This window comes from Armatimonadota bacterium (assembly GCA_028871815.1).
GTDB lineage: Bacteria > Armatimonadota > Chthonomonadetes > Chthonomonadales > Chthonomonadaceae > REEB205.
The window spans coordinates 114,281-171,951 of record JAGWMJ010000008.1; the positions used below are offsets into that span (position 1 = coordinate 114,281).

Below are 57,671 nucleotides of genomic sequence, written 5' to 3' on the forward strand. Positions count from 1 at the left end.
TCGGGTGCCCGTACCTGGCGCGCAGAGCGCCAAACTTTGTTGTAACCGCGCCGTTGGCAAACTCGATGGCATCGAGGGCGCTCTGTATCCATGGCTGCAGTTGATCCAGGGGCACATTGGCCGTATGCGACATCCCGCAGTTGAAGCCGAACAGCGGCTGTGCGTGCAAATCCTCGCACATCTGCAGGTACTCAAAGAAGCCAAGTCCATCGGTGGAATGGTAACCCCAGAGGTCCCAGTGACCGGGGCGGAGCGCCGGATTGCCCAGGCTCTTCTTCCACTGAAACGCATCCTGCAGCTTGTCGCCCTCCACGTAGCAGCCGCCGGGAAACCGGATGAATGCCGGATGGACGGAGGCGAGTTTCGCCGCCAGGTCGGCGCGCAGGCCGTTCGGCCTGCGGTGGAAGGTATCGGTTGGAAAGAGCGAAGCAAACGCCACTTCGGCCCCGCTTCCGGGCGGCACAGCCAGCAGCAGGCTGGCATGTGCGTCCGAGACTTTCGGGATCATCCGGACGGTGATCCGTCGCCATTCCCGGCCCAGCGCGACGCGATATGGAGGGCTGCCCGGATGCAGGCCCGCGGTGAGAATCTGCGCCTCAATGGCGCCGTTGACCGCAGCGGTCGACCGGGCGTAGAGCGTAAGCGTGCAGCCAGTGCCGGCCTGAACGCTTATGCCCCAATATCCCACGTTGCGCGCGCCGCACCAGGCGGCGGCGCGCGGCGGGGCAGCGAGCTTCAGGTAGTTGGGGTGTGCCGTGGAGAGCGGTCGGGCATGACCAACCTGCAGCGGCGGCTCCGCCGATGGGAACGGCAGCCACGCGGTCAGTGGGTTACGGGCATCAAACTCGCGGTTGCGCAGCATCTCGGCATACAAGCCGCCATCGCCCGCATGGTTTATCTCTTCAAAAAAGATGCCGAATAGGCGCGGACTGACGGCAACCCCGCGGTGGGCGAGATCGATGCGGATAGCTGCCGGCGGCGCCGCGGCAGCGATAAACGGCGCGAGCACGCAGACGGCAGCGAAAAGCGGATTCAGTGTTGGTTTCATGCAGCGGGCCCATACGAAATATCCGGCATATTCGTGGCGCCGGCGGGTTATTCCTCGTGAGGCGCCGGGACCCGGTACACTGGAGGAGATGACCGCGGAACGACGTTCCGCAACGGCAAGGGAGCTCGCAGATTTTGAAAAGCTTCGTTGGGCTCACGGTGACCTGGTTGGCGTTGGCCACTACCCTAGTCGGCCATGCCGGAGGAGGTTCCACGTTGATGAAACGCGACCCGAATGCAATGACCGACCGTATGCGCCCACAGTACCACTTTCTGCCGGCGTCCAATTGGATGAACGACCCCAATGGGCTGATCCAGTTCAACGGTGTGTACCACATCTTCTACCAGCGCAATCCATTTGCCGCCACCTGGGGGCCCATGTACTGGGGCCACGCCGAAAGCCATGACCTGGTCCACTGGCGGTTGATGCCGGATGCACTCAAGCCCGACTCACCGGCCGATAAGGGTGGTGTGTGGACCGGCTGCATGGTGGATGACAAGGGCGCTCCTACGGCGATATACACCGGCGTCGAACCGCAGTGCGTATGCATCGCCACCGGCAATCGCGATCTGTCGCGATTCACCAAGTACGTTGGCAATCCGGTCGTCCCGGCCCAACAGCAAGCCATGGGGCTCACCGGGTTTCGCGACCCCTATGTCTGGAAGCAGGGCAGCTGGTGGATGATGGTGGTCGGCGCCGGCATCCCGGGCAAGGGCGGCGAGCTGCTGCTATACCGCTCACGTGATCTGAGGCAGTGGGAGTCGCGCGGAACGGCATTTGTGGGCGATCGCGATCAGCATCCCGACATGTGGGAGTGTCCAAACCTGTTCCGCCTTGGCACAAAGTGGGTGCTAATCATCTCGAACGGGCAGACCTGGTGGTATACCGGCACGTTCCGCAACGGCCGCTTTTCACCGGAGAAGACCGGCCTTCTCGACGCGGGCAATTCCCTGTATGCACCACAGACTTTCAAGGATGCTCGCGGCCGACGCATCCTGTTCGGATGGCTTCGCGAAAACCGCAGCGACGCGGAAGCACATGGATGGCAGGGCGTGATGTCGCTGCCACGCATCCTGAAGGTGGATGCGAATGGTGATCTTACACAGGCGCCCGCGCCTGAATTGCAGCGCCTCCGTGCCAGGTCTACGCACGCAACCGCGATCAAACTGACGCAGCGCGAAGGCTTTTTGCCACTCAAAGACTTTGAGAAGCTGGGCGATGAGTGCGAACTGCAGGCTGTTCTAAAGCCGGGCCAGGCAGGCCGCGTGGGATTGGTGGTTGCCGCTACGCCGGACGGTGTGGAGCAGACGCGGATTGAGTACAACGTGCGGCGTGGCGGCATCGATGTGGACCGCTCTCGCTCCAGCCTGTCAAAGTCGGCCGATGCCGGTACGGTATTCTTACCGGCGGAGTTGGATTCAGCGGGTGAAATACGGCTCCGCATATTCGTCGACCGATCGGTAATTGAGATATACACTGCCGACGGGCAGTGCATGGCTGTGCGGATCTACCCCACGCGGCCCGACGCAATGGCGATGGGTGTTACAGGGGATCCGGGCGGCGCCATCGAGGCGCTTCGTGTGAACCGTATGCGGTCCGCGATCCCGAGCGTAGGCGCCGCCGAAATCGAACCAACGCAAGAGTAGAGGAGGCAATAATGGAAAAGAGGATTCTGGGCGGTACCGGCATGCCTGTCACGGTTTTGGGATTCGGCGGCGCTGAGATTGGGTATGGAAGCGCAGCGCAGGATGCCGTCGATCGGCTGCTGGGAAGCGCTCTGGATGCCGGATTGAACACCATCGATACGGCCGAATGCTACGCCGCCAGCGAGGAGTTGATCGGCAACGCAGTGGCCCACCGGCGCAACTCGTTCTTCCTTTTCACCAAATGCGGTCACGCATCCGGATTCCCGCAGCCGGACTGGGACCTCGATATGCTTGCGTTCAGCATCGATCGCAGCCTCGAGCGGCTAAAGACCGATTGCGTGGACCTGCTTCAGCTCCATACCTGCTCGGAGGAGATGCTTCGGCAGGGCGACGTGATTGCCGTGGTTCAGAAGGCGCGCGATGCCGGCAAGACGCGGTTTATCGGCTACAGCGGCGACGGAGCCGCGGCGCGGTATGCCATTGAATGTGGGGCATTCGATACCTTGCAGACCTCGATCAGCATCTGCGATCAGGAGTGCCTGGACGTCAACATCCCACTTGCCCTGGAGCGCAATGTGGGGGTAATCGCAAAGCGTCCGATTGCGAATGCGGTATTCAAGTACGCCGACAAGCCCGACAACGGCTACATCGTGGACTACTGGCGACGCCTGCAGTCGCTGGATTATCCATTTGCAAACCGCGCAGACGCCGCTTCCACGGCACTGCGATTCACCCTCTCAACGCCTGGGGTCCACACGGCGATTGTTGGAACCATGAATCCGGACCGTTGGCCGGCTAATGCAGCGATGCTAGAAGCCGGCGCACTTGCGCCCGCCGAGTACCGGGCGATTCGCGACCGCTGGCAAGAGGTACGGGCGGCAGACTGGACGGGGCGCGGCTGACCTGGCGTCCGCGTGTCAGGTTTGGTCCAGCGCCCGAACAGCCGCTGGAATTCGCGCTGCGACGCGCACGACGAGGTCCGACGTTTCCGCTTCGGTGCGCGGATCGTACAGCGAGTAGAGGGTTCCGCGCCGAAACCGGATTGTCTTCATACCCAGCGATTTTGCGGGCTTTACGTCGTTTTCGGGGCGGTCGCCAATCATGATCGCATCTCGCGGAGCACACTGCGCCTGATCGAGCGCCCAGACGAACAGCGCGGGATCGGGCTTGGAGACCCCAACTACCGAGTCGATCGCGGTGACGCGAAAGGCATCGGCGATGCCGTAATCGTGCAGCGCGTCGACGATCGGCGGGTGTTGATTCGCGATGATGCCCAATGAATAGCTTGCCTGCAGCTCCCGTACTACGGCTGTGATGTTGTCGAGCAGCATGCCGTACGGGCGCGGAGCACGCATCTGTTCATACTCCGCGCGGCCTTCGCGATAGATCGCCGCCCACAGTGCGTCGTCCGGCACCCACCGGCGACAGGCCTGTACAATCGCCGTGCCGGGCTCGATGCGAACCAGCGCCTCGAGCTCGGTGTGGTAGGCATCCCAGGTGACAGGAACGCCGTTACGGCGCATCGAAAGCAGCAGCGAGTGCAGCCAGTATTGGTGCTGCGCATCCTCATCAAAGAGCACATCGCCAATATCGAAAAAGACCCATTTTACCGACACGGAAGACTCCCGGCGCGCGCGGCGTTAGAGCTGGCTGGCCACAGTTGGTGGTACAAAGAAGTGGCCGCTGATGCGACTATGGTAGCACGCATCGCTGCCGGCGCGCCGGCAGCAGATTGCCGGGCGCCGTCACAGGAGGTGAGGATGCCCGGCGCACCGGAGCTCAACCTTAGAATAGTACTGGCCGAACCGCCGGAAGGTGTGCGCTACTGCCTGCAGCGCCGGAGTCGCGCCGATTGCGTTGACCATGCCACCTCTTCGGGCGGCGATATGGTGTTCCATGTACCGGTTCGCGTGAAACCGGGAGGCGAGGCGCCCGACTTCCTGGGCCCAATGGTTCGCGGCAGGCCCGGTGACCGTCACATAGCAATTCTCATCGGCACACTGGCGGGAGACGAGGGTTCCTGCTGGACGCGCGGACTGAAGATCCGCTTGCTGCGTATCAGTTGGGCACAGGTTGAGGCAGCTCAAGCGACCCCCGGTGGCGCGTTACAGGGCCGGTTTATTGCCCGGGCTCGCGACGGAAGCCCCGCGTGCGCTACGGCGAAAGTTGCCGAGGATGGAGCGTGGCGAACTGTTCCGTCGCGCTAAGGCAACGGATCGACACATACGCCTTGAATCAACGATGGGGCCATCGTGAGCGAACTCACCCGAATCACGATTTTGCCGGTAAAACGCCAGGTAAGCCACACGCCATCGCCATAATTCGCAACGAGCCGGCTGTCCAGCAGGTCGCCCTGGGTATCGAATACCGAGACGTCGGATTCGTAGCCGGCACGATTGAAATCGAGTAGATAGATCGCGGCCCGGTGCGCTTTACCGTCACTGGTATCCATTCGCACCGCCATCGGAATTGGACCGCCGGAAAACGCCGCCGGCGCTCGCGCGGGCAGCCCCGGGCCGGAGTTTGGCAGCCTCGTATCGGTGCTGTTGCGCTGGTGCAGGAAGGCAAATATGCTGCCCTCCATGATTTCGTTGGAGCCGGTGGTGATCTCCGGCCGGACAGGAAGAATGATGCCCAAACCCCGGTACAGGATCAGCTCGGGCTTCTGCATCTCGGAGAGGCCGTCAAAAAGCGGGATGAGGAATCCTTCGCTTCCGTATACGCCGCTCCATGCACCTTGCGTCTTGCTGTCGAGCGCCATGAACTGAACCGTAGCTCCGGTGCTGCCCGGTGGGACCAGCACAAACTGCTCGCCGGCCCGGTAACGCAATTTACTGCCCTGCTCCAGGCTCATCCACAGGTTGAGCCGCGTATTCTGAGCTACCTGCGGAACCGGCACTGCAACGGGCACGGAAACCTGCGCCCCCGCTGGTACCGACACCGTTTGAACCACCGCGGGCAGCATAATGCCACCGGCTCTGGCACGAGGCTTGCGCGTTACACCGATTTGAGCGCCATTTCCGCCGATCGCCACCTGGCCCGTACCACGCTGCAGCGGCAGAACCGAGGCGAGGCCCGGGGAATGCATCAACTCGGGCCGCAGAACCAGGCGGTAGGTTTGTGGTGCAAATGTATCGTTAAAGACGGTGAGTGTGCGGAGGAGAGGATGTCCGGCCGGTATCTGAAGCGGGCTTGCCGGAAACCGGCCAACTCCGTTCGAGCGCTCGTTGGCTGCGTCATACGCGGAGTCGTACACAGCCGATGGCGCCCACGTTGAGGTTAGAAGAGCCAGCGATGCGAGCATGCCGGAACGCTGCGTATCCAGCTGACCGGGTACGGGCGCCGGCGGCACCTCCAGCGGGTACGCGGCAACAGCGGCGGGCAGCCACACCGTTGGTGATCGGTACCGATCCCTGCGCGCATCCAGCGCCAGGCGTACAGAATTGCCCGAAAGCGTGAAACCGTCAGGAGGTCTCGTATAGCCGTTGCGCGACACTTGACGACCGAGCTCGGCCGATAGCAGTGGCCGTCGCAAATCCATCCCCGGAGGCGCTAGTGCTGCCCGGCCCGGCAAGCGCCACGCGAAGAGTGAAGGGTGCAGGCACGCGTCGGCAGTCAGGGCGCCGGCCGCGGAACCCTCCGGCAGGGTGGCGACAACCATGATGCCCAACGAGTCGCAGATGCGCAGAACATAGTGCGGCAGTGGGCCGGTAACCAACACCGCGTTTCCACAAAGTCCCTGAAGCCAAACGATAGCACGCCTGAATGCAGCCGGTGTCGTCGTCGGACCTGCGCGCAACGAGACGCCGCGGAGACGTACCGGAACACCATTCAGGGATAGCCCTGAGGATGCGGTGCGCGGTGTACAGAAGCCGAACACCAATCCGGCCGAGGCAGATGGACCGGCAGCGGCAGCGCGGACCACCAGCCGGTGCAGCACGGGCGGCGGCATTCCACGCAGTTTGGGCCACCACCAGGAGGCGCGGCCGGGCGTCCAACGGATTGGACCAAATCTGCGCGTCACGCGGGAAGACGCCGGTACGTTGATGGAGGCTGACGGAAGGATCGGATACCGGAAGCGGCTTCCTGCCGCGGCTGCGCTAACGGACGCCGTGACGCGCAATCTCAAGGCTCGAGGCGTGTTGTTGATGAAGGTTGCTTGCCAGCTGAAAAGATTCTGTGGCGCCAACGGCAGCGCCGCCAGGCCGGAAATCGAGATGGGAGCCTGCGCACGCAGCGGCGCCACCGATCCGAACATGAGCAGCGAGAAAGCAAAGACGATGCGGGTATTAATCATAACGCGAAAGCCAAACATCGACCCGTTCGACGCCCGAGAGCAAGTTACCTGCTTGCGGCCGGCGCGAGAGGCGGCACGAGTGCGGAGGGTTTATGGAGCGGGATGATCGGGTGCGAATGAGCTTCTGCGCGGTACGCGCCATGCCGGCGGCGTTTGCCTTACTGGCGCTGGCGGGCTGCACGCGACCCATCAACCGGGCAGCCGAGCGGCGCATCCGGGATCTGCTCCCACAAGCGCTTGGTCCCGCTAACTCGTATCAGGTACACGTCTCCGGCTCTCCATTTCGCACCGCTTCGGGCAGGCTGCACGACGTGACGATTGACGGACAGGACGTGCAGCTTGGCCATGGCATGCTGCTGGATGAGTTGGACCTCCATCTGCAGGGTGTTGATGTGGATACCCTCCACAAGCGCCTTAAAGGCATCCGTTCGGCGTCGTTTGCCGCTACGGTTGGCGCCACTACGCTCGACGAATACTTTGCCGGCGAGAACCCGCAGGGCGCCGACCTGCGGAACGTGGCAGTACACTTTGCGCCGGGCAACCACGTGGTGATATCGGGTGACCGGATGGTGCTGGGCGTGGGCGTGCCGTTTACGGTTAGCGGACCGGTGCGTCCCGAGGGCGGCAGGCGGCTTGAGCTGGATGCGACCGCGCTGCGCGTGGCCGGCATCCCGCTGGGCGGCGTCGTTCTGGGATTTGTAAAGGATCACTTCGACAGCGCCGTGGATCTCTCGCAGCTGCCATTTGGCGTAAGGATCACCGGTGTGGCCACGTCGGCAGGCAAGCTCACGCTCAGCGGCGCAGCCAGTACGGCCGCGATTCTGGCGGCGGCGCACTAGCCGGGTTCGCAGCCGGCTGCCGGTGGCGCCGCGTCAGGCGCAAACCGGATCGAGGCGCCCATCACCGATTCAAATGCCGCCACCACCGGCTGCACCAACTCCGGCACGGTGACCTGCCTCCTCAGTTCATTGGCGACCGATGTTACGCCATAGCCGCTGATACCACACGGCACTATGGCTCCAAACGCCGTCAGACTGGTGTTTACATTGAGTGCGAAGCCATGCGTCGTGACCCAGCGTGATGCCTTGATGCCGATTGCGGCGATCTTTGCGGGCGCCGGCGTGTTGAGACCGACCCATACGCCGGTGAACCCGGGAAACCGGCCGGCGGCAATCCCAACCGAGCCCAGTGCGGCGATCAGAACGGCTTCCAGACCTCGCAGGTACCGGTGCAGATCGCGGCGCCATACGGGCCCACCGAGATGGAACACCGGATAGCCAACCAGCTGGCCCGGACCGTGGTATGTTACGTCGCCACCGCGGTCCGACTCAACCACATCGATACCCTGCATCTCAAGCTGCGCGTCGCTCAGCAGGATATGGCTCCGGTCGGCGCCGCGGCCCAGTGTGATCGTTGGCGGATGCTCCAGCAGGAGCAGCGTATCTCCACAGGCGCCATCGATACGGGCGGCGGCAAGCTGCTGCTGCATCCGCCACGCCAGCCGGTAATCGACGCGGCCAAGCCAGCGAGCCTCAACGATGGCGGCGCTAGCTGTTGGCGTCGAAGGTGAAGTCGCCGTCGTCATTGGCCGTGTTAGCCGCGCGCCACGCCTCGCAGAATGACCCCGCCATCTCCATGACCTGGTCATACAGCTCTTCTTCCGGCTGGTCGCCAAGTACAGCGATAACGCCGGTGCTCCAGGTATTGGCGTCGAGCAGCAGGATGCCGGTATCTCGCGGCAGGAAGCACGGCTGAAGCAGACTGAGATCCATGCTGACGAAGTGCTCATCCTCGTCGGAGAGTATATCGATCGACAGTTCGAGCTGAGGCGGCGGAACTTCGTCGTCGTCTTCGTCAGGCACGCTCAGCACGTTAATACCGGCATCTTTCAGCGCGCCGCGCAGCAGCGCCACCAAGCCATCTTCATTTACATTGAGCGCCGGGGAGAGTTCCTGCGGGAGTCCCACATTGATGACCACTCCGGGCAGGCCGCAGAGCGCGCGTCCCTCGCCGGTTGTGGTGATCTCGATGTCGCCGAGGTCCAACTCCTCATCCTCGGGCCCGCTGCCGTTATCACCCTGGCCGGAGCCGGAATGGCCGGCGCCCGCGCACAAGGAAGCCGAAATCGCGAGGGCCAGCAAACCGAGCGAGAACCACATGGCACACTCTCCTGGCGGGCATCACCGCAACGCGCGCTCATTCAAGGCAGATGGAAACATCATACCGCGCGGAGGTGGAATAGCGGGCCGTCTAACGGAAACGCCGGCCGTGGGGTACGATTCGCTGCAGATGCCGGAACCGAATCGGTTTGTGAACGCGTCAAGTGAGTTGTGGCAGCCTGCGCCTGCCGCGATGCCGGGAGATCTCGGCCATGAAGTGCCCAAACTGTAAAACCAATTTGCCCGCGGAAGCGGCCTTCTGCCTGAGGTGCGGCTCGTCGCTCTCGCCGATGCCCGGCGGTTCGGTGACGCCGAGTGGCGCCTTTCCTGCGCCTCCCTGGCCGCAAAAGCGCAGCAATCGGAAAGCCGGCGCCGTCGCCGCAGCGGTTGGCGCCATTGCCGTATTCGCGGTGGCCGCAGCCGCGTTGCACGCCGCCCGCGGAAGGGACTCGACGCGGCTTGCCGCGGCCGGCGGCGCTGCCGGCGGTGGCAATCTGGTGCAGGCGCCGGCGGTCAACTCGCCGGCGAACCTGGTTCAGGCTGCCGGCTCTTCACAGCCCGCGCCGCTCGCCTCCACCGCGCAGACCGGTCCTCCCGCGAATGTGGTGGACTACCTCAAGTTTCTCAAAGGCGTTGAACGGCGCAAGGAGGCATTGATCCGTAAGGAGACCGGCGATGCCTTGTTGATGCTGGATAACGTCAAGGCGCTTTCGGGCTCGATCGATGACAGCACATACAACAAAACCTTTCAGGGCGTATCCGGCAATACAACATCCATGGCGGATGATTGGAACTCGCTGACGCAGTACTTCAACAGCGTTCCCCCACCCGTTGCGTGTCAGCAGCTTCATGATAGGTACTATGACCACCTTGGCAAAATCCAGGGCATGATGGCGGAGGTACAGGACGCACTGGGCAAAGTGGGATCCAACGCACCCGACGCCATTCATGAGCTCTCCAACATGCAGGGCAAGGCCTCGGCGGATGCCGACACGGCCATCCAGAAGGCCGATGACGCGCTTGCCGCTGTCTGCAGCGAGTATCAGATCCCGAAGGATTTCTCGGTCCGCGGCGACGGCGGAGCGAGCAGTATTCTGCAGTAAACCCGCAGCGTTGAGGCTGTTTGGCGAGCTCCGCATGACGACGTAACGGCGCGCCCCGGGCAGGCGCCCACCAAATGGGACCAATGCGACATATAGGACATATAGGTTCGCGCACGCGTTGTCAGCAAGTGGAATGGTTCCGGCTTTGCCCCCGGGCTGTGCGCCAGGCGCAGATTCCGGCTACCGCATATGTCTCATATGTCCCATTGGTCGCATTTTCAGCAGGCGTTCCGCGGTGCCATCGCGTTTGGCTGGGGTACGCGCCCACCAGATGCGACATATAGGTTCCCGCACACGTGCCCGGCAAGCGGAGTAGCGGCGCCCGGGCTGTGCGCCAGGCTTCGGTTCCGGTGCCGCATATGTCTCATATGTCCCATTGGTCGCATTTTCAGCAGACGTTCCGCGGTGCCATCGCGATCGGCTGGGGTACGCGCCAACCACATGGGACCAATGCGACATATAGGAGGATGACCACCGGCGACACGGTGGATGGTGCGGCTGAGACGCCGGCAATAGCGATGCCGACCGGCCGAAGCCGCGGGCTTGAGCCTGCCCGGCTGCCCGTTCGGGTATAATCGCGCCATTCCCGGCGGTCGCTGCGGTTCGGCGAGAGCACCTCATGAGATATCCCATTGGCTTTACTCTAACTCAGGCGCGCCATCGCTCCAGGATGGAGCGCTCCGGCCAGCAGCGGTACCCTACCGTGCTGATGCTCGAGCCGCTGTACACCTGCAACCTGGCCTGCATCGGGTGCGCGGTGGAGCGCCATACCGGCAAGCTGAAGGACCGGATGACGCTGGAGCAGTGCTTCAAGGCTGTGGATGACTGCGGCGCTCCCATAATCAACCTGTGCGGAGGCGAGCCGACCCTCTACCCGGAGCTGCCGCAGTTGATCGAGGGGCTTATCCAGCGCGGCAAGTACATCATTCTTTGTACCAACGCCCTGAAACTGGATACCAAGGTTTTCGATGTCATTCCTCCAAGCTCGCATCTCTTCCTGATGATTCATCTGGACGGCATGAAGCAGACGCACGATTACGTATGCAACCGGGAGGGTGTGTTCGACACTGCCATCAAAATGATCAAGGGCGCCCGGAAGCGCGGTTATCTCACGTACATCAACACCACGGTCTTCAAGGAGACCCAGGTGGAGGAGGTAGAGGAGATGTGCAAACTGGTCGACAAGCTGCGCGCCAACGGAATCCTGATTTCGCCGGGTTACGAGTACGATAGCGTGGATGCCGATATCTTCCTTTCGCGCGAGCAAATCCACGAGAAGTTCCAGACCATCCGGCAGTTTTCCAGGCGGTATAAGGTCAACGCAACCCCCATGTTTTTGGAGTTTGCCGCCGGCATTCGAGAGCTGCCATGCGCGCCCTGGTCTACCGTGAACTACACGCCAAACGGCTGGAAGGCGCCGTGCTACCTCATCGGCGAGTCGCACATCGCCACGTGGCAGGAGTTCTGGGAAAAGACCGACTGGCAGTACTGGGAATCTCGCAAGGATGCGCGCTGCAGCAACTGCAAGATGCACAGCGGATTTGAACACAGCGCGGTCAGCGAGGCGATGAAGTCGGTGAAGGGCACGATACAGCTGACGGCATGGGCGCTCTCCAAGTAGCCCACGAAACGCCGTCGCGTTGAGTTCCGGCGAGGCCGATACCGCCCTGGTAACCGGGGTTACAGGCTTTCTCGGCTTCCATGTGGCGCAGCTTCTGCTGGAACGGCCCGGCGTGCAGGTGCGGGCATTGGCACGGGCTTCCAGCAACCGTGCCCATCTGGACCTGCTTGCCTGCGACCGCTTTCAACCGGTCATCGGCGACCTGAACGACCGCGACTCGCTGCGCAAAGCTCTGTCTGGATGCCGGCGTCTTTACCACGTCGCCGCCGACTACCGCCTCTGGTCGCGTGATCCACGCGAGCTTTACCGCTCCAATGTAGATGGCACGCGCAACGTGCTCCAGGCGGCCGCAGATTGTGGCGTGGAACGTGTGGTGTACACCAGCACGGTCGGCGCGCTGGGCCGCACCAAAAACGGATCGCCGGCGGATGAAGATACGCCGGTATCGCTTGAGGATATGACCGGCCACTACAAGCGCTCCAAATACCTCGCGGAGGAAGTGGCCCGCGAATACGCGGAACGCGGTTTGAACGTGGTGATCACCAACCCCAGCACGCCGGTGGGCGAGCACGATATCAAACCCACGCCGACCGGCCGCATCATACTCGACCTGCTGAACGGTGGTATGCCCGCATTCGTGGACACGTGGTTGAACCTGATTGACGTGCGTGATGCGGCTCGGGGCACACTTCTCGCCGGCGATAGAGGTGCGGCGGGCCGGCGTTACATTCTCGGGGCTGAGAACGTATCACTGGCAGAGATGCTGCGTATGGTTGCCGTGGCGGCCGGTCGCAAGCCGCCGAGGATCCGGCTGCCGTGGCGCGTGGCGTGGGCTGCGGTGGGCGCCGAAAACCTGCTGGTTGCCGGATTGCTGCGGCGCGAGCCCAGGCACCCGTTGGAAGGCGTGCAGATGGCGCGCAAACCGATGGTGTTTGATAACACCCGGGCGGTGCGTGAACTGGGACTGGAGTGCGCGCCCGTGAGCTCAGCAATGGCGCGTGCGGTATCATGGTTTCGCGAGAACGGCATGGCGCGAGGGTAACCCGCATTATCCGGTTTGGAGAGTTGAATGACGCCAGAAAGCAAGAACGGCGCTGTCGACGCACGGCGCACGGTTGAGATGGCCGACGAAGTGGGATTCTGCTTCGGCGTGAAGCGCGCCATCAACCTCACTCGGGATGCACTTGATGAACGCAAGGAGGTGTTCATCCTCGGTGACCTTGTGCATAACAAGGCCGTTACCGACGAGCTGCAGGCCAAAGGGCTGCAGCGGCTGGATGAGTACGATGATCAGCACCGTGGCACGATGGTTATCCGTGCCCACGGGTTGCCGCAAGAGAAGATTGAAGAAGCGCAGAAGCGTGGAATCGAGGTTGTAAACGCTACCTGTCCGATCGTGCTGCGGGCGCAGGAAGCAGCACAGGAGCTTGAGAGGCTCGGCAGGCAGGTGGTGATTATCGGCGACAAGAACCACGCCGAGATCAAGGGCATCCTCGGAGCTCTTCAGAAGCCCGCGCTCGTCATCGACAGCGTGGAGGAGCTTTACTCCTACAAGGAGACCTACCTGCTGCGCCGCAAGGTTGGCGTGATCTTTCAGACGACACACGCATTGGAGTTGTGCCGCGCCATCCTGAACGAACTGGTGTTCATGTGTAAGGATATTCAGATTATCAACACGATCTGCCGGCCGGTACGGAATCGCCAGGATGATGCCGTTGAACTGGCCAGTCGAGTGGAGCTGATGATCGTGGTCGGTTCGCGCACCAGCGCAAACACCACCGAGCTCGCCGCGCTGTGCAAACACCACAATCCCAACACGGTCCAGGTGCAAGGCGCCGCAGAGTTGACCGATGAAATGATGGGCGACTGGCGCCATGTAGGCATCGCCTCCGGACTTTCCACACCGGAGGACCTGGTGGAGGAGGTGCGCCTGAAGGTGCTGCGCAGTGCGCCCGTCGGGCCGGATGGCGTCCGGGCGTAGCGGGCCGGAAGCGAGCCAATTCGCCTCCATCGTTCTCTTTGCACTGCCTCGTGAGGCCGTTCCACTACGAAAGACGATCGAGGCGGGCAGGCACGGCTCTGGCGTCAGCATCGCGGTATCGGGTATAGGAGCTGCAAACAGCCGCCTGGCGGCGGAACGGTTACTGCGCGGGGCCGGCACGCAGCCCGTGCAGCTTGTGATCGCCGGCTTTGCCGGCGCGCTCACGCCGGCCATTGCCCCGGGTGACGTGATGGTAGCGACGCGTGTCATGTGCGTGACGGGTGGACCCGAGTTGCTGCCCGATAACAGGCTGATGGAGGCGGCGAGCTGGGCGCCGACGCAGCAAGCCGCCCATCGCGGCGCGCTGATCAGTGCGCCCGTTGTGCTGACCAGCAAAGACGAGAAGCAGCGGCTGCACGCCTCTTCGGACGCAGATGCCGTCGATATGGAGTCGTATGCCGCAGCCTGCGCGGCCGTTGATGGGGGTGTTCCGTGGCTCTGTGTCCGGGCGATCACGGATCGGTGTGATGAGAACCTTCCAATCGATTTCAACCGACTTGGCCCGGCAGCCTCGTCGCCATCGGCCGTCGGCCGGTTTGCCGCCGTTCGTCCGCGGTCGTGGCCCGGACTCGTGCTGCTTGGCCGGAACTCAAGCCGGGCCGCGCGGAGCCTTGCTGTTGCCATTCACGCCCTGCTCATTCACCTGCAGGCCGCTGAGTAGCGGGCCGGAATGAACGCGTCACATGCGCCCGGACGCTTGGGACGGTGGTTATGGATGCTCGTGCTCGCCTGCGCCGTGAGCGCTCATGCGACGCAGCAGCCGACGCCCGGCGCAATGAAGATATCCGACCTCGTCACCGAAGCTCTCGCTCAAGCGCCCGAGCCGCGGGAATATCGCTATGCTTTTCTGGCGGGAGTCACGCGGCTCGAACCGGAGCGCCCCACGGCCTCTCCCAGCCTGCGGGCCGACCTGCGCGGCGGTATCCAAACGCCTTCACTCCACTTTCCGCGTCCGGACGAGGCGCCGGCCACGGTTCTCTCCTCCGACGCCAGCAGCTTCAGTCTCACCTACCGGCAGCCGGTCTATCGCGCTGGACTGCGCCCGGCCGCGGCACGGTACCGAGCTGATGAAATGGTGCTGCAGCTGGAGTACCGTCAGGCCTTGCTGGATTTTGCCTGGAGCGTGAGATCCGCATGCATCGGCCGCCTGGAGGCGGACGACGCGCTGGCGGTTGCTGAAGACTCTTTGGAGGGCGCTAAACGGTACGAGAAGCTGGTGCACGGACAGATTGCGGCCGGAGCCGCCCGGCCGATTGACGCTCAAACGGCGGCGGCTCAAACTGCCGAGGCCCGTTCGGCTCTGGAGAGCGCCAGATCGGCTGCGCTGCTGGCACGCCTGAATCTGAACCGGCTTCTTGGCCGGCCAATCTCCAGCGCGAGCCGTATACTGCCACCGCAGCCGGTTGGCGCCCCGCCTTCCGAACCCGACGACGCCATAAAGATGGGTGAAAGCAGCAGCACCGAACTGGCCATTCTGAACTGCGAAATCACCGCTGCGCGCGCCGGGGAGAGCCTTGCACATCTCCAGGCGGCGCCGGCGCTGGATTTTGAGGCCCGGGTTGTGGAGCAGGCGCCAACCGCGTTGGCGCCTGAGAACTACGCCGCCGCTTTCCTGGAGCTATCGGCGCCGCTGCTTGGCGGCAGCGCCGCGCGAAGCGATGCAAAGGCGGCACGGGAGGAAGCCGGCCGCCTGGCTGCAGCCCGGGACGCTGCGTTGGCCGGAGTGGCCGTTGACATAACCTCGGCGTGGCGCCGCTATGTGGAAGCATGGGCGCAGCAGGACCTGGCTAAACGCAGGCAGTCGGCGGCCGACGCGGAACTGAAGCTGGATGAAGCTGCTTACGCCATCGGGCGCTCCTCGGCTGTAGATGTTGAATCGGCGCGGCGCGAGGCGCGCAGGGCGGCTATGCAGACGGTGCAGGCTCGATGGCAGGTTGTGCGCGCAAACTGGGATTTGGCGTACCACGAGGGCGCCGCGAGCGCCGCGATCGACCGATTGGCGCCGGCTGACGCCCCAGGCCGATGAAACGCTCCTCCACTGTCGCCCTGATCAGCGCCCTTGCGGTGGCGCTCTCCGGCGCAGCCTGTCAGCGGCGAGATGCTGCCACGCAACCTCCCGCTTCGCCCGCTTCGTCACACCCGCTCCGGCTGCAGGAAAGCCCCACCCTGCCAACGCAGCCAATGCCGTCATTGGAGGCCGGCGCGGTGACGCTGGTCGGCATCGTTCAGCCGCAGCGTCAGGCCCAGATCAGTCTGCCGGCGCCGGCACGGGTTGTGCAGGTGCTGGTGTCGGCCGGAGATAGCGTGCGGCAGGGATCCCTGCTGGCGCAAATCGACTCTTCCGCTGCGCTCGCGCAGCTCAACTCAGCCCGAGCCGCCGCCGACTCCGCCCGTGCGGCGTGGCGGAAAGCCGCGGCCGGGGCGGCGGCCGAGAACAACCGGGCCGTACGAGCGGTGCAGCAGGCAAACGACGCCGCTGCCGAGGCCGCACTCGGCCAGCGCAAGGCGGCGCTCGCCGCCAACGCAGCGCTGCTCGATCAGCAGCAGGAGACTGCGGCCGCACGGGAAGGTTTGGCTAAAGCGAACGTCGCCGTGACTGCGGCGCACCACGAAGTCAATCAACTGCAACAATTGGCCGGCCTGGGCGGCGTTTCCCGCAACGATCTTGAAGCAGCTCAGGCAAAGCTGCAGGCCGCACTGGCCAATCGCGCGGCGGCGCGAATCGCCGTTGCACGCGCCATGGCGGGCGCCCCACGCGTACCCGGCGGCTATCCCGCCGCCATCGCACAAACCGCTTTGGCGCTCGCCCGTAGGCAGACCGCTACCGCGCGGCAGGCTGTTCAACAGGCCGAGGCGCAGCGGGCATCGGCATCTGAGACCGGCGCGGCCGACGTCAGCGCCGCTGCAGCGCAGATGCGCCAGGCCGATGCCGGAGTTCAGGCTGCAGAGGCGCAGCTGAACCAGACCGACCTTCGATCGCCGATCGCAGGCGTGGTAACGGTAGTGGCCGTGCATGCCGGCGAGACGCCGCAACCCGGTACGCCGATTATCAGCGTGGAGTCGCCGAGCGGCGCAGACCTGCTCGCGCTTGTGCCGGCCCGGCAGATGTCCCTGCTCCATACCGGCATGTCGGCCGTGGTTCAGGTGGAAACGGAACCCGGACGGCGGTACGCCGCGCGCATCACGCAGATATCGGGCGTAGCCCAACCGGACGGGCGCACGTTTCGAGTGCAGCTGCACCTGATCCACGGCGCGCTGCGACCGGCGCAGACAGCGCACATTCGCATCCCCGTGCGAACCGCGAGCGCGGGCGGCTAGCCGCTTATGTGGTTTACCCGGCTGGCGATCAACCGGCCCATCCTCATCTGGATGGCGGTTGCAGCGATAATGGTACTCGGTATCGAAGCCCGGCTACGGCTGCCGGTTGAGTTGAACCCACGCGTCGATATACCGACCATCACCGTTACAACGGCCTATCCCGGCGCGGGGCCGCCAGAAATCGACAGTCAGGTCAGCAAGCCGATACAGGATGCCGTCTCCACGGTTGCCGGCGTGAAGGACGTGACGACGCGCTCTGAAGCAAACGTCTCGGTGATCAGCATCGACTTTCACCTGGGAACCGATCTGGACTCGGCGCTGGCCAATGTAAGAGCGCGCCTGGATGCAGTGCGAGCCCAGCTTCCGGCCGAGTGTCGCGCGCCGGTAGTGGCCAAGCTGGATATCAACGCTCTGCCGGTTCTGTATCTGGGCTTTACCAGCCGCACGCTCTCACTGCGCCAGTTGTGGAACGCGGCCGATAACGTGGTAAAGCCGAGGCTGGAACGCATTGACGGCGTAGCGGACGTTCAGGTGATGGGCGGCGATCAACAGGAGATTCGCGTCTCGGTTGACCCGGCCCGGTTGGCACAATTTGGATTGACCATAGAGGATGTGGTCAACGCGCTCAAGGCGGCCGGCCACGATATCTCCGGAGGCGGAATCACCTATGGCAGCCGCGAGACAGACGTGCGACTCGCAGGCGCATTCTCGTCGCTGGATGCCATACGCAGCACGCAGATACCCGGTTCGTTTCCACAGTCGGCGGCTGCGGGCGTTCCCGAAGAGGGCATGCCGCCAACGCCGCCGGTTACCGTTGCCGATGTGGCTACCGTAACCGATACGGTTGCGCCACGCACCGAGATCAGCCGTATCAACGGACTGCCGGGCGTAAGCGTGGCGATCTCCAAGTCCCCCGGTTCCAACGCCGTGCAGGTGGTCCACAACGTGGAAGCGGCGCTGAAGGACGCCGGGCCGGCGATGGCCGGCGTGGATCAGGTGGTGCTGCGCGACGACTCGCAGACCGTGCGCGACGCCTTGACGGACGTGAACACCAGCCTCATCCTGGGCGCCGTGCTGGCCATGTTGGTCGTGCTGCTCTTTTTGCACAGCCTGCGCGGAACCGTGATCGTATCCCTGGCGATACCGCTGTGCATTGTGGCCACCTTCCTGGTTATGTGGGCGGTGAGCTTCACGCTGAACCAGATGACGCTGCTGGCGCTGTCGCTCTCTGTAGGAATTCTGCTGGACGACTCGATCGTCATCCTGGAGAGCATCACCCGGCACCTGCGAAATGGCGAAACGCCCCGCGAGGCTGCGTTCAACGGCAGGACGGAGATCGGCTTTGCCGACATCACGACCACATTGGTGGATGTTGTAGTATTTGTGCCCATAGCATTTATGGGTGGCATTGTGGGCGGATTCTTTCGCGAGTTTGGCCTTACGGTGGCGGCCGCCACGCTTTTCTCACTGGCCGTGAGCTTCTCCCTGACGCCAATGCTTGCGTCGCGGTGGTACCGTCAGGGCGAGAAGCTGGAGGCCCGCGCGGGCATCTTTGCGCCGTTGGAGCATCTGTACCAACGGCTGGAGGCCGGCTACCGCAGCGTGATCGTGCTCGCGCTGAGGCGGCGACCGATCGTGATTCTCACCTGTGGCGGCGCCATCGTTCTGGTATTCGCGCTGGCGTACGGGCGCCTGGATACCGAGTTGATCCCCGGCACCGATCAGGGCCAGATTGCGGTCAACATTCAGATGCCGCCCGGCGCCAGTTTGGCGGCTACCGATCAGTGTGCCCGTGCCGTCGAGAATCAACTGTCAAGGATGCCGGAGGTCGCGGCGACGGTCACAAACGTTGGAAGGATTCTCGGCGGCTTCGGGTCGCTGCCGCAGGATGGAGCCGAGTATGCACAGATTGGGCTGCGCCTGCGCCCACGTTTGGGCATCTGGCAGCGGCTGGTGTATCTTGGAAGGCAAACGGGCGCTCGCCTGCGAAGCGATATCGAAGTGGCCAGGAGGGCTCGCATCATAGCGGCCCCGATTGCTACAGCATTTGGAGCGAATATTACCACAGTGCCCATCCGCTCGGAGGAGGGTGCAATCGCGCCGGTAGAGATTCAGATTCGCGGCTCCAGCGTGGCGCAAATCACCGATTTTGCGGCTGCAATTCGCCAAAAGCTGGCGGCGATGCCGGGCGTCCTGGATCCGGCCGTATCGGTGCGCAGCGGGCGGCCCGAAGTGGTAGCGCTCATCGACCGTGAACGCGCGGCGGCGCTGGGTGTAGCTCCCGCGGTCGCCGGCGCCAACCTGCACGACTCGGTGGCCGGAAACACCGACTCCATCTACCGCCAGAACGGCGTTGATGTGCCGATTCGCGTTCAGGTGCACGGCATGCAGGTCAACAACCCGAGAGTGGTGGGCAACGTGAATGTCGGCGTAGACTCGTCAGGCGCACCGATCGCGCTGGCCGATATCGCAACGCTTGAGCTCCGCAGCGCGCCAACCCGGATCGACAGCCTCAACGGACTCCGGCAGGTTACCGTTACGGCCAACCTTGCGGCAACAGCGCATATCGGCGCCATCGAGACACAGGTCAACCGCGCGCTCGCCGGGATGCCCCACGCGGGCATCGACGTCACGTGGGGAGGGGACGCGGAGACGATCAACGAAAACATCGTTCCGTTCATCAGCGCAATCCTGTTGGCCATTGCACTGGTCTATATGGTGATGGCGGCGCTGTTCAACTCACTGGGCACGCCATTTGTGATCATGCTGACGCTGCCGATGGCGCTGGTTGGGGCGGTCGGCGCGTTGGTTCTCACGGGACAGACGCTTTCGCTGGTGGCCGGCATCGGCATCATCATGCTGATTGGCCTTATGGGGCGCAACGCCATATTATTGCTGGATTACACCAACACGCTTCGGGCGCGCGGGATGGCGCGAAACGATGCGATAGTGGCGGCTGGCGCCACCCGCCTGCGACCCATATTGATGACGACCACGGCCACGATAGCGGGCATGCTTCCTGTGGCGCTGCGGATCGGACGAGCATCGGAGGTACGAGCGCCTATGGCCATTGTTGTTATTGGTGGCCTGTTGGTGTCAACACTGCTCACTCTGGTGGTGATACCGGTGCTGTACAGCGTGCTGGAGGATTACCTGCCGCGTTCACGGCGTGATTTGGTGCGCCGGAAGCCTACAGAATAGGCGCTAATCCTGCTGCGGCAAGAAGCGGTCGTACAGCAAGCCCCACCGCAGACCGCGGTCACTCACCTGCAGCGAGTCGCACCCTAGCCAGTTCATTGCCTCGCGCACCATTATCGCGCCGCCGACGATGATGCCGGCCCGCGCCGGGTCCAAACCCTTCAAGGCGCGGCGCTCTTCCAGACGCATGCTGCTGAGCCGCGCGATGGTGGTATCCAGCGCCTCTACGGTGATACGGTGCCCGTGGATCTTGCGCGCCCCACGACTGGCCGGACCATCTATGGCCGCGAGGCTTGTAAGCGTTCCGCCAACGCCAATGAGCGGCACGGGTTCGGAAAGTACAGCGGGCAGTGAGGCCTGCTCCATCGCCTGCGCCGCCGCGGCCGATGCTATCTGAAGCTCCGCCGGCGCCGGGGGGTCGGTTCTGAGGTAGTTGTCCGTGAGCTTGATCGCGCCCATTGGGATGCTGGCGCGCGAGATCGGCTCCTGGCCCCTTCCGCCAGCAACAACCTCGGTGCTTCCGCCGCCAACGTCAATCATTCTAAGGCCGTTGAGTGCTGCCCATGCCGGATCGCGCCGAACGGCGAGAAACGACAGGCGCGCCTCTTCCACTCCCGGAATTGCCGTTACGGTTACACCACATTCCGCGCTCACGGCGGCCAGAAAGCTGCGGCCGTTATGCGCCTCTCGCGCGGCGGCCGTGGCCACGGCGGCAACCTCTTCAACGCCGGCCTGGTCGCATGCCATCCGAAACTGGCAGATGGCTGCCATTGTACGCTCCATGGCTGCCGCATCCAGAACGCCGGTAGCGCCCATTCCGGCGCCTAGACGCGTTACCATTACGCGCTGCTCCAATGGCTCCAGAGCGGTAGGAGTGATGCGGGCGATGAGGAGTTTTACACTGTTGGTGCCAACGTCAAGCGCGGCTACGGTGCGATTCGCCATCAATCAGCTGCCGCTCCGCACCGTTTCTGCGAAGAGGTCACGCAGTTCATGTTCCAGCTCGGCATTTACCAGGGCAATAACGCTGTCGCCGGCGCGCACAACGGTCTCGGGCGACGGAAGTACCGCACGCGTATCGCGAATAACGCACACGATGAGCGCGTCCTTGGGCAGTGCGAGGTCGGCGACCGGGCGATCGGCGACGGGCGACCGGTTGCTGATCTCAATCTCAACGATCTCGATATTACCGCCTTGCAGCGCCGCGAGGGGTATCACCTCTCCGCCACCCACTTCCTGTTCGATCAGGTTGTAGATGATTTTGGTGGAGCTGACGGTGGCGTCGATACCCAGCTCCTTGAAGAGCACTTCATTCCGTGGATCGTTCACGCGTGAGATGGTGCGCGGTACGCGATGCTCCATTTTCGCCATCTGGCAAACGACCAGGTTATCGTCGTCGCTGCCCGTGACGGCTACTACCACATCGGCGCGGGCGAAGCCGGCATCCTGCTGCTGTGCCACTTCACAACCATCACCCTGCATCACGATCTCACCCAACTCTTCCGAGACGGTGCGGTACCGTGGGCGATCCTTTTCCAGCAGCAGCACTTCGTGGTGCGCTGCGGCCAGAGTTTTGGCCAGATAGTAACCGACATTGCCGGCTCCGACAATAATCACATACATGGTCTATTGGGCGTGCGAGGTGTAGTTCTTGACGTAATCGGCGGAGAAATCGCTGGTGAGGCCCCAGTCATCGGTTTCGACGAACTGCTTCAGAAGGCCGCTTGCGATTGTGGTGCTGCAAAGCGTAATGATACCCATCTGGCGGTACCGATCGGCACGGATCGGGTCGTAGATTCGCGCGATCACCTTTCCGATTTTGAACCGGTAGCGGGCGATCTGCGCCGCCATGATGTTGCGGTTATCGCCCTGCGTGACCGCAATAAACACGTCGGCCGCGGGCACGCCGGCCGCGCGCATCACATCTTCATCAATGCCGTTGCCGATAACGCGGCGGCCCTTGTAGCGCGCGCCTAAACGGCGGAATGCATCGCTCTGCTGATCGATGACGGTAACCTCGTGGCCGTCATCAAACAGCATCCGTGCAAGCGTGGATCCCACGCGGCCGCACCCGAGTATCACAACGTTCACGCTACCGGTACCTCCTCAGCCGCCCGCAGCCGCCACTGTTGGGCAGTGTGCTTGAGTGTACTATAACGCCGCGCCTGCGCGCTCAACCCCTGCCAAAACGGCGGTGATTACCGTATCCTTAGTCCGGATGTTCTTCGCAAGCGGCATGCATTCAGGAGGTTGTCATGACGGAACCTGTTCGGGCAAAGGGACTGCTGGGCGCTGCCGGCACGGTGCTGGTTGTTGTGGATATGCAGGCGCCTTTTCTGGCGCCGATCTTCGAGCGGGAGCGTGTGGAGGCCAACGTACAACTGCTGTTGCAGTCGCTGCCGCTGTTTGGCGTGCCGGTCATGGCCACCACTCAGTATCAGGCACGCATGGGCGATACCATTCCGGCGCTGAAGGAACTGCTGCCGCCGGAAACGCCGGTGTTGGACAAACTTGCATTCAGCTGCGCCGGCAATCCGCAGTTTACTGCAACTCTGGCGGCGATGTCTCGGCGCCAGATACTGCTTTGCGGAATCGAAACGCACATCTGCGTCAGCCAGACCGCGCATGACCTGCTGGCCCTCGGCTACGAGGTTCACGTTGCCGGGGACGCCGTCTCCTCACGCGCAAAGCTGAACTGGCGGCTGGGTCTGCAGAAAATGGCGGCATCGGGGGCGGTCATCACTTCGGCAGAAGCGGCCGTATACGAGGTGATGGAACGCGCCGGCACGCCGGAGTTCAAGCGCGTCATACCCTTTGTGAAATAGGTATGGAGGATCACGCCATGCGCCGTGGCGACGCGGGCGACGTGGATGGTGAGCCGGCGCTTTTCGTTGAGGAGCCGGAATCCGACTTCGATGCGAGTGCCTCTGCCGGCGCGCCGCTGGCTGCGCGCATGCGGCCACGCACGCTGGACGAACTGGTCGGCCAGGAGTCGATTGCGGGAGCCGGCAGCCAGTTGCGCCGCGCCATCGAACAGGATCGCGTCTCATCGATCATCCTTTGGGGACCTCCAGGAAGCGGCAAGTCGACCCTGGCCCGGATCGTTGCTCGCCACACGCGAGCCTGGTTTCAGGAGTACAGCGCCGTTACCACCGGCGTGGCCGATGTCCGTCGCGTTATAGCGGCTGCGGCCGAGCGGCGTCGTAAACTGGACCGGCGCACCATCCTCTTCATCGACGAGATCCATCGCTGGAACAAGGCCCAGCAAGATGCGCTGCTGCCGCATGTGGAGAGCGGCGCGATCTCGCTGATCGGCGCCACAACCGAAAATCCCTACTTCGAGATCAACGGCCCGCTTCTTTCACGGGTCCGTCTGTTCCGGCTCCAGCCGCTCACCGAACCCGATCTGCTGGCGCTGCTGAAACGGGCGATGGCCGACAAGGATCGCGGACTCGGCGCGCTTTCGCTCACTGCCAACGAGGATGCGCTCGAACACCTGGCGCGGATCGCCGGCGGCGACGCGCGTCGCGCTTTGACGGCCCTTGAAGCGGCATCGGCCGCTTGCATGACCTTGCCGGAAGCGGAAGGCCGGCTCACGCTGAAACTGGTGGAAGAGGCGGCGCAGCAGCGAGCGGCGCGATACGACCGCACCGGCGATGAGCACTACGACACGATCTCGGCATTTATCAAGAGCATCCGCGGATCGGACCCGGACGCGGCGATCTACTGGCTGGCAAAGATGCTGGATGCCGGCGAGGATATCCGGTTTATTGCGCGCCGGCTGGTGATTTTGGCGTCGGAAGACGTGGGTAATGCCGCTCCATCCGCGCTTACCCTGGCGAATAGCGCCGCGCAGGCCGTGATGTTCGTCGGCTTGCCGGAGGCACAGTTGATTCTCGCTCACGCGACGATCTATCTGGCATGCGCGCCAAAAAGCAATCGTTGCACGCTGGCGCTAAGCGCTGCCCGGGCGGAGATCGAGTCGAACGGCGCCGGTCCGGTACCAACGGCGCTCCGCTCGTCGGGCTCCGACGGGTTGTACCTCTACCCACATGACTTCCCCGGCGCCTGGGTGGCGCAGGAGTACCTGCCGGCTATTGCCGTCGGAAAGCGTTTTTACCATCCGGGATCTGAGGGCGCGGAACTGGAGATTGGGCGAAGGCTGGAACAGCGACGAGGTAAGGCGCATAACCCGGAGAGCTAGGTGGCAGGCGCTAACAGGAGCTCGGATACCATCATATTAGTTCGCTGCCTGGTGGCGCCCGCTTCACCTGCGTTCCGGTATAATCGCTGATTGTTATGCGTTCCAACCGTGGCGCCAGGCCGCGCCCCTCATTGCGTTTTCGCGGTCGGATACCCCTGTGGTACGTCGCTTTGGCGGGGCAATTCGCCAGCGGCATGCCAGTTGCGGCGCTAGCGCGCCCGACCCAGCCGCCGGCGCCGGGCTGGCACATACAGATCCTCTATTTTGGATGCCCTGCCGCAGTCGGTCGGCCAGGTAAGCCCGTATCGATGCTTTGCGTCCTGCAAAACACCGGCTCTGCCAGCCTGCCCGCGGGGAGTCTCAGGGTGCAGTGCTCACCGGCGTTTGGTATGGATTACACCAGCGGAAACACCCGGCCGATGCTCCCCGCTTTACCCGCCGGGCAGGCAGTGGCCTTTCGCTGGACGTTCGACGCCAACACGGACGGCGCTCCCATGGCGGCGTCTGCGATCCTGAAGCCGGCGGCTCTGCCTGACCCGACAGCGATCAACCTGAACGCAGCAGAGGCGCTCAGCACACGCGCGGTGCCGCCGGCGATTGCCGATCCGCCGGTGCTGCCCGCTACCATTGGCCTTGCTGAAGTGCCGATGCTGGCTGCGCAAGGGGCCGGTGAGACGCTCAACGGCCCGGTGACGGGCATACCCTGGGCGCGAACCGCCGGCGGCATCGGCGCCATTGGCAACGGCCTGCTCCGTGTACGGGTATCTGCCTGTCGAAACGGCGCGGCACTGCTCTCTCTGGACTCCGGCTCCGGAGCAGCCTGGAACGCAGCGGCATACGCCTGTGGCGTGATCCGGGTGTGTACCGCCAGCCCGGGTCAGAGCGCGTGGTGGCGGAGGTTCACGGTTGCGACGCTGGCGGCATCCGAAACCCCCGATTCAGCGGTGCTCACGCTCCACGGAAAAGTGGGTAGAGGCTGGAACGCCATAATCACGCTGACCGTCACCCGCGATACCGGGGTAATCCAGGGGCAGGTACAGTTGACGGCCGTAAGGAACATGGAGCTTGCCACGCTCCAACTCCCGATGCTCTATCCGGCAAACGCAGACTCGCTGCTGAACGCGCCAGTTGGCGTGCCGCAGCCGGTACCGATCCCGGCGGAAGAGCCAATCGGCGCACGACTGGCGATGGTGAAGGATGGCAGCGCGACGGCGCTTTCATGGAGCGCCACTCCGCCGCTGCCGGGTTGGACCGCGCAGCCGGTTGAGCCGGCTACCTCGTCCATACCCGCGCCCTCGGGCGTGGAGTGGTCGGCCGGCGTCACGCCGGTAGGTGTAAACCCGGGAACCTCCATCACGATCCCATTCCGATTGCTGGTGCTGCCCGGCGCTAATGCCGCCGCGGAAGCGCCACGGCTTGTGCAGCCGTGACGAACGCCGTAACGCTTCAGTGCCCTGCCAAGGTGAACTTTACGCTCGACGTCCTCAGCCGGCGCCAGGATGGATACCACGGAGTTGAGACGCTCCTGCAGTCGATATCGCTCGCCGACAGGCTGACCATCGAGCCGGCCGCAGCTGGAATACGAATGGAGTGCTCCGGCCCCGCAAGCGCGGGCGTGCCGGTCGATGGCCGCAACCTGGCATGGAAGGCGGTGCTGGGCGCGTGGCGCGCGGCGCGAGGCGACTCGGCGATGCCCGGCCTGATGCTGCGTCTGGAGAAACACGTGCCGCCGGAAGCTGGGCTTGGCGGTGGCAGCAGCGATGCCGCCGGCGCCCTGACCGCAGCCAACCACCTGATGCGCCTGGAGCTGGACAACAGAACACTGACCGGGCTGGCGGCGGAGCTTGGATCGGACGTACCGTTTTTTCTCCACGGCGGCTTTGCAGCTGCTTCGGGACGTGGAGAGCGCATTCAGGAGCTGCCCGATCTGCCGACCTTGTGGCTGGTCGTTGTAAAACCGCCCGTCCACAGCAGCACGGCCACGGCCTACCGGGCGCTGGATGCTGTGCCGCAGCGCAAGAGCCATCGTGCAACACAGGTTATGCAGGCGGCGGCGGCAAACAAGGACTGGAATCGGTTGATATCGGGAATGTGCAACGACTTTGAACCTGCCGTCTTCAACGACCTGCCCGCGGCGGCGGCAGCACGCGACGACCTCGTGATGGCCGGTGCGATCACCGCTCACCTCTGCGGCAGCGGCTCGGCCGTATACGGCGTTGCCGCGTCGGAAGCCGACGCTGCGGCAATATCCGCAAGCGTGCGCCGTAGGTATTCGCTGGTCTACACCGCACGAACTCTCTCGCGCAGCGAAGCGAGCTTTCACCCTGGTGAGGAGAGTGGATGGGTGAGCTGAAGGCAAGCAGCGAAGGAATCCCGGTTGTGGTGCTCGCGGGCGGCAAGTCCAGGCCGGAACTGGCTGCCGCTACCGGCGCGGAGTCGCGGGCAAATGTGAAGCTGGGCGGCATCGCCCTGCTGGACCGCGTTCTTGCGGCGCTGAGCGCGGCGCGCTCCGGCGGCGCTCCGCTTGGCGCCGTCATTGTGGTCACGAGCGCGGCAAATCCTCCGGACTGCACTCTGGTTGCCGACGCCGGTGGCTTCGTGGAGAATCTGTTTGCCGGCCTATCGGCCGCCGGAGCCGCGGAGAGCTGTCTGATCTCCACATGCGATATACCGTTCGTCACCGCCGGCGCTATCACCCACCTGACGGAAAACGCAGGGCGGCTGCTGATAGAGGGCGAGGCAGACCTGGTCTGGCCGATCGTACCGGTAGCGACCTGTTACGAGAAGTACCCGGGCGTAAAGCGCACTGCCATCAAGGTACGCGAAGGGCAGTTTACCGGCGGCAACATGATGTTGGCCCGTCCCGCAGCATTGCTGGCCAAGCGCAGCCGGATTGCCCAGGTTTACGGTGCACGCAAGAGCCCGCTTCGCCTTGCCATGATGCTGGGTCCCTCGGCGGTGGCTCGGCTTGCGGTTTCGCAGACGGCGGCGCCCGGCGCGCTCCCACTGGCATGGCTGGAGCGCCGCGCATCTGCGATCATCGGAGCGCGAGCTCGAGCCCTGATTTCGCCGTACGCGGAGTTGGCCACCGACCTGGACCGTGCAAGTGATTTTGAGGCGGCTGAGGCGTTTATACGGCGAGACTCCGGAGAGGCGGGAGCTGAATGATGACCGACGGCCGTGATGACGCCTGGTTGGATGCCGCGATTGAGCGCGAGGAAGCGCGCTGCGGTGGCGAGATATCGCTGGAGGCGCGCAGCCTGACCGGCACGTTCGCCGCAAGCCGCCATGCAGCCCGTCAAGTGACTTCTGCAAGCGTGGTGAAGTTGCCAATCCTTCTGGCGGCGGCGCTGCTGGTGGAGCGAGGCTCGGTTGGCTGGACCGACCAACTGGAGCTCCGCGATGATGGCAAGGTGCCCGGCTCCGGTGTGCTGACACAACTCACACCCGGCTTGACGCTCTCGTTGAGAGATGCCTGCTGCCTGATGACCACCGTTTCGGACAACACAGCCACCAATCTGGTGATCGATCACGTTGGTCTAGATCGAATCAACCAGGAGATCGAACGGTTTGGCCTTGCTGGGACCCGGGTCTTTCGAAAGGTGTTCCACGATGACGACCCTGCGAAGCCCAATCCGTTCGGTTTCGGCGTGGTTACCGCGCGCGACATGGCGCTTCTACTTTCGCAGCTTCATACCGGCCAGGGAATGTCGCCCGGGTCGCGCACCGAAATGTTGAAGATGCTTGAGCAGCAGTACTACCGTGACGGCATTCCACGGCTGCTTCCGGATGGCTGGAGTTACGCCGGCAAGACCGGCGCCGTGGACGACGTTCGAAACGATGTGGGCCTGGTGACTTCGCCAGCCGGCGGCTGCATGGCGCTTGCCATATTCGTGCAGAAGCTGCCAAAAGTGCTCTGGACTGCCGACAACCCCGGCCTGCTTGCAATTGCCAACCTCGCCCGCGAGATATGTGGTCGCTGCTCCGAGGCGGGCGCCGATGGCTGAAGCGCAGAGACAGATCGACGGATGGACGCGATCCGTTGAGTGAATTGCAGCCGTGCCCGAATCCGGAGATGCTCGTCGCCATTGGTGATATCCACGGCATGGGAATGATGCTGCGCGACCTGATTCGCCGCATCGAAGCGCTAGGGCTTCCGCCCGAGACGCCCTGGGTGTTTTTGGGAGATTACGTAGACCGCGGCGAGGATTCGGCGGGCGTGTTGAACACCCTGCTTGAGTTGCAGACGCAGCGGCCGGACACGATCTTCCTGCGCGGCAACCACGAACAGCTGATGCTCGACGCCGGCGATGCGTCACGAAGGCTGGTGCATACCGACCCCGGCATGCTGGTTTCGGCCTCCGACGCCATGCAACACTGGCTGCAGAACGGTGGCAGCGAAACCCTGCTCTCCTACCAGCGCCGATGGACGGACGAAGCGTTGGAGCACTGGTGGGATCAGATACCCGAAGAGCACTGGGAGTTCCTGCGCGCAACGCGGCTGGAGTACATCACGGAGCGTTACCACTTCGTCCACGCCGGTGTGCTGCCACCCGGCGCGAACTGGAACGCCGATGACTTTGGCCTGGACTACCGCCTCTGGATCCGAGAGCCGTTTCTCTCGAGCAAGGCCGATTTTGATGGCCGGGTGGTGGTGTTCGGGCACTCTCCGCAGCGCAATCACCGCCCAATGGTCCGAACCAACAAGATCGGGCTGGATACCGGCGCCGTGTTTCACGGAAAGCTGACGGCTGCCGTGCTCCGTCCCGGACCACAGCGACGACGCCTGCCGGCGCCGCGCATCGTTCAGGCGCCATGGCAGGAAACGCCCGTACCGGAACTGCCTTTTGATGACGAGTAGTGGAGCGAGGTGCGGCAGTATTGGCAGGGGTATACTCAGGGCATCGAAGGTATGAGGTTTTGCGGATGACGCGCGCCCGATTCGCCAGGTTTGCCTGGGCGGTGCTTGCCTACAACCTGGCCGTGATTATGTGGGGCGTGCTCGTCCGCGCAACCGATTCCGGCGCCGGCTGCGGCGACCACTGGCCGCTGTGCGACGGCGCTGCCGCCGCGTCGCCATCGTTTGCCCACATCGTTGAGCTGACGCATCGCATCTCCGTCGGCATCGGCATTGCACTGGTCTCGCTGCTGGTATTGGGCGCCTTCCGGATCTTCCCACGCAAGCATCGGGTGCGGCTCGCTGCCGTGATCGCCTTCTCCTTCACCATGTCGGAGGCCGTTATCGGAGCGGCTCTGGTGCTGTACAAACTGGTGCAGCACAACCCATCTATCTATCGTGCCGTCGCGCTGTCGGGGCACCTCAGCAACACCTTTATCCTGCTGGCCGGGCTGACGCTAACCGCCTGGTGGGCATCCGGCGCTCCTGCGATCCGATTGCGTCAGCAGGGCGATATGACGTGGGCGCTGCTCATCGCCCTTGCCGGCGCCATGCTGTTGGGCATCAGCGGTACCGTGGCTGCGCTGGGCGATACGCTCTATCCCGCACACAGCCTCGCGCAGGCGCTTCAGCAGGACCTCTCTCCCACGGCCACGGTTCTCATCCGCCTGCGCCTGCTGCACCCGCTCATCGCGCTGTCTGTTGGCCTCTACCTGCTGCTCACGGCGGGGTTGGTCAGCCATTTGCGCCCCTCAGAGGCCACGCAGAAGTACAGCGGTGGTATCGTTGTCATCTTTTTAATCCAGATGTGCCTGGGCATCACGAACGTGCTGCTGCAGGCCCCGATATGGATGCAGCTGGCCCACCTGCTGGTTGCCGACCTGCTGTGGATCGACCTTGTGCTGCTGTCGGCGGCTGCCCTCGCGGAGGGCGTTCCGCACCGGGAAACCTCGAGGCGCGCAGCGGACCCGGCGGGCCATCACCCCGCCGGCTGGCGCGATTATGTAGCGCTTACAAAGCCGCGGGTCATCAGCCTGCTGCTGCTGACCACGCTGGCGGCGATGTATATGGCAGGACGGCCTTCGCTGTGCCTGGTCCTTGCCGTGGCAGGCGGCGGCTATCTTGCTGCCGGCGCTGCAAACACGTTCAATATGGTGATTGACCGCGACATCGATGGCGTGATGGTGCGTACACAGCAGCGGCCTGTAGTTACCGATACCATTACATCCCTGCAAGCGCTCCGCTTCGCCTTTATGCTGGAAGTGGTCTCGTTTACGCTGCTGTGGGCCGCCGCCAACCTGTTGACCGCCGTGTTGGCTCTGGCCGGCCTGGCGGTTTACGTACTTGTCTACACGCTGGGCCTGAAGCGGCGTACATGGCACAATATCGTGATCGGCGGTGCCGCCGGCGCTTTTCCCCCACTGGTTGGGTGGGCGGCGGTAGCGGGTCATCTCGACCTGATGGCATGGTGCCTGTTTGCTATAATCTTTGTATGGACGCCGGTCCACTTCTGGGCTCTGGCGCTGCTGATCAAAGACGACTATGCATCGGTTGGCGTGCCGATGCTGCCGGTAGTGCGCGGCGACCGTGTCACCGTGGTGCAGATTCTGGGTTATGCCGTGTTGACATGCGTGGTCTCCATGGCGGGTGTGGTGGTGCTGATCCATACCGCGGCGGCCGGCGGTGGCTGGCTGCCGGCGTCTATTGGCGGGCTGGTATCAACAGCGGCCGGTAAGATGGATATCGGACTGCTGGCCTGCGCCGCCGTTCTGAACGTGCTGCTTCTTGCTCGAAGTTACCAACTTTGCCGCACGCCGGATCGGCCTCGCGCCTCCTCGCTGTTCCACTACTCCATGGCCTACCTCGCGCTGCTGTTTGTTCTGATGGCAATCGGGCATGCCGCTCATCTTTAGGGCGGCTGGGTAGAAGACGGTTGGCCGCGGTGGATCTTCCAGCTTGCCCTATAGTTGCCAGGCGATCGCGAACCGCCGGCTCGGTCGGATCGGAGGAGTCAAGGGCAACGGCCGAATGCACTCGTGCATACGCAGCTAATGGCCAATGCGTCCGGTGGCCGATTTGCAGCGCCTCGCTCCGTCATAGATGCCTTCCCGCTATCACCCTGAACGCGATGCGCTGCGCCCAGGCAGCGTAAAGGCACCTCAGTGGGCTTGTGCGGGTTCAACAGGCATGAGGACCTGATGTTACAGATGCTTCCGATTGGCTCTGGCAGCAAAAACAGTTACACTGTTTCGACCGGGTTGCACGCACTTTATATGCTATAGTGAATACATCATGCTGGTGAGTGCCCATTCGGCGCTGGGTATTCACCTTCGCTGCCGCTCCACCGGCAGCAGAGTGACCGCGTTCCAGTTCCAACCGTAGTGCGTTCGGTGGCAGGGGGAGTTCTGTTGCCGAACTTCGTGAAATAAAGTACAAATAGCGGCGCCCCTACCAGCGCGCCGACTGCGGTAGGTATAATCCACCCGCCGCAGCCAAATGTTTGGCCGTTTGCCGGCAATCCCCCGGAAGGACGCACGGCCCCGGTACGGCATGTGGCGCCCAGATGAATCGGACAAGGGCTTTTCTATGGCACAGGTATTTCCGCCCGCTGCAAATGTGCTAGCTCGCCTGAGCATTGGTGGCGGCGTGGCACTGGTCGCGGCAACCTTTGTACTCGGCAGCGGAATCACCCGAACCTCGTACAACACCAAGGTCAACGTGCCACTGAATCAGCCGATTCCGTTCAGCCACGAGCACCATGCCACGGAACTTGGCATCGACTGCCGCTACTGCCATACCACGGTGGAGACCTCCGCAACGGCAGGCGTGCCTCCAACACAGACCTGCATGAGCTGCCACTCGCAGATATGGACGAACAGCCCGCTGCTGGAGCCGATCCGCGAGAGCTACCGGACCGGCAAACCCATAGAGTGGAACAAGGTGAACGCCGTACCGGACTTCGTCTACTTCAACCACAGCGTCCACGTCAATGCCGGCCTTAACTGCAATTTATGTCACGGCCCGGTTCAGACCATGCAGCTGACCTACAAGGCGAAGACATTCTTTATGACCTGGTGTCTCGCCTGCCATCGTGATCCGGCGCAGCATGTTGGCGCCCGCTCCAAAGTGTTCAGCGTCTACCAGGACTACCAGCGCGGGATGGTGGATTCCCACGGAAATCCTGTGCCGGACGAGGAAAAATCGCTGCTGCTGGGCGATGGCTATACCCGCGGACCAAACGCTCTGGCAACGGCCAACCACTGGATGGCGGTTTACCACATCGACACCACGCAAAAGCAGCTTACGGACTGCTGGACCTGCCACCGGTAACACTTATGGAGAAGCCATTGCAGCCACGTTTGGATATTACGGGCATCCGTGAGAAGCTTGCCGGACGCACCGGGCGCGATTACTGGCGCTGTTTCGAGGAGATTGCTGAAACTCCGGAGTTTGTTGCGTTTCTTGAAGATGAGTTTCCGCAGCAGGCGCGCCCGCTGAGCCAGCCCGTAGACCGGCGGCAGTTCCTGAAGCTCTCGGGAGCCGGCCTCGCTCTGGCCGGACTCGCCGGCTGCCGGTACCTCCCTCAGCGCAAGATCGTTCCTTACGTGCAGCCACCGGAAGAAGTGGCCGTGGGCAAGCCGTCGTTTTACGCGACCGCCATTTGCGAAGACGGTTTTGCCGTCGGCGCCATCGCCACCAGTCGCGAGGGGCGACCCATCAAGGTGGATGGCAATCCGGCCCACCCCTTCAGCCTGGGCTCTACGGACGCGCTGACGCAGGCTTCGCTGCTGAACCTGTACGACCCCGGCCGCGCGCAGAGTGTGAGCAATGCCGGGCTGATAGCCACATGGGAAGAGTTCACCGCCGCGGCCCGGAACGTGGTTGCCACCGAGAAGGCGGGTAAGGGCGCCGGCATACGGATCCTGACGGAGACGGTGACCTCGCCGACGCTGGCGGCCCAGCTGACGCACATTCTGAACATGTTTCCGGCTGCCCGGTGGCATCAGTACGAGCCGGTGAACCGTGATAACGTTCGAGCCGGCGCCATCGGTGCGTTCGGGCGACCTGTCAACACGATCTACCGCTTCGACAAAGCGAACTGCATCCTGACGCTGGATGGCGACTTTCTGCTGACGATGCCCGGGCACGTACGCTATGCCGGCGATTTCGCAAGTCGGCGGCGCGTTCACGCGGGCGCCACCACCATGAGCCGGCTGTATGCCGTGGAGAGCTGCCCCACCGTCACCGGTTCGATGGCCGATCACCGGCTCCGCTCAACCCAGGCGGGAATTGAGCAGGCGGCCAGGATGATCGCGGCAGCGATGGGCGTGCCCGGTGTACCTGCCCCGGATCCAAACGGCCCGACCTTCGATCAGGGCTGGATAGCAGCGGTGGCGAAGGATTTGCTGGCCAACAAGGGCGCCGCCGTGGTGGTGCCTGGTGACTTTCAGCCGGCGCCGGTTCACGCACTGGCGCACGCGATGAACAGCCTGCTTGGCGCCTTCGGCCAAACGGTGGAACTCACCGATCCGCCACAGGCGAACTGGGTCGACGAACAGGCTTCTCTGAAGCAGTTGGTTGCCGACCTGAACCTCAACCAGGTACGCCTTCTGTTGATTCTGGGCGGCAATCCGGTAATGACCGCACCGGCAGACCTCGAATTTGCGAGCGCGCTGACACGGGCGCCGCTGCGCGCGCACCTGAGCCTGCAGGATGATGAGACCTCTGGCCTGTGCCAGTGGGGGCTGCCGGCTTCTCACTACCTGGAAGCCTGGAGCGATGCGCGCGCGCTGGACGGCACCGTCTCCATTGTTCAGCCGCTGGTCGAGCCGCTGTTTGACACACGCTCGCCCCATGAAGTGCTCTCCTCGATTTTCGATGAGCCGGCAACGGGGTTGGCCACGGTGCGCTCCTATTGGGAACGCACGCGTCCCTCCGCCGAATTTGACGCTTGGTGGGAGAAGACACTTCGAGACGGAATCGTCGACAAGAGCGCACTCGAGCCGCTCTCAGTTAGCCTGGCGGCGAATTGGGCCGCGGACCGGCCATCGATGGCACTGAATACTCCGGGCGGATTGGAGTTGATTTTCCGGCCCGATCCCAATATCTGGGACGGTCGAAACGCCAACAATCCGTGGCTGCAGGAGCTGCCGAAGCCGGTTACGCACCTGGTGTGGGATAACGCGGTGTTTGTCAGCCCCAAAACGGCCGAACGAATGCACCTGGCCACAGGCGACGTAGTGACGCTGGAGTACCGCGGGCATTCGGTGAAGGGACCCATTTCGGTACTGCCCGGTCATGCCGACGGATGCGCTACGGTTCATTTCGGCTACGGGCGCGAGCGTGGCGGCATGGTGGGGCTCAACATTGGATTCAACGCGTTTCAGCTGCTTACTTCCGACGCGCCATTTGGAGGCGCCGGCGCCCAGATAACGCCCACCGGCGACACCTACAGCCTGGTCTCAACACACTCGCGCGACGTGATCAAGTTTGAGCGCGATCCGCTGCAGACGATTACATTTGCCGACTTTTTGCAGAACCCAACCATGGGCCGCAATGAAGAAGCCACGGTGCCGCCCCCCGACGACCAGTCGCTCTATTCCGATGCGCAGCGCACCGACCACGCGTACAGTGGTTTCGGCGACTACCAGTGGGGCATGTCGATTGACAACAACCTGTGCATCGGCTGCAACGCATGCGCGCAGGCCTGCCAGGCAGAGAACAACATTCCAGTCGTCGGCAAAGATCAGGTGCGCCGCGCGAGAGAGATGAACTGGATTCGCATCGACCGGTACTACAAGGGCTCACTGGATGACCCCACCACCTTCTTCACACCGGTACCCTGCATGCAGTGCGAGTTGGCGCCATGCGAGCCCGTCTGCCCGGTCGGCGCCACGGTTCACAGCCATGAAGGGCTGAACATGATGGTCTACAACCGTTGTGTCGGCACCCGATATTGTTCCAACAACTGCCCCTACAAGGTACGGCGCTTTAACTTCTACAAGTACACCGCCGGCCAGCCCGACCATGCTCCCGGCAACTACGATATTCCCATTCTCCGTCTCTCGGCCAATCCCGAGGTTACCATTCGCGGGCGCGGCGTTATGGAGAAGTGCACCTACTGCGTGCAGCGCATCGATAACGCGCGCATTCAGGCGAAGAACGAACTGCGCCAAATCCGGGACGGCGAGATACTTACGGCATGCCAGCAAGCATGCCCCACCAACGCAATCGTGTTCGGCAACATCGCCGATCCGGCCAGCAAAGTATCACAACTGAAGAGTCAGCCGCACAACTACACGCTTCTGGCCGACCTGAATACGCGTCCACGTACCACGTACCTGAGCAAGGTAACCAATCCGAATCCGGAGATAGCAAATGCCTAGGACGCTCTGCCAACAGCGCTCCTCAATCGCAATCGGGGGAGCCGCCTGATGCAGCCGGATCTAACTGCCACGGGTAGCGCGCCCGCGCACGAACAGGGCTGCGACGAGATGATTCTGGGCAGCCACTCCCTGAGGTCGATCGACGAGAAGATCGGCGACATCGTCTTCAACCAGGGCAAGCATCCCGCCGAATGGTTTGTGGTGTTTGGCTTCGCCTTCATTCTCGTCAACGTGATGCTGGTGGCATTCAGCTACCTTATCTTCAAAGGCGTTGGCATCTGGGGCATCAACATCCCGGTGGGATGGGGATTTGCCATCATCAATTTCGTCTGGTGGATCGGAATCGGACACGCCGGCACGCTCATCTCGGCGATTCTGCTCCTGCTCCGCCAACAGTGGCGCAACTCCATCAACCGATTTGCGGAGGCTATGACCATTTTCGCGGTCATGTGCGCCGGCCTGTTCCCGCTATTTCATACGGGCCGTCCGTGGGTGGCCTACTGGCTGTTCCCCTATCCGAGCATACTCGGCGTCTGGCCGCAGTTCCGCAGCCCGCTGGTGTGGGACGTTTTCGCAGTTTCCACGTACATGACGGTCTCGATCCTCTTCTGGTATGTAGGGTTGATACCAGACCTTGGCGGGATGCGTGACCGCGCGCGAAACCCGATCGCAAGGTTCATTTTCGGCGTTCTGGCCGTCGGTTGGCGCAATTCTGCCAAGCACTGGTTCCGGTACGAAACGGCGTACCTTATTCTGGCCGGCCTCTCCACGCCGCTGGTGCTCTCGGTGCACTCCATCGTAAGCCTTGACTTTGCCGTGGCGATCCTGCCGGGCTGGCATACCACCATCTTCCCGCCGTTCTTTGTGGCGGGCGCCGTTTACGCCGGTTTTGCGATGGTGCTTTTGCTGGCGATACCGATCCGGAAGTGGTACCACCTGGAAGAGTTCATCACCGACCTGCACCTGGATTGGTGCGCCAAGGTGATGCTGGCCACAGGCATGGTGGTGTTTTACGGCTATCTGACGGAGCAGTTCTACGCATGGTACGGTGGAGACGTGCACGAGATGGCCACCATGCACAACGTGACGTTTGGCGCATACGCGCCGATCTACATCACGCTGCTGATCTGCAACGGCGTCATTCCACAGTTGTTATGGCTGAAGAAGGTGCGGTACAACCCCATCGCGCTCTTCCTGATATCGCTGGTGGTGAGCTTCGGCATGTGGGTGGAGCGGTTCGTAATCGTTGTGGTTAGCCTGCAGCGCGACTTCTTGCCCGCCATGTTCAGCATGTACTACGGCACGAAGTGGGACTATATGACCTTCTTCGGCACGCTCGGTTTCTTTACGTTTATGATGTTCCTGTTCATCCGCTTCGTTCCGATGATCAACATGGCGGAGATGAAGGACCTGTGGCACCGGATGCATGGTCGCCGGGCGTATGTGGCGGCAGATTCCATGGAGTCGGAGGAGCAGCTCGCAGACTGACCGGTTTGAACCGGTTGGCGGAAACACCGCGATGGAAAACACAGCGACAGCACAACTCTACGGCTTGACTGCCGAGTTCCGTACCGTGGAAGACCTTGCGGCGGCGGCGCGCTCGGCCTACGCCGCCGGATTCCGCAAAATCGATGCCTACACGCCGATGCCCAATCACGAGGTTGTGGAGGCGCTCCATTTTGACGACGCCAGGGTTCCATGGGGAATCTTTATTGCGGGCATCATGGGTGGTTGTTTCGGTTTCGTGATGCAGTGGTGGGTGAACGTGGCCGGCGAGGCGTTCAAGAGCTGGGCCCGGGTGCCCGGGCCGGCCGGATATGTATTGCGGTTTCTGGTGTGGGATTGCAGCTTTCCGGAAAACGTGGGGGGCAGGCCCTACTTCAGTTGGGTAAGCTTCATCCCCATCACGTTTGAATGCACCATCCTGTTTGCCGCGCTATTCGCCGTGTTCGGCTGCGTCTTCGGCCTGAACGGCTTACCGCGACCGTACCACTCGATCTTCAATGCGCCCGGCTTCGACAGAGCGTCCTCCGATCGGTTCTTCCTCTGCATCGAGGCGAACGATCCGAACTTTGACCGGCGCGCCACCTGGGGCTTTCTTGAAACGCTGAACGCCGACGCCATCGCCGAGGTGCCGGCATGACGCTCACCTTGATGCGGCGGCGTGGAACCGGAGCACGCGCGGTGCTGTTGATGGCCACCGCGGCGTTTTCATTGGGCGTGGTCGGCTGTCACATCGATATGTGGGAGCAGGAGAAGGTGAAGGCGCAGGCGCCGAGCGACTTCTTTGCCAACGGTCAGGGAGATCGGCCGTTGCCCGCCGGCACCGTGGCTCGGGCTGAGCCCTACAACCAGCTCTGGGCAGTGAACCCCGTTGTGAACAACGATATTCGCGTGGGCAATCCGATGTATACCGGCGTGAACGCGGCCGGCAAGCCAATCGACTACATACCGGATGAAGCGCTGCACGCGTTTCCAAGTTTCAAGGCGTTTCTGCAGCGCGGGCAGAGCCGCTTCAATATATTCTGCACACCGTGCCACAGCAAGATCGGAGATGGCAAGGGCATGATTGCGCTCCGTGGCTTCGCCCTGAGCCGGCCGCCGGCCTCGTATCATACAGACCGCCTGCGGAAGACGGCCCTTGGACAGTTCTATCTGACGATGACAAATGGATACGGTGCCATGTTCAGTTATGCGGCACGCATAACCCCGGTTGATCGGTGGGCGATTGCGGCGTATATTCGTGTTCTGCAGCGCAGCGAGTACTCGCCGGTTTCACTGGTGCCACCAGATGCGCAGAGTCAGCTGGGCCAAACCTACAACGCGCCGGCCGCGGCCCCGGTGCAGGAGTAATGCCGGTGCCGAATTTGCCTACTGGTTTTCGCAAATTGGGCCAGGCAGCGCCGATTCTGGCGCTGGTAGGCGCAGCTATTTTTGCAGTCGGCTTCATGGCCGCCAGGACGGATACGCTGGACCAGTTTTGGCAGGCCTACTTTTACGGCTGGCTTTTCTGGACCACGATTTCGCTTGGCTGCATGCTGTGGATGCTGGTTTTGCACACGGTAAAGGCCAAATTCGCATTTCCCGTGATAAGGCCGTTTGAAGTCGGCGCAACGATGCTGCCGCTGATGTTTGTACTTCTGATACCGATATTGGCCTTTGGCCTACCCTATCTATACCCCTGGGTGAACCACGTCCAGGTAGCGGCAAGCGTGCCGATGGCGCACCGCGCCGGCTATATGAATCCGGCCTGGTTCGCCATCAGAAACATCTTTTACTTCGCCCTGTTCGGGGCGATTACGTGGCTGCTGCGCCAATCCTCGAAACGGCAGGATAGTTCCGGTGATTTTGCCGAGAGCTGGTTTCGTTCGAGCGTGGCCGCGGTAAGCGTCGTCCTTTTCGTGCTTACCGTGACTCTGGCGATCACCGACTGGGTGATGTCGCTGGACCCGCTCTGGTTCTCAACAATCTACGGCTTCTTGTGGTGCGACTATGCCGGCCTGGGAGCCATGGCGCTTATCTGCGCCATGGTTGGCCTTCAATCTCGCGGCGAGCCATACCGCAGCGCGATGGATTATGATGTGACGCGTGACCTGGGCAACCTGCTTTTCCTGTTCATCATGGTATGGGGTTACTTTTCATTCTCGCAGTGGATCATCGTCTGGAGCGGCAACCTGCCGCACGAGATTCACTACTTCCTGATCCGTAACCAGGGCCAGCTGCTTCCCCTGGGAGCATTCATCGTGGTGGGCGAGTTCTTCGTGCCCTTCATCGCGCTGCTCTCCAGCCGGCTGAAGCGGACACCCAGAATGCTCGCCGGCATCTCACTGTGGATATTGATGATGCGCGTGCTTGAGCTGCATTGGGTGGTGATGCCGATGTGGCACCCCTATGTGCTGAACGTCACGGCGCTCGAAGTCGGCGCCTGGCTGGCATTTGCCGGCATCTGGTTCACGGCGTTCTCCATCGAGTTGAAACGAGCCGGCGTTGTGCCGCGACACGCAACCGCAGTGATGGAGGTGGCGCAGCATGCCTGAGCACCATGCTCCCGTAACGCCCATTCCGGGCGCACGCTATGAGGAGCGCGATATTGATCTCGGCGCGATCATCCGGTGGGTGATCGGCCTGTTTGTGGCAATGGGCTTTTCGGGTGCGGTGGCGCTCGGCATCTACCACCTGTTGGTGCAGCATTCCGCCGTGAATCCGTACGTAATCGCCGCACCGACCATGGCGCCGCCCGCGCCGGTCATCCAGGCGTATCCGCTGGAGGATATCCGGCAGTTCCGCCTGCACGAAGATCACGAGCGCCAGACGTACAAGTGGGTGAACCAGCAGAAGGGTGTTGTGCGCATTCCCATCGCCACGGCTCTGGCGATGGTGGCCGCGGAAGGGCCCGCCGCGCTGACCTCCAAGGCCGCGAGTACGCTGAATCCGCCGGCGGCCGCGCCGGAGCCGTCCGCCTCAGGGACAACGGGCAGCGCAACGCCGGGAGCGCCGACACAGCAGGCGCCTGTGTCGCAGCCCGGTACGGGCGGTCCGTAGCCGCCGGAATGGGAGTTGGTATGATTCGCAGTACTTCAGCAGCAGTCGTTTCGGGTCTGGCAATCTGCCTGGCCGGAGCAGCCGCGGCGCAACAGCCGGCAGTCACGGCGCAAACCATTGCGAAGGACGTTGGCTGGACGCAGCATCTTGGCGCTCAGGCGCCTCTTACTGCCATGTTCCGTGACGAAACCGGCAAGTTGGCGCCACTCTCCACTTACTTCCACCGGGGACCGGTTATTCTTATGATGCCGTTTTACCGGTGCCCTGGCGTTTGCACGCTTGAGCTGGATGTGCTGACCAAAACCCTTCAATCTCGCCTGCTTGGATTCACGCCCGGGAAAGAGTTTCAGGTGGTGGTGCTCAGCATCGATCCGCAGGAAGGCTCCAACCTGGCAGCGGCCAAGAAGGCGGAGTACGTTGGCCTGTACGGCAAGCCGCAAACGGCCGACGGCTGGCACTTTCTGACCGGTTCGTACGACCAGATCCTGCGCCTTACCAACGCCGTGGGTTTCCACTACATGTATGATGCGAAGACCGATCAGATCGCGCATCCCGCAGGCATGGTGGTTCTGACGCCAAGCGGTAAAGTATCGCAATACTTCATGTTCAAGAGCGGGATTTTCCCGCCGCACGACCTTCGTCTGGCGCTGGTTCAGGCGTCATCCGAGAAGATTGGTTCGCTCTCCGATTCCGTGCTGCTCTACTGCTGCAGCTTTGATAGCGCGACGGGCAAGTACGGTTTCGCGGTGCAAAAGCTGCTTCGGATCGGTGGCGTGGCTACGGTGGCCGGAGTAGCCGGGTTTGTAGCCATGGCGATTTGGACCGATCGAAAGCACCATCAACCACGGGCTCCGCACGACGAGCCAACCAGCGGCGACGAGCCGCCGATCGAATGAAAGCGAAGTTCACGCAAAAGGTGCGCAGGGAGTCAAGCGAGTGCTAGGCAACTTTCGCTGGGCGCCGGACCAGGCGTCGACCATGGCCCCGAAGATCGATCTGCTGCTGAGCGCAATACTGCTGCTCACGGTACTTTTTACTGCGGGTGTCTTCATCTGTCTTCTCGTGTTCTCGATCAAATACCGGCGTGGTTCACGCGTCGACCGTTCCAGGCCGCACAATGAGAACCTGATACTGGAGATCACGTGGTCCGTCATCCCGCTGATTCTGGGCCTCTGCATCTTCGGCTGGGGCGCCGATCTCTTCGCCCAGGTCCGCCAGGCGCCGCCAAATGCCATGCAGGTTTACGTTATCGGGAAGCAGTGGATGTGGCACATCCAGCATGCAAACGGCGTACGAGAGAACAATGAGCTTCATGTACCACTCGGGGTGCCTGTCAAACTCACCATGATCTCGCAGGATGTGATTCACGACTTTTTTGTGCCGGCGTTCCGCCTGCATCAGGACGTCATACCGGGTCACTACACCAGCGAGTGGTTTATCCCAACCGAGATCGGCCAGTTTCCGTTCTTCTGTTCGCAGTACTGCGGCACCAACCATTCGGAAATGACCGGCGTGGTTACCGTAATGCAGCCGGCTGCGTTTGCACGATGGCTGGACAGCGGCGGCAACACGGCGCGCATGCCGCAATCGATGGAGGCCGCCGGCAAGCAGGTCTTCGACCACAAGCTCTGCGGTTCGTGCCACGGGCCAACCGATACGCCCCAGGGACCTTCGCTTGTGGCAATATACGGCACCCAGCGCAAGCTGAATACGGGGCAGTTTGTGATGGCCGACGATGCGTACCTGCGTGAATCCATCACCGATCCGTACGCCAAAATCACCGCCGGATATCAGGATTCGATGCCGCAGTATCCCGAGCTGACCGAAGATCAGATTCTGCAGCTGGTGGCGTACATCAAGTCGATGGGCGGCGGGATAACGCAGAGTGAGGCAAACAAGGCGATTGTCCAGGCCGCGATCGTGAATGCGAAGAGCCCGGGTAAAGCCGGTAAGCCTTAACAGCGGGCAGCCCGGAATGGATCAGAGAAGCGAGATGGATCGAGGATTATGAGCGACATAACCGCCAACCCCGGTGATATACCGGGCGCAGCGCCCGGAACGCGAGAGACCTATCTGAACTGGCGCAAGACCGTCGCGTCATGGCTGCTGACGGGCGATCACAAACGCATCGCGGTGATGTACATCATCTCGATCACGTTCATGTTCTCGCTGGGTGCTGCGGCCATCGGCCTGGTGCGGATCGAGCTGACTTCGCCGCACGGCCTCTTCATGACGCACGAAACATACAACCGTATGTTTTCGATGCACGGCATCCTGATGGTCTTCTTCTTCCTGGTGCCATCGATTCCGGCCACGCTCGGCAACTTCCTGGTACCGATCATGATTGGCGCGCGCGACCTGGCCTTTCCACGGCTGAACCTGCTGAGCTGGTACCTGTACATCATCGGCGCTGTATGCGCGGTAAGCGCCATGGCGTTTGGCGGCGTGGATACCGGCTGGACGTTCTACACGCCCTACAGCGCGCTGAGCAACTCGAACGTCGATCTGACGATTATCGGCGTGTTTATTGCGGGCTTCTCATCCATCGCCACCGGCATCAACTTTCTGGTGACGATCCACAAGATGCGCGCTCCCGGGCTCACCTGGTTCCGGCTGCCACTTTTTGTATGGGCCATGTACGCAACCAGCATCATCATGGTGCTTGGCACGCCGGTTGTGGCCATCACCCTTTCGCTGGTACTGGTGGAGCGCGTGCTGCACATCGGTATCTTCAACCCGGCCCTCGGTGGCGACCCGGTGCTGTTCCAGCATATGTTCTGGTTCTATTCGCACCCGGCAGTCTACATCATGATTGTGCCGGGTATGGGGGTAGTGAGCGAGTTGATCGCCTGCTTCTCGCGCAAGCGGATATTCGGCTATCACTTCATCGCATTTTCCAGCATCGCCATCGCCATCCTCGGGTTCTTCGTCTGGGGCCACCACCTGTTTGTGACGTCGCAGTCGATGTATGCCGGCATGTTCTTCTCGCTAGTGAGCTTTGTGGTGGCAGTTCCATCGGCGATCAAAGTGTTCAACTGGACGGCGACCATCTACAAGGGTCGGGTGTGGATGACGGCGCCGATGCTCTATGCCCTGGGCTTTATCGGGCTGTTCACCATCGGCGGCCTCACCGGCCTGTTTCTGGCGACCCTTGGCAGTGATGTGCATCTGCACGATACGTACTTCGTAATTGCGCACTTCCACTATGTCATGGTCGGCGGCGCCATCCTGGCCTATCTGGGTGGCATGCACTTCTGGTGGCCGAAAATCACGGGCAAGCTGTACCCCGAGGCGATAGCGCGGGTGGCCGCTATCATCTCGTTCATCGGATTCAACCTCACGTTCTTCCCTCAGTTCATCGTAGGGTATCTGGGTAATCCACGGCGCTACCACTTCTATCCACCGGAGTTCCAGGTGTGGCACGTCCTCTCCACCGCCGGCGCCTCTGTACTGGCCGTTGGCTATTTCATCCCACTCTGCTACTTCCTGTGGTCGCTGAAATACGGTGAGGACGCCGGGCCGAATCCATGGGGGGCCATCGGCTTGGAGTGGATGACTCCGTCGCCGCCCCCATCGCACAACTTTGATGAACTGCCGGTGGTAACGTGGGAAGCCTATTCCTACGACTCCGAGGATATGAACGAACCACCCACGCAGATGGACCTGGCGATAGAGCGCGCAACGGGTGGACGCTACCGCCGGGCTGAAACCGAAACGCGCGGCGAAGGAGAATAGCTTCCGCATGAGTTCCGAAGCCATCGAAGGTCACCACGGAGCCGCCGCCGCGGTCCATGATGAGGATCTGCACCATCAGTTTGAGGATATGGCGCAGCAGAACGACGCCTACGTCGTTGGAATGTGGACATTTCTGGTAACGGAGGTCATGTTCTTTGGCGCGCTCTTCCTGGCGTACCTCGTCTACCGGAGAATGTTCCCGGCAGCGTTTGTCGAGGCTCACGAAGAGTTGAATGTAACGCTGGGTACCGTCAACACTCTGGTGCTGCTCACCAGCAGCCTTTCCATGGCGATGGCGGTCTATTTCGCGCAGATCCGCCAGCGCGTCAAGTCGATGGGCTGCATCGCGTTTACGATGCTATGCGCCATAACGTTTCTGGTAGTGAAGGGCTTTGAGTGGAAGGCGAAATTCGAGTCGCACCACGTTCCGGGCTTCGCCTTCAAGTGGACGGGCCAGACGCCCACCGGGCAGGCCGAGATGTTCTTCAATCTCTACTTTGCGATGACCGGTCTGCACGCGCTCCATGTGATCATCGGTATCGGGATCATGGCTGTGCTGCTGGTACTCATGAAGATGGACCACAAAGCGGTACGGTACTATATGCCGATAGAGATGACGGGGCTCTACTGGCACTTCGTCGACATCGTCTGGATATTCCTGTTCCCACTCTTCTATCTCATTCCGAAGCACTGAGGCGCCAACTGCGATGACAGATATGGAACACGAGCACGCCCAGCACAGCCACCACGTAACGCCCCCTTACGTCTACTTTGTGGTCTACGTTCTGCTGGTGATTTTGCTGTTTGCCACGGTTGGAGCGTATAAGGTGGATCTTGGCGCAGGGAATAATGTAATTGCGATGGTTATCGCCGCGATCAAGGCGGTACTGGTTGTGCTGTTCTTTATGCAGGTGAAGTACAGCAGCAAGCTGACGTGGGTATGGGCCAGCCTGGGTTTCGTGTGGCTGATTGTGCTCTTCTCCACCCTCGGTGATTACATCGCCCGCGGCTGGCTGCCGGTCCGCGGCTGGCAGTAAGCGCGGGCCGCCGGGTCGCCCACGGCTTTGAGACCGGCTCCGGCTGCCCACGGCAGGTCGTGAATGTTTCCACCGACCGTATTCCAGTGCACGCCCAACTTTAGCGCGGCGCGGGAGCCGGCGGTGGTTCAAGCCATCGTGCAGTCGATTGCCAAAACGCCCGGCGTATGCGTTATCGACTGGTCCGCCGATGTGGAACACAACCGGTCGGTGGTTACGTTTCTGGCTGCCGACCAGGCAGTGCCCGCTGCCGCGGCGGCGCCGGCAATCGTGGCAGCGCGCCTCATCGACCTTCGCGCGCACACCGGCGCCCATCCGCGATTTGGCGCCATGGATCTGTTCCCTGTCACGCCGCTGCTCGCGGAGTCGCGACCGGCTGCCGTGGAACTGGCAATGGAGGCAGGCCGCCGCATCTCTGAGGCCGCACGCGTGCCGATCTACTGGTACGGCTGGTGTGCGCAACCGGCGCGCCCCGCTGATCTCCCGCAAGTACGCCGCATGGCCAGGCTCTGGCTGCGGAGCGACCGCACCTCCGGTGACGCGCCGGACCTGGCTCCGGAACTGTACAGGGCTGAAACCGGCATAACCATGGTGGCCGCACGAGGGCCCCTGGCTGCATGGAACGTGAACCTCGCGACAGAGGATATCGGTATAGCGCGCGAGATCGTTCAGCGGATCCGGCGGAGTCGCAGCACGCTGCCTGAACTGAACGGCGTCCGGGCCATGGCCGTTGCGCTTCTATCCCGCGCATGCGTTCAGGTCTCGATGAATGTAACCCGTGCGGGCGAAACGCCGCTGCCGCCCATCTACCGGTTTATCGGCGCCGTCGCCCGCCAGCTGGGCTGTGAACTTTTGGAGAGCGAGGTCGTCGGCGTGATACCGCGGGCGGCCCTGGGTGGGGAGGGACCGGAGGCCGCCGGCTGGCGGGGCTACGCGCCAGGCCAGATCCTCGAGACGTGGGAAGAAGCCGCGTGGGGCCTCACTTCACCAGGCGGATAATGGCTTCGGCCAGCGCCACGGCATCGTGGCGGACGACGTCGGTCTGGCTTATGTAGTTGCCGACCACCGTACGGTAGCCTCGCGCCCGGATGCGATCGGCATCCGGTTCCACCAGTATCGAACCTGTCTGGCGGTATTTGTCCAGCAGATTTGCGCGGGGTTGGCCATTGTTGACGAGCACCACGTTGCATACCTTCAACCCGCAGTGGCGCTCAATGGCGTCTACGTGGTCCGAGGCTGTGAAGCGATCGGTTTCGCCAGGCTGCGTCATTACATTGCACACATAGACCTTGACAGCAGACGAACGGTGAAGCGCTTCGGCCATGCCATGCAGCAGCAGGTTTGGCAGCACGCTGGTGAAGACGCTGCCGGGCCCCAGCACGATGACATCCGCCGACTCTATCGCCTCCAGTACCTCAGGAAGAGGACAGGTGTCATTCGGCATGATCGACATCCGCTTTATTGCCAGTGGTGAACCGGCAATGGTGGTTTCGCCCTCAATAACGCTGCCATCTTCCATCTCAGCCTGCAGCTTCACGGCATCAGCCGTCGATGGGATAACACGGCCACGGATATTGAGGACGCGGCTGGTTTCGGCAACCGCGCGTTCAAAATCACCGCCGTTGATGGCGCACATCGCCGCGATCAGCAGGTTGCCAAAGCTGTGATCGCGCAGTCCATCTCCCACGTTCCGGGCGCCGGCCGCAGCGCCGGCTCGCATATCGGTGTTCCCAAACCGGTACTGCAGCAGGCGCGTCATCTGGTCTTCCGCGTCGGCCAGGGCAACGAGGCAGTTGCGGATATCACCGGGTGGCAGAATGTTGAGCTGCTTGCGGAGGCGTCCGGATGAGCCGCCGTCATCCGATACCGTGACGATTGCGATGATGTTGCTGCTGAAGCGCTTGAGGCCCCGCAACATGGTGCTGAGGCCGGTACCACCGCCGATAACCACAATTCGGCGCCCGCGCGAAAGACGCGACTGCTCGCTGAGCGCACTCAGGAGCTTATCGCCCTTCATATCGGGCCGGATAGCCGCTACGATCGCCGTGGTGAATCGCCAGATACTGACGAGAAAGAGGAGAATGCCGACGGTCGTAAGCAGAATGCCGGCCGACTGCGGCTGGATGCGCAGGTGACTGAGCGTGGTGAATCCCGGCAGATCGGTGGCCGCGTGGCGCGTTCTCCGGAGCCACCGGATTCCGACCAGGATGGTGATGCCCATGCAGACGCCTGCAAGGCCAATAATAGCAAGCACCAGCCAGCGCTTCACGCGCAGCCCAGGCGCCAGAATTCGCATGGCGCTCACCACGCGGCCCATCAACGACCGCGCGATTTCCGGGCTGTTTTGCCCTGCGCATCCTGCGTTGGGCCAGCCGCCTCATTACCGCCTGTCCAGGTCTGCTCGTCCACTTCCGGCCGGCTGGCGTTCAGGTCTCTGTGTATAAGCACCGTTTCGTATCCATCGCCTCGCAGCCGCTCCTCGAGGTCGATCGCCAGCGTGATCGAGCGATGCTGGCCGCCGGTACAGCCGATCGCGACGTTGAGATAAGCCTTGCCCTCACGGATATAAGCCGGCAGCGCGAACGCCGTAAGTTCGTACATGCGGTCAAAGAATCCGGTAAAAAGCGGGTCGGCGTGTACGTATGCAGCCACGCCGGCGTTGCGGCCATCCAGCGCCTGCAGGTGCGGCACATAGTGCGGATTCGCCAGAAAGCGCACATCAAAGACCAGGTCGGCGTCAATCGGCAGCCCGTGTTTAAAGCCGAATGAGGTTACAGTGACGAGAAGGCTGCTGTGCCGGCCGCCGGCCCACGCGTCGAGCATCGCTTCCCGAAACTGCGCGGCTGTCATCTGGCTGGTATCCAGGACCCTGTCGGCGATCGCGCGCGCATGCGCCAGCAGGCGAAACTCGGTCGCAATCGCCTGGGCAATTCCAGCAGGAGCGCCATCCTGGGTTTTCCGGAAGAACGGGTGCGGTCGACGCGTCTCTTTGAACCGACGAATGAGCGTCTCTTCGGAACTATCCAGGTAGAGCAGATCGGTCTGTATGCCGTGCTCCCTCAACTCCGCTATATACCGCTGCAGGCCGGCAAACGGCGCGCCACACCTCGGATCCACGACCACGGCCATCTGCCGTGTTTTGATCGACTGGCAGTACTCTGCCAGTTCGGGAAGCATACTGGGCGGCAGATTGTCTGCCGCGTAGAATCCGGCGTCTTCCAGGCAGTTCAGAGCAAGCGTCTTTCCGGCTCCGGATGGGCCGGTGATGATGAGGCACTTCATGGGGAGCTTTCGGCGGCACGTGTCCTACGACGATTATCGCACAATCCTGCGACTTTGAACGAAGCGATAGCCGCTTGCATGCAGCCCCGAATCTATTTTTCTGTTTTCCTTGACTTGCATGTACAGGCCGTGTATACTGCTCGCGAAGGTTTGCACCTCTAAAGACATGGAAGCCTGTTCGCCCACAGGCATTGCGATTGGTCCGTTCCCTGGTCCTCCCCGCTTCGCCCAAGGCCACGATCCTGCTCAACCCGAGGTGACTCACTTTTCCGTGCCGGCATGTGCCGGTGCGTCTCTGGTTCTGTGTCTTAAGGAGATCGTGCGGATATGGCAAAGCGGATTTATGTGGGCGGACTGCCCTACTCGGCGACGGAAGAGGACCTCGAGAGCCTTTTCGCGGCCGCCGGCAAAGTGACCGATACGGTGATCGTCACCGATCGCTACACCGGTCAGGCTCGTGGGTTCGGCTTCGTAGAGATGGCGTCGGACGATGAGGCCGACAAGGCAATCAGCCAGCTGAACGGCGCACAGATGGGCGGTCGCACGCTCACCGTGAACGAGGCCAAGCCGCGGGACGACCGTCCCGGCGGTGGTGGCGGCGGCGGTGGCCGTGGTGGCAGTGGTGGCGGCGGTGGCGGGCGCGGTGGCGACCGGTACTCCGACAAGGGCTTTGGCAGCGGCGGTGGTCGCTGGTAGGTCGCCCGGACGAAAACTCACACGGGTTGTGTCAGCCGCGCCATTGCGGCTGACATAGCGGGTCAAGTTCCTGGAGCCGGTTGGCGACTGTGCGGCACAAACTGCAAGTAGCGCCGGTCGAGCTGTCTGTGTGAGCGCACTCCTCATGATTGGCGGGCATCCGGCGGTAATACCGCCGGATGCCCATTTTTATTGGTCGCCGGTTATTACCAGCCGCGGAAACCGCAGTCTCGAATGAAACCGATCAAGCGCCTCGCCGCGGTCGCCACGCTTTCTGCTTTCGCCACCGTAGGCGCGGTATCTGTCGGCTCACCGTTACGCACCAGAGCAAACCTCAAAGGCGACACTCGGTTTGGCATAACGCGGTTCCCTTATGACCTCACGGTGGCTGCCGTGATCAAGTCGCAAGCGATTGCCGACAGCGCCTCCACGCTCCTGCCGGTTCATCTGGATGACGGAGTGCCCTGGAAGCAGCTTCTTGCCCACCAACCGCTGCCACCGGCCATGCAGGCCGATTGGCGCCGAATCGCCGCATCGGTTCCGATCGGACGGCCGGTCTACGTTGGATTGGCTTGTCTGGCAGCAGACCGCTTGAATCTGGCTACCGGTACCGATGGTCACAAGCATCTGCCACTGCCCGCCGCGCTGATCGGCGCTCCGTTGGATAGTCCGATAGTCAGACACGCGTGGCTGGCATACGCACATGATGCGATCTCGGCATTTCATCCACGCTGGTTAAACCTGGGGATCGAAGCCGGCGAGGGGCTGCTGGCAAACCCGGTCCGCTGGCGCCAGTTTACGGCCCTCTACTCCTGGGTGAGAGCAGCGCTCAAGCGGTCCAATCCCACAGTGAGCACCGGCATCTCATTTGGCCTCAACTGGCTCCGCGTACCCGTGTACGCTGCGCGCGCGCGTCCGCTGGTGAATAACAGCGACTTCCTGGGACTGAGCTTCTATCCTTCTGCGTCTGCATTTGATTTGAAGATCGGCCTGCCCGTCGGCGGACCCGGCAGAGCCGCATGGACCACTCCGCTGGATTGGGTGCACTCGTGGGCGCACAAGCCGATCGCGCTATGCGAAACCGGATATGCATCCCGCGACTGCACCGTACCGCAGTACCACCTGCATCTCGCCGGAAACGTGCGGCTGGAGGCAGATTACGTACACGATCTGTTCCAGATCGCAAGGAAGGACCACTATCTGTTCGTGGTATGGTTCCTTGCGGTGGACTATGACGCCCTCTACCACCGCGTGGGCCATGGTCAGGACGCCATGAAGATCTGGCGGAATATGGGGCTTTTTGACAGTGCCTTGAAGGCAAAGCCGGCCTGGTCGGCGTGGATGGCCGGATTACACAACCGATAGGCACAAGAACCGGATTCTGGCTGTGGCCCGATACTCCGTACTCGCTTCTGGTTGACATGCGTGCTGAATTTGGCGATAATGTTGATTGACTGGTCAATCACGAATTAACCCGGTGGTGGCATGGCAGGTAGACGCGAAGCGGCGCGCGACGAGCGACGGCGCCAGATTGTGGATGGGGCGCTGCGGGTGTTTGCGTCGCGAGGATTCTTGGCAGCCACAAATCGTGATATCGCAATGGCGGCAGGTATCGGCTCGCCCGGGCTCATCTACCACTACTTTGCCAGCAAAGGGGAGCTGCTTCGCGCAGTGATTGAACGCCACTCTCCGCCTTTGCAGCTGCTGGCCCACCGCGAGGAGATATCCGCATTGCCGGTAGAAGCAGCGCTGCGCCGGATCGGCAGCGCCTTCATCCAGGCGGTCAATGATGACCAGATCGGGCCATGCATGCGGATGATGATTGGCGAAGCCTCGCGCTCAACGGAGTTTGCCGCGCTTCTTAGCGAGGTCGGGCCGATGCCTCTCTGGCGGTTTCTGGCCGGGTATCTCGGTGACCGGATGGCGGCCGGCCTCCTGCGTCCCGAGGACCCGGATGCCGCTGCGCGCTGCTTTATCGGGCCCCTCGTCTCCTACATGGTTCAGCGGCGGGTGCTCTGCCAGGCTGCGGCAGCCGAGCTCGATACCCACGAGCTGCTTGAGACGACGATCCGTATATTTCTGCACGGAATGCAGCTGCCTGCCGGCGCCGCGGCTGCACTACCCGGAGCGTCGCGATGAAACTCTTGAATCCGAAGTTGATCGTTCCTGTCGTCCTCGTAACGGCGCTCGGCGCCGCCAGCTGGTATGTGGAAGCCCAGCGCACTCAGGAGCGGAGCGTGCTTTCGGGCTTTTTCGAGAGTCAACCCTGCGTCGTCGCATCGCGGGTGACGGGCCGCGTACAGCAGCTGCTGGTTACGGAGGGCGAAGCCGTGCGAGCCGGCCAACCACTCGCCCTGCTGAACGCTGCGCCGGACGACGCGTTGCTGAAGCAGAAGCTGGCGCTGGAGGGGCAGGCCGCGGCGGCGCTACGGGAGGCGGTACGCGGGCCCCGGAGAGAGGATATTACACGGCAGTCGGCCGCGGTTGCGGAGGCGCAAGCCAATCTGGCGGCTCTTACAGCCGGCACGCGCCCGGAGGAGATTGCGCAGCAACGGGCACGGCTGGCTCAGGCTCAGGATGCCCTGCGGAAACTGCTTGCCGGTCCCCGACCGCAGGAGGTAGCACAGGCCCGCGCGCTGGCGCACAGCGCTGCCGCCCAGCTTGCGGCGGCGCGCCGTGGCCCGACTCAGCAGGAGCGTGCCGAGGCTGCCGCAAGGCTGCAGGGCGCCAGGGCACAGGAACAACTGGCCCGCGCCGACGCGGCGCGCTACGCGGCACTGTACGCGCAGCAGGCGATCAGCCGGCAGGCATACGATCAGGCTCAGGCAGCTCTCAAATCGGCGGTAGCGAACCGTTCGGCGCTGCAGCAAGCATTTATCCGTGCCGCAAAGGGCACACCTGCCGATGAGTTGCGCCAGGTTCAGCAGCAGGCTGCTGCGGCGCAGGCGGCGCTTTCACTGGTGCTGGCGGGAGCGCGCAGCCAGGATATTGCCGCTGCGCGCGCGCTGGTGGCACAGCAGCAGGCCGCCCTGATCGAGATGGTTCACGGTCCGCGACCGCAGGACATTGAAGCGGCCCGCGCGCGCATGGCGCAGCAGCAGGCGGCACTGAACGAGCTGCTTGCCGGCAGCCGCCCGGAGCAGATCGCGCAGGCAAGAGCTGCGCTGGCTGCGGCCTCCGCCGCGGCAGAGAGCGTTGCAGCGAGCGTGCATGACAGCGTTGTGCGCGCTCCGGAGGCCGGCGTCATACTGAGCGTTCCCGTGTCCGTCGGCGACCTGCTGCCGGCCGGGGCGGAAGTGATGAAGATGGAGGACCCGACCGACATCTGGGTCCGCGTCTACATCCCTGAGACCGAGCTATCGCAGGTGAGCCCGGGCGACGCCGCGACGCTGCGGTGCGATGGCATTGCGCAGCCGGTCGGCGCTGTTGTAGAGAGTGTTTCGCCAACCGGCGAGTTCACTCCCGTGAATCTGCAGACGCCTGAAGAGCGCGGAAAGCAGGTTTTCGGCGTACGGTTGCGGCTGAAGCCGGCCGACCCGCGCGTGAAGGCCGGAATGTACGCGACCGTGGTCAAGCTCGGGAGCTGGACGCCCTAGCCGGCCATTACCGCCATGACACCCACGTCAAACGCTATTGAAGCGCTGGCGCTTACCCGCCGCTTTGGCGCGGTTACGGCCGTGGACGCCGTCTCATTTACGGTTGCGCCCGGCAGTATCTTCGGCTTCCTTGGGCCGAACGGCAGCGGCAAAACCACCTGTATGCGGATGCTTTGCGGCGTGCTTACGCCAACATCGGGCACGGCGACGGTAAGCGGCCACGATGTGGTGCGCAATCCCGAAGCGGTAAAGCGCTCGATCGGTTATATGAATCAGGCATTCAGCCTCTACCGCGACCTTACAGTATCGGAAAATCTGGACTTCTTCGGCGGTATTTACGGACTGAGTGGCGCAAATCTGCGGCAGCGCAAAGAGGCAGTGGCCAACCTGGTCGGTATCGTGCCATATATGGATCGCCAGAGCCAGTTTCTATCCGGCGGCTGGAAGCAGCGGCTGGCGCTTGCTGCGGCGCTAATCCACGAGCCGGAGATTCTGTTTCTGGATGAACCTACGGCGGGTGTTGATCCGGTTGCGCGACGGCTGCTGTGGGATTTGCTGTTTGAGTTGGCCGCTGCCGGCAAAACCCTCTTTGTAACCACGCACTACATGGATGAAGCCGAGCGCTGCAGCCAGATCGCCTACATCTATATGTCCCGGCTGATGGTGCACGGAACACCGCAGGAGCTGAAGTCGCTGCCGGCCGTGTCACCAGCCGGAACGCGACGCGTCGCTATTGAATGCGATGCCACAGCGGCGGCGCTCTCGGCTGTAAAGCAGCAGCCATTCGCTCTGGATGCCACCCTCGTGGAGGCCGAGGTGCACATGCAGGTACCCAACACCACCAGCGATGCGGATCTGCTGGCCTTTTTGCATGAACACGGCATAAGGGATGCCGCTATTCGTCCGGCGACGCCACTGCTGGAAGATGTGTTTGTTACTCTGACGCGCGCTCAGGACCAGAAGGCGTGAGAGCGGCGCTTTTCGGCTTCAGGCGAATCCTGCTCAAGGAGTTCCTGCATATCAGCCGTGACCGCACGACGCTCGTGTTCGCGTTGGTAGTTCCGCTGCTGCAGTTGGTGCTGTTCGGCTACGCGATCAACTTCGACGTTCGGCATGTACGTACGGTTGTGGTCGATATGGATCACTCCGCGGAGAGTGCAGCCTATATCCGGCGTCTCCAGAGTACCGAGGAGTTGGCTGTGGTGCGGTACGCGGCTACGCCGGAGGCTGCGGTGGAGGCGCTGCGAAGGAACGACGAGCGTGTGGCAGTGATTATTCCCGCCGATTTCCACCGCAGATTCGGTACGGGAAAGCCGGCGGTTGTGCACGTTCTCATCGACGGCAGCGACGGCCAGGTTGCCGGCCCCGCCCGCTCGGCAATTGCCGGTGAAAGTGGCGCCACCGGACCGGCTGCGGTGGATGCACGCGTCGATGTCCTCTTCAACCCCGACATCCGCACCGCCATCTACACTATTCCCGGCCTGGTGTGCGTGCTGCTCCAGTTGGTCACGGTTTCCCTCACCAGCTTCAGCCTTGTGCGTGAGCGGGAGCAGGGAACATTGGAACAACTCATCGTAACGCCGGTGGGCCGGCTGGGGCTGATTCTCGGTAAGATTGCTCCGTACGCCCTGTTGGCGCTGGCCGAGCTGGTTGCCATCGTGTTCCTCGGCAGATTGATCTTCGATATCGAGATAGCCGGCAGCTTTCTGCTGCTGATGGTGCTCTCGGTTCCGTTCATTCTGGCGGCGCTCTCGATGGGCCTGTTCATCAGCACGACGGCCCGCAATCAGGTGCAGGCGATGCAGATGACGATGCTCACAACCATGCCATCCATTCTGCTCTCCGGTTATATCGCCCCGCGCGAAACGCTGCCGGCGCCTCTATACATCATCTCCGACCTGTTTCCTGTCACCTGGTTTATTCAGATCAGCCGGGGCATTATGGTGCGCGGAGCGGGTATTGCCGACCTCTGGACCTCCGTCATTCCGCTCACACTGATCGCGGTTGCTCTTATTGCGGCAGCCACACTGCGGTTCCACAAGAGTGCCGAATAGCGACTATTCCGCACCAGGCCGTTACCAGGCCGATTGTATGGTAACCTGTTCTGCCTCGTTTCGCTGTACCCGGAGCACTTTGCGTTGGAATCGCCGCTTATCACCTGTAGAGACCTGACGCGCGTCTACCGTGTTCACGAGCGCGAGTCGGGCGGTGTCGCCGCCGTTGGCAGCCTGTTCAAGCGTAAGTGGAAGCTGGTTCCGGCGGTCACCGACTGCACCTTTGACCTGGCGGAAGGCGAAATCGTGGGCTTTCTGGGTCCCAACGGCGCCGGCAAAACCACCACGCTGAAGATGCTCTCCGGGCTTCTATTCCCCACATCCGGCGAAGCGCATGTTATGGGCCATGTGCCCTGGAAACGCGAGCCGGCGTTTCTGCAGCGCATCGCCATGGTGATGGGCAATCGGCAGCAGTTGATGTGGGATATACCGGCGATGGATTCGTTTCTGGTGAATCAGGCGATCTACCAGGTGCCGGAACAGCAGTTTCGCGCAACGGTGAGCGAATTGGTGGAACTCCTGGAGCTCGGCGACCTGATCAAGAAACCGGTGCGCGGCCTGTCGCTGGGCGAGCGGATGAAGTGTGAGCTGGCTGCATCGCTGCTGCACAGTCCGCCCGTGCTGTTTCTGGACGAGCCAACGCTGGGCGTGGACGTGACGATGCAGGGCCGCATCCGCCAGTTTATTGGCGATTACAACCGGAAACGCGGGGCCACCATCCTCCTGACCAGTCACTACATGGCCGATGTGACGGCCCTCTGTAAACGTGTTATCGTGATCAACACCGGACGGATTCTCTATGACGGCGAGCTCAGCGCCCTGGCCGAGCGGATTGCGCCGTTCAAGCTGATCAAGATCGACTTTGAGCAGCCTGCAACACAGGCACTCTGCAGCCGGTATGCAGAAGTTGTTGTCAGCAGCGCCAACAGCGCCACGCTGAAGGCTCCGCGCGCCGACGCGGCCGGCGTGGTCGCACGCATCATCGCGGACCTGGCGCCGATGGACCTTACGGTGGAAGATCCTCCCATTGAGGAGATCATCCAGCAGGCGTTCCGGCCGGAGCCGGAATGAGTCGCGGACTGCGATACTGGCTGAACACCTACCGCGAGTTTTTACGCGTGGAGGTGGCGCTGTTTGTGCAGTACCGGTTTGCCATGATGATCTGGGCCGTTTGGGGCCTCGTTGGGCCGTTGGTCTCACTGGCGGTATGGGACGCCGCAGCAGCGTCGCGCGGCTCCGCGATACGCGGCGCCAACGGCGGAGCATTCGCCACCTCAGATTTCGCCGCTTACTTTCTGACCTTCATGGTCTTCTCGCACATCACCATGTCGTGGGACGCCGAGGACTTTGCTTTTCGCGTCCGTAACGGCAATCTTTCGCCGAGGCTGCTCAAGCCCATAAACCCGATTCACCGCGACGCCGCGTCGAACGCTGCGTTCAAGGTGACCACCGGTGCAATGATGCTCCCGTTGTGGATCGCGCTGTTCTTGATCCTGCGTCCCACCCCCCCGGCAAGCGTCGCCGGTCTCCTGTTGGCGGTTCCCGCGCTCACGCTGGCAGCGGTACTGCGGTTCCTGCTGCAGTACTCTTTGGCGATGCTGGCATTCTGGACGACTCGGGTCGAGGCCGTCAACCAGTTCTACTACACGCTCAACGCATTTCTCTCCGGCGCCATCGCGCCATTGACGCTGTTGCCGGGGTGGTTGGGACCACTTGCGCGCCTGACACCGTTCGGCGTTACGGGCAGTTTTCCGGTAGAGCTGGCTCTGGGGAAACTGGAGGTTGCCCAGGTGGAGCAGGGCTTCGCGGTTCAGCTGGTGTGGATCGGCGTTGCGATTGCCGTGTATCGAGCGGTTTGGCGCTCCGGAATCCGCCAGTATTCGGCGGTTGGCGCATGAGATCGCAGCCGAGGCCGCGATGGGCTCGCGCTCCGGCAATGGCGCGGCTGATACTCGCCTGCTATCGGGCGAACATTCAGACGGAGTTGGAGTATCGCGTCGACTTTGCCATGCGTATCGTTGCCAGCCTGCTTGGCCTCGTCACCACCTTTGGCGGGCTGGCGGTGGCGTTCACCTACACCCGGCAGATCGCAGGATGGACCTTTCCGGAAGCGCTGGTACTGCTGGCCGTCTACTATCTCATGGTAGGAATTGCCGAAATGTTCATCGCGCCGGGCATGAGGCAAGTAATGGGCCAGGTGCGGGAGGGCACGTTTGACTTTGTGCTGCTCAAGCCGGTACCACCACAGCTGCTGGCCACGTTCCGTGTGGTTGATTTCTGGCGGGCAACCGATGTACTGCTCGGTCTGGCGCTTTCGATCTACACCACCACGCGGCTTGGACTGCATGTGGGGCTGCGCAGCGCCATTTTCTTTGCCATGACCCTTGTGGCAGGCGCGCTGGTAATCTACGCTTTATGGCTGGTATTAGCGACTCTGACTTTCTGGTTTATTCGGATTGAGAATATTGAACAGATTGTCTGGCTGGGATTCGAAGCGGGCCGGTACCCCGTCCGCATCTATCCGGCGTGGCTGCAGTTATCTCTGCGGTATATCATTCCAGTTGCATTTATCATCACCACTCCGGCTCAGGCGCTTATCGGGCGTCTCAGTGCGTTCGGGCTGACAACAGCGCTGGCTGTTTCCATCTGCTCCGTAATTGCCAGCTCGGCGTTCTTCCGCTTCGGCCTGCGTTACTACACCGGCGCGTCGGCATGAGGCGTGAACGCTGCGGCTTTCGCCGGCAGCCGGCGCAACGCGGAGCTCCCGCAATTTCCCGGTAAAGTCGGTGAGCGTGTTGGATCTACCTCCAA

Annotated in this window: 53 protein-coding genes (1 of these 53 cut by a window edge); 43 read left to right on the forward strand and 10 right to left on the reverse strand. The window is 62.5% G+C overall.

The genetic code is table 11. From position 1 onward, the window contains the following. Positions 1–1,048 carry the beginning of a hypothetical protein gene (locus KGJ62_10850; GenBank protein MDE2127078.1) on the reverse strand. It extends 1,370 nt beyond the left edge of the window, so 1,048 of the gene's 2,418 nt are visible here — the first part of the coding sequence; the start codon lies at positions 1,046–1,048; the stop codon falls past the left edge of the window. A 134-nt stretch (positions 1,049–1,182) separates the two neighbouring features. On the opposite strand from KGJ62_10850, the gene KGJ62_10855 reads away from it, so the two are divergent. Together KGJ62_10855 and KGJ62_10860 are read left to right on the forward strand one after the other, a co-directional pair. Then, positions 1,183–2,694 carry a glycoside hydrolase family 32 protein gene (locus KGJ62_10855; protein ID MDE2127079.1) on the forward strand — a complete coding sequence of 504 codons (1,512 nt, stop codon included), beginning with the start codon at positions 1,183–1,185 and terminating at the stop codon, positions 2,692–2,694. A gap of 11 nt (positions 2,695–2,705) precedes the next feature. Next, a complete protein-coding gene (locus KGJ62_10860) occupies positions 2,706–3,596 on the forward strand; it encodes an aldo/keto reductase (GenBank protein ID MDE2127080.1) in 891 nt (296 codons plus the stop codon). A gap of 15 nt (positions 3,597–3,611) precedes the next feature. Here the strand turns inward: KGJ62_10860 and KGJ62_10865 are convergent, their stop codons facing one another. Continuing rightward, the gene (locus KGJ62_10865) at positions 3,612–4,310 is read right to left on the reverse strand and encodes an HAD family hydrolase (GenBank protein ID MDE2127081.1); all 699 of its coding nucleotides are present in this window, start codon (positions 4,308–4,310) and stop codon (positions 3,612–3,614) included. 78 nt (positions 4,311–4,388) lie between these two features. On the opposite strand from KGJ62_10865, the gene KGJ62_10870 reads away from it, so the two are divergent. Next, entirely contained in the window at positions 4,389–4,901 is a 513-nt protein-coding gene (locus KGJ62_10870) for a hypothetical protein (GenBank protein ID MDE2127082.1), read from the forward strand. Here KGJ62_10870 and KGJ62_10875 read toward each other — a convergent pair. After that, positions 4,898–6,991 (reverse strand): hypothetical protein, encoded by a 2,094-nt coding sequence (locus KGJ62_10875; GenBank protein ID MDE2127083.1) that lies wholly within the window; start codon positions 6,989–6,991, stop codon positions 4,898–4,900. The two genes, KGJ62_10870 and KGJ62_10875, sit on opposite strands and share 4 nt — an antisense overlap. Before the next feature lie 92 nt (positions 6,992–7,083). On the opposite strand from KGJ62_10875, the gene KGJ62_10880 reads away from it, so the two are divergent. After that, complete coding sequence (locus tag KGJ62_10880) at positions 7,084–7,830, forward strand: DUF2993 domain-containing protein (protein MDE2127084.1); 747 nt, start codon at positions 7,084–7,086, stop codon at positions 7,828–7,830. Here KGJ62_10880 and lipB read toward each other — a convergent pair. Next, positions 7,827–8,576, reverse strand: a complete 750-nt coding sequence (lipB, locus tag KGJ62_10885; protein ID MDE2127085.1) for a lipoyl(octanoyl) transferase LipB — start codon at positions 8,574–8,576, stop codon at positions 7,827–7,829. The genes KGJ62_10880 and lipB overlap by 4 nt on opposite strands. Next, positions 8,539–9,150 (reverse strand): hypothetical protein, encoded by a 612-nt coding sequence (locus tag KGJ62_10890; protein MDE2127086.1) that lies wholly within the window; start codon positions 9,148–9,150, stop codon positions 8,539–8,541. Before KGJ62_10890 ends, lipB begins: the two co-directional genes overlap by 38 nt. Here KGJ62_10890 and KGJ62_10895 point away from each other — a divergent pair. The 9 genes from KGJ62_10895 to KGJ62_10935 all read left to right on the forward strand — a co-directional run bounded on the left by KGJ62_10895 (position 9,149) and on the right by KGJ62_10935 (position 20,434). Next, the gene (locus tag KGJ62_10895; protein ID MDE2127087.1) at positions 9,149–9,382 is read left to right on the forward strand and encodes a hypothetical protein; all 234 of its coding nucleotides are present in this window, start codon (positions 9,149–9,151) and stop codon (positions 9,380–9,382) included. The two genes, KGJ62_10890 and KGJ62_10895, sit on opposite strands and share 2 nt — an antisense overlap. Further along, entirely contained in the window at positions 9,363–10,253 is an 891-nt protein-coding gene (locus KGJ62_10900) for a zinc ribbon domain-containing protein (protein MDE2127088.1), read from the forward strand. Before KGJ62_10895 ends, KGJ62_10900 begins: the two co-directional genes overlap by 20 nt. Before the next feature lie 619 nt (positions 10,254–10,872). After that, positions 10,873–11,874: an adenosyl-hopene transferase HpnH gene (hpnH, locus tag KGJ62_10905; GenBank protein MDE2127089.1), complete on the forward strand. Its 1,002-nt coding sequence runs from the start codon at positions 10,873–10,875 to the stop codon at positions 11,872–11,874. A 19-nt stretch (positions 11,875–11,893) separates the two neighbouring features. Further along, entirely contained in the window at positions 11,894–12,916 is a 1,023-nt protein-coding gene (locus tag KGJ62_10910; protein ID MDE2127090.1) for an NAD-dependent epimerase/dehydratase family protein, read from the forward strand. Between the two features lie 27 nt (positions 12,917–12,943). Beyond that, positions 12,944–13,855: a 4-hydroxy-3-methylbut-2-enyl diphosphate reductase gene (gene ispH / locus KGJ62_10915; protein MDE2127091.1), complete on the forward strand. Its 912-nt coding sequence runs from the start codon at positions 12,944–12,946 to the stop codon at positions 13,853–13,855. Beyond that, a complete protein-coding gene (locus KGJ62_10920; GenBank protein MDE2127092.1) occupies positions 13,821–14,576 on the forward strand; it encodes a hypothetical protein in 756 nt (251 codons plus the stop codon). The genes ispH and KGJ62_10920 overlap by 35 nt, the downstream gene beginning before the upstream one ends. 54 nt (positions 14,577–14,630) lie before the next feature. Then, positions 14,631–15,941, forward strand: coding sequence for a TolC family protein (locus KGJ62_10925; protein MDE2127093.1), 1,311 nt, complete (start codon positions 14,631–14,633; stop codon positions 15,939–15,941). Then, a complete protein-coding gene (locus KGJ62_10930; protein MDE2127094.1) occupies positions 15,938–17,233 on the forward strand; it encodes an efflux RND transporter periplasmic adaptor subunit in 1,296 nt (431 codons plus the stop codon). Before KGJ62_10925 ends, KGJ62_10930 begins: the two co-directional genes overlap by 4 nt. A 6-nt stretch (positions 17,234–17,239) precedes the next feature. Then, positions 17,240–20,434 (forward strand): efflux RND transporter permease subunit, encoded by a 3,195-nt coding sequence (locus KGJ62_10935; protein ID MDE2127095.1) that lies wholly within the window; start codon positions 17,240–17,242, stop codon positions 20,432–20,434. A gap of 3 nt (positions 20,435–20,437) precedes the next feature. On the opposite strand, the gene KGJ62_10940 is transcribed toward KGJ62_10935, so the two are convergent. From KGJ62_10940 to KGJ62_10950, 3 genes are read right to left on the reverse strand one after another with little or no spacing between them, the layout of a single operon-like run. Then, on the reverse strand, positions 20,438–21,376 hold the full coding sequence (locus KGJ62_10940; protein ID MDE2127096.1) for a Ppx/GppA family phosphatase: 939 nt from the start codon (positions 21,374–21,376) through the stop codon (positions 20,438–20,440). Positions 21,377–21,379: 3 nt separating this feature from the next. Further along, complete coding sequence (locus tag KGJ62_10945; GenBank protein MDE2127097.1) at positions 21,380–22,054, reverse strand: NAD-binding protein; 675 nt, start codon at positions 22,052–22,054, stop codon at positions 21,380–21,382. A gap of 3 nt (positions 22,055–22,057) precedes the next feature. Next, positions 22,058–22,522, reverse strand: a complete 465-nt coding sequence (locus KGJ62_10950; GenBank protein ID MDE2127098.1) for an NAD-binding protein — start codon at positions 22,520–22,522, stop codon at positions 22,058–22,060. A gap of 164 nt (positions 22,523–22,686) precedes the next feature. On the opposite strand from KGJ62_10950, the gene KGJ62_10955 reads away from it, so the two are divergent. From KGJ62_10955 to KGJ62_11055, 21 genes are all read left to right on the forward strand, one after another. Next, on the forward strand, positions 22,687–23,256 hold the full coding sequence (locus tag KGJ62_10955; protein MDE2127099.1) for an isochorismatase family protein: 570 nt from the start codon (positions 22,687–22,689) through the stop codon (positions 23,254–23,256). A 17-nt stretch (positions 23,257–23,273) separates the two neighbouring features. After that, positions 23,274–24,635 (forward strand): replication-associated recombination protein A, encoded by a 1,362-nt coding sequence (locus tag KGJ62_10960; protein ID MDE2127100.1) that lies wholly within the window; start codon positions 23,274–23,276, stop codon positions 24,633–24,635. Between the two features lie 365 nt (positions 24,636–25,000). Continuing rightward, complete coding sequence (locus KGJ62_10965) at positions 25,001–26,065, forward strand: hypothetical protein (protein ID MDE2127101.1); 1,065 nt, start codon at positions 25,001–25,003, stop codon at positions 26,063–26,065. Continuing rightward, a complete protein-coding gene (ispE, locus tag KGJ62_10970) occupies positions 26,062–26,988 on the forward strand; it encodes a 4-(cytidine 5'-diphospho)-2-C-methyl-D-erythritol kinase (protein ID MDE2127102.1) in 927 nt (308 codons plus the stop codon). The genes KGJ62_10965 and ispE overlap by 4 nt, the downstream gene beginning before the upstream one ends. Next, positions 26,976–27,803, forward strand: a complete 828-nt coding sequence (locus KGJ62_10975; protein ID MDE2127103.1) for a nucleotidyltransferase family protein — start codon at positions 26,976–26,978, stop codon at positions 27,801–27,803. Before ispE ends, KGJ62_10975 begins: the two co-directional genes overlap by 13 nt. Then, positions 27,800–28,642 carry a serine hydrolase gene (locus KGJ62_10980; GenBank protein MDE2127104.1) on the forward strand — a complete coding sequence of 281 codons (843 nt, stop codon included), beginning with the start codon at positions 27,800–27,802 and terminating at the stop codon, positions 28,640–28,642. The genes KGJ62_10975 and KGJ62_10980 overlap by 4 nt, the downstream gene beginning before the upstream one ends. A 35-nt stretch (positions 28,643–28,677) precedes the next feature. Beyond that, the gene (locus tag KGJ62_10985) at positions 28,678–29,496 is read left to right on the forward strand and encodes a serine/threonine protein phosphatase (protein ID MDE2127105.1); all 819 of its coding nucleotides are present in this window, start codon (positions 28,678–28,680) and stop codon (positions 29,494–29,496) included. Positions 29,497–29,561: 65 nt separating this feature from the next. After that, complete coding sequence (locus tag KGJ62_10990; protein MDE2127106.1) at positions 29,562–31,445, forward strand: heme o synthase; 1,884 nt, start codon at positions 29,562–29,564, stop codon at positions 31,443–31,445. A gap of 673 nt (positions 31,446–32,118) precedes the next feature. Continuing rightward, positions 32,119–32,862, forward strand: coding sequence for a cytochrome c3 family protein (locus KGJ62_10995; protein ID MDE2127107.1), 744 nt, complete (start codon positions 32,119–32,121; stop codon positions 32,860–32,862). Between the two features lie 5 nt (positions 32,863–32,867). Then, positions 32,868–35,918, forward strand: a complete 3,051-nt coding sequence (locus tag KGJ62_11000; GenBank protein MDE2127108.1) for a TAT-variant-translocated molybdopterin oxidoreductase — start codon at positions 32,868–32,870, stop codon at positions 35,916–35,918. A 48-nt stretch (positions 35,919–35,966) separates the two neighbouring features. Further along, positions 35,967–37,406 (forward strand): polysulfide reductase NrfD, encoded by a 1,440-nt coding sequence (gene nrfD / locus KGJ62_11005; GenBank protein MDE2127109.1) that lies wholly within the window; start codon positions 35,967–35,969, stop codon positions 37,404–37,406. 31 nt (positions 37,407–37,437) lie between these two features. Next, on the forward strand, positions 37,438–38,061 hold the full coding sequence (locus KGJ62_11010; GenBank protein ID MDE2127110.1) for a DUF3341 domain-containing protein: 624 nt from the start codon (positions 37,438–37,440) through the stop codon (positions 38,059–38,061). Further along, the gene (locus KGJ62_11015) at positions 38,058–38,771 is read left to right on the forward strand and encodes a cytochrome c (protein ID MDE2127111.1); all 714 of its coding nucleotides are present in this window, start codon (positions 38,058–38,060) and stop codon (positions 38,769–38,771) included. The genes KGJ62_11010 and KGJ62_11015 overlap by 4 nt, the downstream gene beginning before the upstream one ends. 5 nt (positions 38,772–38,776) lie before the next feature. Next, positions 38,777–39,955 carry a hypothetical protein gene (locus KGJ62_11020; GenBank protein ID MDE2127112.1) on the forward strand — a complete coding sequence of 393 codons (1,179 nt, stop codon included), beginning with the start codon at positions 38,777–38,779 and terminating at the stop codon, positions 39,953–39,955. After that, a complete protein-coding gene (locus KGJ62_11025) occupies positions 39,948–40,460 on the forward strand; it encodes a hypothetical protein (protein MDE2127113.1) in 513 nt (170 codons plus the stop codon). Before KGJ62_11020 ends, KGJ62_11025 begins: the two co-directional genes overlap by 8 nt. A 20-nt stretch (positions 40,461–40,480) precedes the next feature. Further along, complete coding sequence (locus KGJ62_11030) at positions 40,481–41,356, forward strand: SCO family protein (GenBank protein ID MDE2127114.1); 876 nt, start codon at positions 40,481–40,483, stop codon at positions 41,354–41,356. Between the two features lie 82 nt (positions 41,357–41,438). Then, the gene (gene coxB / locus KGJ62_11035) at positions 41,439–42,419 is read left to right on the forward strand and encodes a cytochrome c oxidase subunit II (GenBank protein MDE2127115.1); all 981 of its coding nucleotides are present in this window, start codon (positions 41,439–41,441) and stop codon (positions 42,417–42,419) included. A 48-nt stretch (positions 42,420–42,467) separates the two neighbouring features. Further along, a complete protein-coding gene (locus KGJ62_11040) occupies positions 42,468–44,195 on the forward strand; it encodes a cbb3-type cytochrome c oxidase subunit I (GenBank protein MDE2127116.1) in 1,728 nt (575 codons plus the stop codon). A gap of 7 nt (positions 44,196–44,202) precedes the next feature. Further along, positions 44,203–44,889: a cytochrome c oxidase subunit 3 family protein gene (locus tag KGJ62_11045; GenBank protein MDE2127117.1), complete on the forward strand. Its 687-nt coding sequence runs from the start codon at positions 44,203–44,205 to the stop codon at positions 44,887–44,889. Positions 44,890–44,902: 13 nt separating this feature from the next. Beyond that, positions 44,903–45,232, forward strand: coding sequence for a cytochrome C oxidase subunit IV family protein (locus KGJ62_11050; protein MDE2127118.1), 330 nt, complete (start codon positions 44,903–44,905; stop codon positions 45,230–45,232). Between the two features lie 63 nt (positions 45,233–45,295). Beyond that, positions 45,296–46,231, forward strand: coding sequence for a hypothetical protein (locus KGJ62_11055; protein ID MDE2127119.1), 936 nt, complete (start codon positions 45,296–45,298; stop codon positions 46,229–46,231). Here KGJ62_11055 and yvcK read toward each other — a convergent pair. Then, positions 46,212–47,528, reverse strand: coding sequence for a uridine diphosphate-N-acetylglucosamine-binding protein YvcK (gene yvcK, locus KGJ62_11060; protein ID MDE2127120.1), 1,317 nt, complete (start codon positions 47,526–47,528; stop codon positions 46,212–46,214). The two genes, KGJ62_11055 and yvcK, sit on opposite strands and share 20 nt — an antisense overlap. Before the next feature lie 20 nt (positions 47,529–47,548). Further along, positions 47,549–48,514 (reverse strand): RNase adapter RapZ, encoded by a 966-nt coding sequence (rapZ, locus tag KGJ62_11065; GenBank protein MDE2127121.1) that lies wholly within the window; start codon positions 48,512–48,514, stop codon positions 47,549–47,551. Between the two features lie 327 nt (positions 48,515–48,841). Between rapZ and KGJ62_11070 the strand changes: the two genes are divergently transcribed. From KGJ62_11070 to KGJ62_11110, 9 genes are all read left to right on the forward strand, one after another. After that, positions 48,842–49,210: an RNA-binding protein gene (locus KGJ62_11070; GenBank protein MDE2127122.1), complete on the forward strand. Its 369-nt coding sequence runs from the start codon at positions 48,842–48,844 to the stop codon at positions 49,208–49,210. Between the two features lie 234 nt (positions 49,211–49,444). After that, complete coding sequence (locus tag KGJ62_11075; protein MDE2127123.1) at positions 49,445–50,575, forward strand: hypothetical protein; 1,131 nt, start codon at positions 49,445–49,447, stop codon at positions 50,573–50,575. A gap of 120 nt (positions 50,576–50,695) precedes the next feature. Continuing rightward, positions 50,696–51,349, forward strand: coding sequence for a TetR/AcrR family transcriptional regulator (locus KGJ62_11080; GenBank protein MDE2127124.1), 654 nt, complete (start codon positions 50,696–50,698; stop codon positions 51,347–51,349). Continuing rightward, complete coding sequence (locus tag KGJ62_11085; protein MDE2127125.1) at positions 51,346–52,806, forward strand: HlyD family efflux transporter periplasmic adaptor subunit; 1,461 nt, start codon at positions 51,346–51,348, stop codon at positions 52,804–52,806. Before KGJ62_11080 ends, KGJ62_11085 begins: the two co-directional genes overlap by 4 nt. A gap of 15 nt (positions 52,807–52,821) precedes the next feature. Further along, positions 52,822–53,775, forward strand: a complete 954-nt coding sequence (locus KGJ62_11090) for an ABC transporter ATP-binding protein (protein ID MDE2127126.1) — start codon at positions 52,822–52,824, stop codon at positions 53,773–53,775. Further along, a complete protein-coding gene (locus KGJ62_11095) occupies positions 53,772–54,860 on the forward strand; it encodes an ABC transporter permease (GenBank protein MDE2127127.1) in 1,089 nt (362 codons plus the stop codon). The genes KGJ62_11090 and KGJ62_11095 overlap by 4 nt, the downstream gene beginning before the upstream one ends. Positions 54,861–54,944: 84 nt before the next feature. Continuing rightward, on the forward strand, positions 54,945–55,931 hold the full coding sequence (locus KGJ62_11100) for an ATP-binding cassette domain-containing protein (protein ID MDE2127128.1): 987 nt from the start codon (positions 54,945–54,947) through the stop codon (positions 55,929–55,931). Next, positions 55,928–56,758 (forward strand): ABC-2 family transporter protein, encoded by an 831-nt coding sequence (locus tag KGJ62_11105; GenBank protein MDE2127129.1) that lies wholly within the window; start codon positions 55,928–55,930, stop codon positions 56,756–56,758. Before KGJ62_11100 ends, KGJ62_11105 begins: the two co-directional genes overlap by 4 nt. Beyond that, complete coding sequence (locus tag KGJ62_11110) at positions 56,755–57,576, forward strand: ABC-2 family transporter protein (GenBank protein ID MDE2127130.1); 822 nt, start codon at positions 56,755–56,757, stop codon at positions 57,574–57,576. The genes KGJ62_11105 and KGJ62_11110 overlap by 4 nt, the downstream gene beginning before the upstream one ends. Positions 57,577–57,671 lie beyond the last annotated feature (95 nt).

What these genes read in the sequence shown, in the direction of transcription:
- KGJ62_11080 (MDE2127124.1), top strand. Translation starts at nt 50,696, where the DNA reads ATGGCAGGTAGACGCGAAGCGGCGCGCGACGAGCGACGGCGCCAGATT.
- KGJ62_10925 (MDE2127093.1), top strand. Translation starts at nt 14,631, where the DNA reads ATGCTCGTGCTCGCCTGCGCCGTGAGCGCTCATGCGACGCAGCAGCCG.
- KGJ62_11085 (MDE2127125.1), top strand. Translation starts at nt 51,346, where the DNA reads ATGAAACTCTTGAATCCGAAGTTGATCGTTCCTGTCGTCCTCGTAACG.
- KGJ62_10880 (MDE2127084.1), top strand. Translation starts at nt 7,084, where the DNA reads ATGGAGCGGGATGATCGGGTGCGAATGAGCTTCTGCGCGGTACGCGCC.
- ispH (MDE2127091.1), top strand. Translation starts at nt 12,944, where the DNA reads ATGACGCCAGAAAGCAAGAACGGCGCTGTCGACGCACGGCGCACGGTT.
- KGJ62_10890 (MDE2127086.1), bottom strand. Translation starts at nt 9,150, where the DNA reads ATGTGGTTCTCGCTCGGTTTGCTGGCCCTCGCGATTTCGGCTTCCTTG.
- KGJ62_11040 (MDE2127116.1), top strand. Translation starts at nt 42,468, where the DNA reads ATGAGCGACATAACCGCCAACCCCGGTGATATACCGGGCGCAGCGCCC.
- KGJ62_10975 (MDE2127103.1), top strand. Translation starts at nt 26,976, where the DNA reads ATGGGTGAGCTGAAGGCAAGCAGCGAAGGAATCCCGGTTGTGGTGCTC.
- KGJ62_11030 (MDE2127114.1), top strand. Translation starts at nt 40,481, where the DNA reads ATGATTCGCAGTACTTCAGCAGCAGTCGTTTCGGGTCTGGCAATCTGC.
- nrfD (MDE2127109.1), top strand. Translation starts at nt 35,967, where the DNA reads ATGCAGCCGGATCTAACTGCCACGGGTAGCGCGCCCGCGCACGAACAG.
- KGJ62_10900 (MDE2127088.1), top strand. Translation starts at nt 9,363, where the DNA reads ATGAAGTGCCCAAACTGTAAAACCAATTTGCCCGCGGAAGCGGCCTTC.
- KGJ62_11015 (MDE2127111.1), top strand. Translation starts at nt 38,058, where the DNA reads ATGACGCTCACCTTGATGCGGCGGCGTGGAACCGGAGCACGCGCGGTG.
- KGJ62_10930 (MDE2127094.1), top strand. Translation starts at nt 15,938, where the DNA reads ATGAAACGCTCCTCCACTGTCGCCCTGATCAGCGCCCTTGCGGTGGCG.
- KGJ62_11025 (MDE2127113.1), top strand. Translation starts at nt 39,948, where the DNA reads ATGCCTGAGCACCATGCTCCCGTAACGCCCATTCCGGGCGCACGCTAT.
- KGJ62_11045 (MDE2127117.1), top strand. Translation starts at nt 44,203, where the DNA reads ATGAGTTCCGAAGCCATCGAAGGTCACCACGGAGCCGCCGCCGCGGTC.
- KGJ62_10860 (MDE2127080.1), top strand. Translation starts at nt 2,706, where the DNA reads ATGGAAAAGAGGATTCTGGGCGGTACCGGCATGCCTGTCACGGTTTTG.
- hpnH (MDE2127089.1), top strand. Translation starts at nt 10,873, where the DNA reads ATGAGATATCCCATTGGCTTTACTCTAACTCAGGCGCGCCATCGCTCC.
- KGJ62_10935 (MDE2127095.1), top strand. Translation starts at nt 17,240, where the DNA reads ATGTGGTTTACCCGGCTGGCGATCAACCGGCCCATCCTCATCTGGATG.
- KGJ62_10875 (MDE2127083.1), bottom strand. Translation starts at nt 6,991, where the DNA reads ATGATTAATACCCGCATCGTCTTTGCTTTCTCGCTGCTCATGTTCGGA.
- KGJ62_11105 (MDE2127129.1), top strand. Translation starts at nt 55,928, where the DNA reads ATGAGTCGCGGACTGCGATACTGGCTGAACACCTACCGCGAGTTTTTA.
- KGJ62_11090 (MDE2127126.1), top strand. Translation starts at nt 52,822, where the DNA reads ATGACACCCACGTCAAACGCTATTGAAGCGCTGGCGCTTACCCGCCGC.
- yvcK (MDE2127120.1), bottom strand. Translation starts at nt 47,528, where the DNA reads ATGCGAATTCTGGCGCCTGGGCTGCGCGTGAAGCGCTGGCTGGTGCTT.
- KGJ62_11055 (MDE2127119.1), top strand. Translation starts at nt 45,296, where the DNA reads ATGTTTCCACCGACCGTATTCCAGTGCACGCCCAACTTTAGCGCGGCG.
- KGJ62_10895 (MDE2127087.1), top strand. Translation starts at nt 9,149, where the DNA reads ATGGCACACTCTCCTGGCGGGCATCACCGCAACGCGCGCTCATTCAAG.
- KGJ62_10955 (MDE2127099.1), top strand. Translation starts at nt 22,687, where the DNA reads ATGACGGAACCTGTTCGGGCAAAGGGACTGCTGGGCGCTGCCGGCACG.
- rapZ (MDE2127121.1), bottom strand. Translation starts at nt 48,514, where the DNA reads ATGAAGTGCCTCATCATCACCGGCCCATCCGGAGCCGGAAAGACGCTT.
- KGJ62_10870 (MDE2127082.1), top strand. Translation starts at nt 4,389, where the DNA reads ATGGTAGCACGCATCGCTGCCGGCGCGCCGGCAGCAGATTGCCGGGCG.
- KGJ62_10940 (MDE2127096.1), bottom strand. Translation starts at nt 21,376, where the DNA reads ATGGCGAATCGCACCGTAGCCGCGCTTGACGTTGGCACCAACAGTGTA.
- KGJ62_11010 (MDE2127110.1), top strand. Translation starts at nt 37,438, where the DNA reads ATGGAAAACACAGCGACAGCACAACTCTACGGCTTGACTGCCGAGTTC.
- KGJ62_10960 (MDE2127100.1), top strand. Translation starts at nt 23,274, where the DNA reads ATGCGCCGTGGCGACGCGGGCGACGTGGATGGTGAGCCGGCGCTTTTC.
- KGJ62_11050 (MDE2127118.1), top strand. Translation starts at nt 44,903, where the DNA reads ATGACAGATATGGAACACGAGCACGCCCAGCACAGCCACCACGTAACG.
- KGJ62_10980 (MDE2127104.1), top strand. Translation starts at nt 27,800, where the DNA reads ATGATGACCGACGGCCGTGATGACGCCTGGTTGGATGCCGCGATTGAG.
- KGJ62_10995 (MDE2127107.1), top strand. Translation starts at nt 32,119, where the DNA reads ATGGCACAGGTATTTCCGCCCGCTGCAAATGTGCTAGCTCGCCTGAGC.
- KGJ62_11070 (MDE2127122.1), top strand. Translation starts at nt 48,842, where the DNA reads ATGGCAAAGCGGATTTATGTGGGCGGACTGCCCTACTCGGCGACGGAA.
- KGJ62_11000 (MDE2127108.1), top strand. Translation starts at nt 32,868, where the DNA reads ATGGAGAAGCCATTGCAGCCACGTTTGGATATTACGGGCATCCGTGAG.
- KGJ62_11075 (MDE2127123.1), top strand. Translation starts at nt 49,445, where the DNA reads ATGAAACCGATCAAGCGCCTCGCCGCGGTCGCCACGCTTTCTGCTTTC.
- KGJ62_10945 (MDE2127097.1), bottom strand. Translation starts at nt 22,054, where the DNA reads ATGTATGTGATTATTGTCGGAGCCGGCAATGTCGGTTACTATCTGGCC.
- lipB (MDE2127085.1), bottom strand. Translation starts at nt 8,576, where the DNA reads ATGACGACGGCGACTTCACCTTCGACGCCAACAGCTAGCGCCGCCATC.
- coxB (MDE2127115.1), top strand. Translation starts at nt 41,439, where the DNA reads ATGGCCCCGAAGATCGATCTGCTGCTGAGCGCAATACTGCTGCTCACG.
- KGJ62_10990 (MDE2127106.1), top strand. Translation starts at nt 29,562, where the DNA reads ATGACGCGCGCCCGATTCGCCAGGTTTGCCTGGGCGGTGCTTGCCTAC.
- KGJ62_11110 (MDE2127130.1), top strand. Translation starts at nt 56,755, where the DNA reads ATGAGATCGCAGCCGAGGCCGCGATGGGCTCGCGCTCCGGCAATGGCG.